This is a genomic window from Flavobacterium sp. B330r (assembly GCF_056824325.1).
This window is the reverse complement of the sequence record NZ_CP124860.1, coordinates 4,671,386-4,729,056: the sequence shown is the minus strand read 5'-3', so window position 1 is coordinate 4,729,056 and position 57,671 is coordinate 4,671,386. Positions and strand designations below refer to the sequence as shown.

At 33.1% G+C, this 57,671-nt stretch carries 60 protein-coding genes and 1 pseudogene (2 of these 61 running past the window's edge); 21 read left to right on the top strand and 40 right to left on the bottom strand.

The features are described from left to right. A protein-coding gene (locus tag QLQ95_RS21050) for a hypothetical protein (protein ID WP_428239218.1) crosses the window boundary here: on the bottom strand, positions 1-330 show its 5' portion. It extends 243 nt beyond the left edge of the window; only the first 330 of its 573 coding nucleotides appear in the window; it begins with the start codon at positions 328-330; its stop codon lies off the left edge, out of view. Between the two features lie 14 nt (positions 331-344). After that, the gene (locus tag QLQ95_RS21045) at positions 345-866 is read right to left on the bottom strand and encodes a hypothetical protein (RefSeq protein ID WP_428239219.1); all 522 of its coding nucleotides are present in this window, start codon (positions 864-866) and stop codon (positions 345-347) included. A gap of 217 nt (positions 867-1,083) precedes the next feature. On the opposite strand from QLQ95_RS21045, the gene QLQ95_RS21040 reads away from it, so the two are divergent. The 7 genes from QLQ95_RS21040 (at position 1,084) to map (ending at position 5,795) form a co-directional block, all read left to right on the top strand. Further along, a complete protein-coding gene (locus QLQ95_RS21040) occupies positions 1,084-1,926 on the top strand; it encodes a chromate resistance protein ChrB domain-containing protein (RefSeq protein WP_095931215.1) in 843 nt (280 codons plus the stop codon). Positions 1,927-2,009: 83 nt separating this feature from the next. After that, on the top strand, positions 2,010-2,507 hold the full coding sequence (locus tag QLQ95_RS21035) for a hypothetical protein (RefSeq protein ID WP_095931216.1): 498 nt from the start codon (positions 2,010-2,012) through the stop codon (positions 2,505-2,507). A 75-nt stretch (positions 2,508-2,582) separates the two neighbouring features. Next, positions 2,583-2,978 (top strand): VOC family protein, encoded by a 396-nt coding sequence (locus QLQ95_RS21030; RefSeq protein WP_095931217.1) that lies wholly within the window; start codon positions 2,583-2,585, stop codon positions 2,976-2,978. Positions 2,979-3,017: 39 nt separating this feature from the next. Next, positions 3,018-3,476: a GNAT family N-acetyltransferase gene (locus QLQ95_RS21025; protein WP_095931218.1), complete on the top strand. Its 459-nt coding sequence runs from the start codon at positions 3,018-3,020 to the stop codon at positions 3,474-3,476. Positions 3,477-3,530: 54 nt separating this feature from the next. Beyond that, positions 3,531-4,100, top strand: a complete 570-nt coding sequence (locus QLQ95_RS21020; protein ID WP_428239220.1) for a Crp/Fnr family transcriptional regulator — start codon at positions 3,531-3,533, stop codon at positions 4,098-4,100. Between the two features lie 80 nt (positions 4,101-4,180). Continuing rightward, a complete protein-coding gene (locus QLQ95_RS21015) occupies positions 4,181-4,915 on the top strand; it encodes an SDR family oxidoreductase (RefSeq protein WP_482501534.1) in 735 nt (244 codons plus the stop codon). A 115-nt stretch (positions 4,916-5,030) separates the two neighbouring features. After that, positions 5,031-5,795 (top strand): type I methionyl aminopeptidase, encoded by a 765-nt coding sequence (gene map / locus QLQ95_RS21010; protein ID WP_320493539.1) that lies wholly within the window; start codon positions 5,031-5,033, stop codon positions 5,793-5,795. 51 nt (positions 5,796-5,846) lie between these two features. Here map and QLQ95_RS21005 read toward each other — a convergent pair whose 3' ends face one another. Together QLQ95_RS21005 and QLQ95_RS21000 are read right to left on the bottom strand one after the other, a co-directional pair. Then, positions 5,847-6,320, bottom strand: a complete 474-nt coding sequence (locus tag QLQ95_RS21005) for a serine O-acetyltransferase (protein WP_482501532.1) — start codon at positions 6,318-6,320, stop codon at positions 5,847-5,849. Positions 6,321-6,434: 114 nt separating this feature from the next. Beyond that, on the bottom strand, positions 6,435-6,836 hold the full coding sequence (locus QLQ95_RS21000) for a VOC family protein (protein ID WP_482501530.1): 402 nt from the start codon (positions 6,834-6,836) through the stop codon (positions 6,435-6,437). Positions 6,837-6,970: 134 nt separating this feature from the next. Here QLQ95_RS21000 and QLQ95_RS20995 point away from each other — a divergent pair, with 134 nt between their 5' ends. Continuing rightward, a complete protein-coding gene (locus tag QLQ95_RS20995; protein WP_482501529.1) occupies positions 6,971-7,321 on the top strand; it encodes a DUF2200 domain-containing protein in 351 nt (116 codons plus the stop codon). A gap of 36 nt (positions 7,322-7,357) precedes the next feature. On the opposite strand, the gene QLQ95_RS20990 is transcribed toward QLQ95_RS20995, so the two are convergent. The 15 genes from QLQ95_RS20990 to QLQ95_RS20920 form a co-directional block, all read right to left on the bottom strand. Beyond that, positions 7,358-7,915 (bottom strand): DUF4256 domain-containing protein, encoded by a 558-nt coding sequence (locus QLQ95_RS20990; protein ID WP_482501527.1) that lies wholly within the window; start codon positions 7,913-7,915, stop codon positions 7,358-7,360. A gap of 12 nt (positions 7,916-7,927) precedes the next feature. Beyond that, complete coding sequence (locus QLQ95_RS20985) at positions 7,928-8,305, bottom strand: DoxX family protein (protein WP_482501526.1); 378 nt, start codon at positions 8,303-8,305, stop codon at positions 7,928-7,930. A gap of 2 nt (positions 8,306-8,307) precedes the next feature. After that, positions 8,308-8,775 (bottom strand): SRPBCC domain-containing protein, encoded by a 468-nt coding sequence (locus QLQ95_RS20980; RefSeq protein ID WP_482501524.1) that lies wholly within the window; start codon positions 8,773-8,775, stop codon positions 8,308-8,310. Positions 8,776-8,779: 4 nt separating this feature from the next. After that, the gene (locus QLQ95_RS20975; protein ID WP_008464153.1) at positions 8,780-9,097 is read right to left on the bottom strand and encodes an ArsR/SmtB family transcription factor; all 318 of its coding nucleotides are present in this window, start codon (positions 9,095-9,097) and stop codon (positions 8,780-8,782) included. 126 nt (positions 9,098-9,223) lie between these two features. Then, on the bottom strand, positions 9,224-10,276 hold the full coding sequence (locus QLQ95_RS20970) for a linear amide C-N hydrolase (RefSeq protein WP_095931227.1): 1,053 nt from the start codon (positions 10,274-10,276) through the stop codon (positions 9,224-9,226). A gap of 146 nt (positions 10,277-10,422) precedes the next feature. Beyond that, positions 10,423-12,009 (bottom strand): ribosomal protection-like ABC-F family protein, encoded by a 1,587-nt coding sequence (gene abc-f, locus QLQ95_RS20965; protein WP_482501521.1) that lies wholly within the window; start codon positions 12,007-12,009, stop codon positions 10,423-10,425. Between the two features lie 206 nt (positions 12,010-12,215). Next, positions 12,216-12,587 carry a hypothetical protein gene (locus QLQ95_RS20960; RefSeq protein WP_250836136.1) on the bottom strand — a complete coding sequence of 124 codons (372 nt, stop codon included), beginning with the start codon at positions 12,585-12,587 and terminating at the stop codon, positions 12,216-12,218. 215 nt (positions 12,588-12,802) lie between these two features. Continuing rightward, complete coding sequence (locus QLQ95_RS20955; protein ID WP_482501519.1) at positions 12,803-13,735, bottom strand: transglutaminase-like domain-containing protein; 933 nt, start codon at positions 13,733-13,735, stop codon at positions 12,803-12,805. 19 nt (positions 13,736-13,754) lie between these two features. Continuing rightward, entirely contained in the window at positions 13,755-14,606 is an 852-nt protein-coding gene (locus QLQ95_RS20950; protein WP_320493547.1) for a substrate-binding domain-containing protein, read from the bottom strand. Between the two features lie 238 nt (positions 14,607-14,844). After that, the gene (locus QLQ95_RS20945; protein ID WP_320493548.1) at positions 14,845-15,321 is read right to left on the bottom strand and encodes a DUF4265 domain-containing protein; all 477 of its coding nucleotides are present in this window, start codon (positions 15,319-15,321) and stop codon (positions 14,845-14,847) included. Further along, positions 15,321-15,713: a VOC family protein gene (locus tag QLQ95_RS20940; protein WP_320493549.1), complete on the bottom strand. Its 393-nt coding sequence runs from the start codon at positions 15,711-15,713 to the stop codon at positions 15,321-15,323. Before QLQ95_RS20940 ends, QLQ95_RS20945 begins: the two co-directional genes overlap by 1 nt. Positions 15,714-15,718: 5 nt before the next feature. Further along, a complete protein-coding gene (locus QLQ95_RS20935) occupies positions 15,719-16,159 on the bottom strand; it encodes a DinB family protein (protein WP_428239227.1) in 441 nt (146 codons plus the stop codon). Between the two features lie 11 nt (positions 16,160-16,170). Continuing rightward, positions 16,171-17,040, bottom strand: coding sequence for a nucleoside phosphorylase (locus QLQ95_RS20930; RefSeq protein WP_095931235.1), 870 nt, complete (start codon positions 17,038-17,040; stop codon positions 16,171-16,173). Between the two features lie 111 nt (positions 17,041-17,151). After that, positions 17,152-17,484 carry a translation initiation factor gene (locus QLQ95_RS20925; RefSeq protein ID WP_482501517.1) on the bottom strand — a complete coding sequence of 111 codons (333 nt, stop codon included), beginning with the start codon at positions 17,482-17,484 and terminating at the stop codon, positions 17,152-17,154. A gap of 110 nt (positions 17,485-17,594) precedes the next feature. Further along, entirely contained in the window at positions 17,595-18,545 is a 951-nt protein-coding gene (locus tag QLQ95_RS20920; RefSeq protein ID WP_482501516.1) for an isopenicillin N synthase family dioxygenase, read from the bottom strand. A 190-nt stretch (positions 18,546-18,735) separates the two neighbouring features. On the opposite strand from QLQ95_RS20920, the gene QLQ95_RS20915 reads away from it, so the two are divergent. Next, positions 18,736-20,712, top strand: coding sequence for an alpha-ketoacid dehydrogenase subunit alpha/beta (locus tag QLQ95_RS20915; RefSeq protein WP_320493552.1), 1,977 nt, complete (start codon positions 18,736-18,738; stop codon positions 20,710-20,712). Between the two features lie 66 nt (positions 20,713-20,778). Here QLQ95_RS20915 and QLQ95_RS20910 read toward each other — a convergent pair whose 3' ends face one another. The 3 genes from QLQ95_RS20910 to QLQ95_RS20900 all read right to left on the bottom strand — a co-directional run bounded on the left by QLQ95_RS20910 (position 20,779) and on the right by QLQ95_RS20900 (position 22,863). After that, positions 20,779-21,750 carry a quinone oxidoreductase family protein gene (locus QLQ95_RS20910; RefSeq protein ID WP_482501514.1) on the bottom strand — a complete coding sequence of 324 codons (972 nt, stop codon included), beginning with the start codon at positions 21,748-21,750 and terminating at the stop codon, positions 20,779-20,781. 126 nt (positions 21,751-21,876) lie between these two features. Next, complete coding sequence (locus QLQ95_RS20905; RefSeq protein WP_320493554.1) at positions 21,877-22,452, bottom strand: Crp/Fnr family transcriptional regulator; 576 nt, start codon at positions 22,450-22,452, stop codon at positions 21,877-21,879. Positions 22,453-22,461: 9 nt separating this feature from the next. Next, entirely contained in the window at positions 22,462-22,863 is a 402-nt protein-coding gene (locus QLQ95_RS20900) for a glyoxalase (RefSeq protein ID WP_320493555.1), read from the bottom strand. Between the two features lie 82 nt (positions 22,864-22,945). Between QLQ95_RS20900 and QLQ95_RS20895 the strand changes: the two genes are divergently transcribed. Next, entirely contained in the window at positions 22,946-23,365 is a 420-nt protein-coding gene (locus tag QLQ95_RS20895; RefSeq protein WP_095929320.1) for a hypothetical protein, read from the top strand. 228 nt (positions 23,366-23,593) lie between these two features. On the opposite strand, the pseudogene QLQ95_RS20890 reads toward QLQ95_RS20895, so the two are convergent. Continuing rightward, positions 23,594-24,840: pseudogene (locus QLQ95_RS20890) on the bottom strand (mechanosensitive ion channel family protein). Then, a complete protein-coding gene (locus QLQ95_RS20885) occupies positions 24,833-25,126 on the bottom strand; it encodes a DUF3817 domain-containing protein (RefSeq protein WP_095929318.1) in 294 nt (97 codons plus the stop codon). The pseudogene QLQ95_RS20890 and the gene QLQ95_RS20885 overlap by 8 nt, the downstream one beginning before the upstream one ends. Positions 25,127-25,266: 140 nt before the next feature. Here QLQ95_RS20885 and QLQ95_RS20880 point away from each other — a divergent pair, with 140 nt between their 5' ends. The 4 genes from QLQ95_RS20880 (at position 25,267) to QLQ95_RS20865 (ending at position 30,302) form a co-directional block, all read left to right on the top strand. Further along, a complete protein-coding gene (locus QLQ95_RS20880; RefSeq protein WP_095929317.1) occupies positions 25,267-25,800 on the top strand; it encodes a DUF6155 family protein in 534 nt (177 codons plus the stop codon). A 109-nt stretch (positions 25,801-25,909) separates the two neighbouring features. Then, positions 25,910-27,448: a DEAD/DEAH box helicase gene (locus tag QLQ95_RS20875; protein ID WP_095929316.1), complete on the top strand. Its 1,539-nt coding sequence runs from the start codon at positions 25,910-25,912 to the stop codon at positions 27,446-27,448. Positions 27,449-27,621: 173 nt separating this feature from the next. After that, positions 27,622-28,956, top strand: coding sequence for a DEAD/DEAH box helicase (locus tag QLQ95_RS20870; RefSeq protein WP_482501511.1), 1,335 nt, complete (start codon positions 27,622-27,624; stop codon positions 28,954-28,956). Between the two features lie 80 nt (positions 28,957-29,036). Further along, positions 29,037-30,302: an NAD(P)/FAD-dependent oxidoreductase gene (locus QLQ95_RS20865; RefSeq protein ID WP_095929315.1), complete on the top strand. Its 1,266-nt coding sequence runs from the start codon at positions 29,037-29,039 to the stop codon at positions 30,300-30,302. A gap of 140 nt (positions 30,303-30,442) precedes the next feature. On the opposite strand, the gene QLQ95_RS20860 is transcribed toward QLQ95_RS20865, so the two are convergent. Next, positions 30,443-31,672 carry a multidrug effflux MFS transporter gene (locus tag QLQ95_RS20860; RefSeq protein WP_482501509.1) on the bottom strand — a complete coding sequence of 410 codons (1,230 nt, stop codon included), beginning with the start codon at positions 31,670-31,672 and terminating at the stop codon, positions 30,443-30,445. Between the two features lie 145 nt (positions 31,673-31,817). Here QLQ95_RS20860 and QLQ95_RS20855 point away from each other — a divergent pair, with 145 nt between their 5' ends. The 5 genes from QLQ95_RS20855 (at position 31,818) to QLQ95_RS20835 (ending at position 36,615) form a co-directional block, all read left to right on the top strand. Then, positions 31,818-32,234 carry a hypothetical protein gene (locus QLQ95_RS20855; protein WP_320493560.1) on the top strand — a complete coding sequence of 139 codons (417 nt, stop codon included), beginning with the start codon at positions 31,818-31,820 and terminating at the stop codon, positions 32,232-32,234. An 85-nt stretch (positions 32,235-32,319) separates the two neighbouring features. After that, positions 32,320-32,703 (top strand): hypothetical protein, encoded by a 384-nt coding sequence (locus tag QLQ95_RS20850; protein ID WP_248726809.1) that lies wholly within the window; start codon positions 32,320-32,322, stop codon positions 32,701-32,703. Between the two features lie 898 nt (positions 32,704-33,601). Beyond that, a complete protein-coding gene (locus tag QLQ95_RS20845; protein ID WP_095929312.1) occupies positions 33,602-35,518 on the top strand; it encodes a DUF294 nucleotidyltransferase-like domain-containing protein in 1,917 nt (638 codons plus the stop codon). Positions 35,519-35,521: 3 nt separating this feature from the next. Continuing rightward, entirely contained in the window at positions 35,522-36,118 is a 597-nt protein-coding gene (locus tag QLQ95_RS20840; RefSeq protein ID WP_095929311.1) for a 3'-5' exonuclease, read from the top strand. A 104-nt stretch (positions 36,119-36,222) separates the two neighbouring features. Next, positions 36,223-36,615: a hypothetical protein gene (locus QLQ95_RS20835; protein ID WP_482501507.1), complete on the top strand. Its 393-nt coding sequence runs from the start codon at positions 36,223-36,225 to the stop codon at positions 36,613-36,615. Positions 36,616-36,711: 96 nt separating this feature from the next. On the opposite strand, the gene acs is transcribed toward QLQ95_RS20835, so the two are convergent. From acs to QLQ95_RS20800, 7 genes are all read right to left on the bottom strand, one after another. Next, complete coding sequence (acs, locus tag QLQ95_RS20830) at positions 36,712-38,622, bottom strand: acetate--CoA ligase (protein ID WP_095929309.1); 1,911 nt, start codon at positions 38,620-38,622, stop codon at positions 36,712-36,714. Positions 38,623-39,112: 490 nt separating this feature from the next. Then, the gene (gene ilvC / locus QLQ95_RS20825) at positions 39,113-40,582 is read right to left on the bottom strand and encodes a ketol-acid reductoisomerase (protein ID WP_482501506.1); all 1,470 of its coding nucleotides are present in this window, start codon (positions 40,580-40,582) and stop codon (positions 39,113-39,115) included. A 61-nt stretch (positions 40,583-40,643) separates the two neighbouring features. Then, positions 40,644-41,165 carry an acetolactate synthase small subunit gene (gene ilvN, locus QLQ95_RS20820; RefSeq protein ID WP_111291077.1) on the bottom strand — a complete coding sequence of 174 codons (522 nt, stop codon included), beginning with the start codon at positions 41,163-41,165 and terminating at the stop codon, positions 40,644-40,646. 86 nt (positions 41,166-41,251) lie between these two features. Beyond that, positions 41,252-42,940 (bottom strand): biosynthetic-type acetolactate synthase large subunit, encoded by a 1,689-nt coding sequence (ilvB, locus tag QLQ95_RS20815; protein ID WP_482501504.1) that lies wholly within the window; start codon positions 42,938-42,940, stop codon positions 41,252-41,254. A 152-nt stretch (positions 42,941-43,092) separates the two neighbouring features. Next, on the bottom strand, positions 43,093-44,766 hold the full coding sequence (gene ilvD / locus QLQ95_RS20810) for a dihydroxy-acid dehydratase (protein ID WP_482501502.1): 1,674 nt from the start codon (positions 44,764-44,766) through the stop codon (positions 43,093-43,095). Positions 44,767-45,037: 271 nt separating this feature from the next. Next, positions 45,038-46,156 carry a 3-isopropylmalate dehydrogenase gene (gene leuB, locus QLQ95_RS20805; protein ID WP_482501500.1) on the bottom strand — a complete coding sequence of 373 codons (1,119 nt, stop codon included), beginning with the start codon at positions 46,154-46,156 and terminating at the stop codon, positions 45,038-45,040. 60 nt (positions 46,157-46,216) lie between these two features. Then, the gene (locus QLQ95_RS20800; protein WP_482501498.1) at positions 46,217-47,392 is read right to left on the bottom strand and encodes a 2-isopropylmalate synthase; all 1,176 of its coding nucleotides are present in this window, start codon (positions 47,390-47,392) and stop codon (positions 46,217-46,219) included. A gap of 155 nt (positions 47,393-47,547) precedes the next feature. Between QLQ95_RS20800 and QLQ95_RS20795 the strand changes: the two genes are divergently transcribed. Then, a complete protein-coding gene (locus QLQ95_RS20795; RefSeq protein WP_320493565.1) occupies positions 47,548-49,092 on the top strand; it encodes a hypothetical protein in 1,545 nt (514 codons plus the stop codon). A gap of 301 nt (positions 49,093-49,393) precedes the next feature. On the opposite strand, the gene QLQ95_RS20790 is transcribed toward QLQ95_RS20795, so the two are convergent. Then, complete coding sequence (locus QLQ95_RS20790; protein ID WP_482501497.1) at positions 49,394-51,049, bottom strand: M1 family metallopeptidase; 1,656 nt, start codon at positions 51,047-51,049, stop codon at positions 49,394-49,396. 166 nt (positions 51,050-51,215) lie between these two features. On the opposite strand from QLQ95_RS20790, the gene QLQ95_RS20785 reads away from it, so the two are divergent. Then, positions 51,216-51,914: a carbohydrate-binding family 9-like protein gene (locus QLQ95_RS20785; RefSeq protein ID WP_482501496.1), complete on the top strand. Its 699-nt coding sequence runs from the start codon at positions 51,216-51,218 to the stop codon at positions 51,912-51,914. On the opposite strand, the gene QLQ95_RS20780 is transcribed toward QLQ95_RS20785, so the two are convergent. From QLQ95_RS20780 to hisC, 7 genes are all read right to left on the bottom strand, one after another. Then, the gene (locus QLQ95_RS20780) at positions 51,915-52,514 is read right to left on the bottom strand and encodes a hypothetical protein (RefSeq protein ID WP_320493568.1); all 600 of its coding nucleotides are present in this window, start codon (positions 52,512-52,514) and stop codon (positions 51,915-51,917) included. A 147-nt stretch (positions 52,515-52,661) separates the two neighbouring features. Then, entirely contained in the window at positions 52,662-53,261 is a 600-nt protein-coding gene (hisIE, locus tag QLQ95_RS20775) for a bifunctional phosphoribosyl-AMP cyclohydrolase/phosphoribosyl-ATP diphosphatase HisIE (protein ID WP_320493721.1), read from the bottom strand. A gap of 81 nt (positions 53,262-53,342) precedes the next feature. After that, entirely contained in the window at positions 53,343-54,098 is a 756-nt protein-coding gene (gene hisF / locus QLQ95_RS20770; protein WP_428239093.1) for an imidazole glycerol phosphate synthase subunit HisF, read from the bottom strand. 87 nt (positions 54,099-54,185) lie between these two features. After that, positions 54,186-54,908 (bottom strand): 1-(5-phosphoribosyl)-5-[(5-phosphoribosylamino)methylideneamino]imidazole-4-carboxamide isomerase, encoded by a 723-nt coding sequence (hisA, locus tag QLQ95_RS20765; RefSeq protein ID WP_482501494.1) that lies wholly within the window; start codon positions 54,906-54,908, stop codon positions 54,186-54,188. An 85-nt stretch (positions 54,909-54,993) separates the two neighbouring features. Then, positions 54,994-55,575 carry an imidazole glycerol phosphate synthase subunit HisH gene (hisH, locus tag QLQ95_RS20760; RefSeq protein WP_482501492.1) on the bottom strand — a complete coding sequence of 194 codons (582 nt, stop codon included), beginning with the start codon at positions 55,573-55,575 and terminating at the stop codon, positions 54,994-54,996. A gap of 94 nt (positions 55,576-55,669) precedes the next feature. Beyond that, positions 55,670-56,806, bottom strand: coding sequence for a bifunctional histidinol-phosphatase/imidazoleglycerol-phosphate dehydratase HisB (gene hisB, locus QLQ95_RS20755; protein ID WP_428239096.1), 1,137 nt, complete (start codon positions 56,804-56,806; stop codon positions 55,670-55,672). Positions 56,807-56,915: 109 nt separating this feature from the next. Continuing rightward, on the bottom strand, positions 56,916-57,671 hold the 3' portion of the coding sequence (gene hisC, locus QLQ95_RS20750) for a histidinol-phosphate transaminase (RefSeq protein ID WP_482501490.1). It continues 291 nt past the right edge of the window; only the last 756 of its 1,047 coding nucleotides appear in the window; its start codon lies beyond the right edge, outside the window; the stop codon is at positions 56,916-56,918.

Genomic DNA, 57,671 nt, shown 5'->3' with positions numbered 1-57,671 from the left:
AACAGTGTAACCGCGCATTTCTGAATTAAAGAACTTATAAATCGATTTTATAGGAACACCGCCCCAAATTAGTTCTTTTCCTTCGGGAAATTCTATTGTCGTCAGTTTTTCTTCTTTTAGTTTATGATCTTGCTTTCCTTCTTTAAAAAACTGCTCTTCGTAAACTAACTTTGATCCTATTGGAACTGGAACTTTTTTTACAATTAAAGGTTCTGTAGTAACGAAATAGGGATAATCTGGAGCTGAGTTTCCACCTGTCGGGCTCATATTCATAACGCATCCTGTAACGATCAAAGCAAATAATGAGCTAAATGGTCTTAAGAATTTCATATTCAATAATTTTACTAGTGCCCTAAATAAGGAGCGGCCATCATTTCGGTCTTAATATATTTTTCAGAAACAGTATCTGTATCTATAGGTTTCATTTCACTTTTAACCTCTTTTAACCAGCCTTTTTTATCTGGAACATAACTTTCAATTAATGCGCCACCATGATAGGGATCGTAATAGTTAACCGTAAGAATTAAAGTATCTCCTTTTACTTTATAAAATCCCTCTCTGGCAATCTTACCTTTTATGGTGGCATATTTTTGAATATTTGCTACAGTAGATTTAGTATTCCCGAATGTGAAATCGTATTCAATCAATACATCATTTGGAGTTTGTTCGGACATTAAAGTATTCATTTTGTTTTGGTAAACATCATAGACATGTCCTTTAAGTTTTATTTTTGCTATTCGCTGGCTTTCTTTAGCGGTATTACTATAAGAAACAGGAACCTGTACCGTTTTTCTTATTTTCTTTTGTTGAGAATGTCCGCTAAAAGTACCTAAAATCAAGGCAAATACAAGAAATATACTTTTCATGTTTTATATTAAATCGATTAACTGGAATCCTTTCTCTTTTAAGTTAAAAAGTTTTTTTTTTGAAGCTAATATAGGAAAAATCATCACTTAGCGATTGAAATAAATTATTTAACTTAAATAAACGATCTATTAAATTTAAAATCAGGTTTTTGAAAAATCCTAAAATATAATGTAGTTTAGCTAAAATTTAAAAAAAATTCTTCAAAAAGTATTTCAAATGAAATGGATTACCAGAGAAAGACCCAAAATAGATCGAATTGCCTGTCCGTGGCTTATTCGAAAATTTGTCGATCCTGAATCTGAATTTATTTATGTTCCTTTTAATGACGTTATAACCAAGGCAAAGGAACTTGGCGCCATTCCGTTTGATATTCCAGATGTTGAGTTTACTCATTATAATGAAGAAAGCACTTTTGATTATATAGTCAAAAAATATGAAATTAAAGATCCGGCAATTAAGATTATTGCAGGAATTGTACGCGGCGCTGATACTGATAGGCACGAAATTGCTAAAGAATCGGCGGGACTTTGGGCCATTTCTGCTGGATTGGCTTATAATATTACCGATGATTACGAGCTATTAGAAAAAGGAATGCTTTTGTATGATGCCTTATACAGTTGGGCAACACATTTACATCAGCAAAATCATTTGCAGAATAGTCCATTTGAAAAACTATTGCATGAAGTGTATAATAAGTTTTTGAATGACAAAAAAACATCGGGCAAAACGCCATCTTGGGTAAAAGATTTAAAAAATATAATTCAAGATCAGATTGATACTCAGTTTACTTTTGATTTAAAGAAAATTTCGAGCGAATTAGATTTGAATCCGTCGTATTTGTCTCGAGAATTTTCAAAGCATTTTGAAGATTTGAATTTTGGCGAATACGTTAGAAAACTTCGTATTGAAAAAGCAATTCATCTCATCGAAAATTCCTCGAGTACTTTAACAGAAATTGCTTATATAACGGGCTTTTCTGATCAAAGTCATTTTACGAGAATTTTCAAACTTCATACAGGAAAAAATCCTTCTTCCTATAGAAAAAAAACAAAAAAGTAAACCAGATACAAAAGGTAAATTGGGTTCTATTTTTTGAAAACGAATGCTTCTAGCTTTGTTTGTCTAATCAAAAACTAGAAACAATGTCATTTAAGCATATTTTATTTTTTACAGTACTACTTACAGGTTTTACGTCTTTTTCTCAAACTACATATCCTAAAATAGTGGGATATTTTGGCATTATGCATCCAATAGTTACAATTAATGAAGATGAAACTACTGTAAATTTTAGGGATTATTACGCTGTTGGTTTTCCTACTGGAATAAATATCTGGAAAAACGAAAAAATCGGATTCTCATTTGAAATCGTTCCCAACATAAAAGAGGATCAAGGAACGAGCAAAGTAACCAATTTGCTATTTCATCCAGGTGTTTTGGTCGCTTTAGGAAAAGGCTACACATTTGCCGGAAGAGCAGCATTTGAAAGTGGTGGCAGATATGGTTTTACTCCAGTTTTTAATAAAACAATTATAAAAAATACAAACTGCAGTTACTACGTTGCTGTGCCATTGCCCGTTCGTTTTGGAAATGATCATCCTGCTAGTTTTACGGTAGGTTTTCAGTTTGGAATTGCTTTTTAAGGTTCTTAAATAGAATTAAACCAAGTGTTTACCAAATTAATTGATTAATTTAGTTATCAATAAAAACTTAAGTTTATGAAAACTAAAATGATATGGGCCAACTTGGTTTCGAACGATATACAGAAAACAATTCAATTTTATACTGCTCTTGGTTTTAAGCAAAACGGAGAAGAGACAAAAGAATTAGTTAGTTTTGTTTTTGGAGAAAATGATTTTGTAATTAATTTTTTCGCGCCAAAAAGACTAGAAAATGCTATAAAAGGAAAACTATCCAACACGGCTGTAGATAATGAAATTATATTTTCTTTGTCTGCAAATAGTGTAGAAGAAGTGGATCTTTGGCATCAGAAAATAAAAGAAATAAAGGGAACTGTTTTTTCTGAGCCTGAAAATTTCGAGGTCGGTTATACTTTTGGTTTTTCAGATCCAGACGGGCATAAATTTAATTTTCTGTATTGGCCAGGAATGTAAATTTTAATCAAAAAACATCTTAATTCTAGAAACAAAATAATGCAAATAATAGAATACACATTTGGAGAATTTCTTATTACAACAGACAAATCTAAACTAGACATTACTGCAATACATGATTTTTTGTCTAAAGATTCTGGATGGAGCGATAATATTCCGTTAGAAAAAGTAAAAGTTTCAATTGATAATTCATTGAATTTTGGGCTTTTTCATGGAGAAAAACAAATTGGTTTTGCTAGAATTATATCCGATTTTTCGACTATAGCGTATTTAGGAGATGTTTATGTTTTGGATGATTATCGCGGAAAAGGACTTTCTAAAGAAATGATGGACTGCATTATGTCGCATCCTAATTTGCAAGGCTTGAGACGATGGATTTTACTGACTTCTACTGCAGAATGGCTTTATAAAAAATATGGTTTCCAGAATGTTCCTAACCCAGAAGTTTACATGGAACTTTACAATCCAAATGTTTATAAGAATACTCAAAAAGTCTAATTCTTTTTGCCATATGGCAAATTCTCAATAAAAACTTATACTTAACTTTCGTGCATGAAAGAATTAGTTAATTATATATTGCAGTTTGGCAATTTGAATCAGCAACAGATTGATTTGATTTTGACGAAAGCCAAAGAAAAAGAAATCAAAAAAGAGGGATATTTTTCTGAGGCAGGAAAAATAGCCGCAGAAGTTGGATTTATCGTTGACGGAATAATGCGTGTTTGTTACTACAACAACAAAGGTGAGGAGATTACTAAATATTTTATCGACGAAAATAATCTGGTTGTAGATTTAGAAAGTTTTGACAATAATATTTGTTCTTCTGCTTATGTCCAAGCGGTTACAGATTGTAAAATCATTGTATTTTCTAAAGCCGAATGGCAAGAATTACTAGATACCATTGTAGGTTGGGACACGATTGTGCATAAAATCATTTCGAAAGCATTAATTCAAAAAGTGGCTAGAAGAAGTCCGTTGGTTTCAGAAGATGCTACAACTCGTTATTTGTCATTTATGGAAATGTTTCCAAAAGTAATCAATAGAGTTCCACTTTCGTATCTCGCTTCTTATCTCGGAATAACCCAATCGTCTTTGAGCAGGATTAGAAAAAACATCCGTTAAAATCGCTTTTTGTCATATGGCAAATGTTTTTATTTTTTATCCGTGCAATTTTGCCTCAGATAATTTTAAAACATAAAAAAATGAAAATAGTATTAATTACAGGCGCAAATAGAAGCATTGGTTTAGAAACTGCTAAACAGCTCTCCAAGAATGGATTATTTGTTTATTTAGGAACGCGTGATCTTGCAAAAGGAGAAGAAGTAGTAAAGGAACTGAATGAAAAAGGATTTCAAAATATTCGAGCTATTCAAATTGATGTTACAAATGCAGAAAGTGTTTTAGCAGCAAAAAATAGCATTGAAAAAGAAAAAGGCAAATTGGATATCCTGATCAATAATGCTGGAATTCTAGGTGATATTCCACAAGATCCTTCTACAACTTCTATCGAAAACATTCAGAAGGTTTTTGATACGAATTTCTTCGGAGTCATAACCGTTACACAGACTTTTCTTGAATTATTGAAAAAATCAGACAGTCCGAGAATTAGTAACATAACATCTGGACTTGGTTCTCTGACTTTGCACAGCGATCCAACTTGGAAATATTATGCAATAAAAGCCATTTCGTACGTTTCTTCCAAAACTGCTTTAAATGCCTTTACAGTTACTTTGGCTCATGAATTAAAAGAGTCTTTCAAAATAAACTCTATTGATCCAGGTTACACTGCAACCGATTTTAACCATCATAGCGGACCAGGAAGCGTAGAAAGTGCAGCAAGTTTTATAATAAAACACACTTTAGTAGATGAAAATGGACCAACAGGAAAATTCTTCAGTAATGATATTGAAGACGAAAGCGAAGAAAGTCCTTGGTAAAAGAAGAAAACCCTCCAAAGTCATTGATTTTGGAAGGTTTTAGCATTATAATAACGATTCGTTCTAGAGAAAAGTAGTAAATTTAACCCGTTATTAATTTTTAAGAAACAAAACAATGTCCATTACAACTGAAGCAGAATTAGCAGGAATGAAAAAAATAAGTGAAGCTGTTGCTTTTACTTTAAAAGAAATGAGAAAATTTGCCAGACCTGGAATATCTACAAAAGAATTAGACGATTACGGCGGACAAATTTTAAATGATTTAGGAGCGAAATCTGCGCCTTATCTAACGTATGGATTTCCTGGTTGGACTTGTATTAGTGTTGATAATGAATTTTGCCACGGAATTCCTTCCGAAAAAAGAATTTTACAAGAAGGCGATTTAATAAATATAGACGTTTCTGCTGAATTAGACGGATTTTGGTCAGATAATGGAGGTTCTTTTGTAATTGGTTCAGATGTAAACGAACATCAAAAACTTGTCGATGCTTCTAAAGATATTTTGCATAAAGCGATTCACAATATAAAAGGCGGCGTTCGTATTTCTGATATTGGTTTTTTAATTGAGACAGAAGCAAAAAGACGCGGTTACAAAGTAATTAAAAACCTCACGGGACACGGAGTAGGGAGAAGTCTTCATGAAGCGCCACATGAAATTGCGAATTACAGAGATCGTTTTAATCAAACTAGATTTAAGAAAAATTCTGTAGTAGCAATTGAAACGTTCATTTCTACCGCTTCTACATATGCTGAAACCCTAAAAGATGGTTGGACAATGGTTGGAAATAAAGGCGGATTCATGGCACAACACGAACACACGATCGTGGTAACAGAAGGAAAACCCATTATTTTGACAGAAATGAATGAGATTTGGAATTAAGAAAAAACATAAAATAAAAGCTCCATTAGAAATAATGGAGCTTTTGTGTTTTTAAACAGATTTATTCTGTTTCTTAAATTCGTTAACTAAATTTTTATTCGCTTCAATTATCTTACTTGGATGTATCATATTTGGGTTGAATATAAAATCGTAATTCATGTCTTTTGGCTTAAACTTATTTACTCCAAAAGCTACACTATTGGGCGGAATATCTTTTGTGATAATAGAACCAGCACCAATAACAGAATTTTCTCCAATTACTACAGGACCCAAAATTTTAGCTCCATCGGCAATTATAACATTTTTAGCAATAATAGGGTTTCCAACATTTTCCCATTCTTTACTAATTTTATTATACTTCAAATTGGCTCCGATAGAAACGTTTTGAAAAATTACTACATTTTCGCAAATTTTAGAAGCAACAATTGTACACCCGCGTCCGTGATGCGCAAACAAAACACTCTTGTCCATTTCAGCACAATTGATTTCACAGCAATAGAGTTTTTCTAATAAATTAGAAGCCATTTTCCGCAAAAAATTATTCCTTGAATGGCAGTTTATTTCAACCAGTTTATTAAAAATACATTTTTTTATTCTTACTCAACCATTTACCATCAACAATTAATAATTCACCATTATCTAAGCCGGTTCCCAAAGCTCAATTTTATTGCCTTCTGCATCCATTATATGAACAAATTTTCCGTAATCATACGTTTCGATGTCATCAAGAACAGTAACACCGTTTGCTTTTAATTGCGTTACAAGCCCTTCAATGTTTTGAACACGGTAATTAACCATAAAATCTTTCTTAGATGGAGAAAAATATGCATCCCCTTTCTTAAAAGGGCACCATTGTGTTGATTCGATTTGCTCTGGATTTTCAAGATTTCGAGATTCAAAACTTGCAGAACCCCAATCGTTTATTTCCAATCCTAAATTTTTAGCATACCAATCTTTTGTTTCTTTCGGATTGTCAAGAAAAAAGAAAATTCCGCCAATTCCAGTGACTTTTGGCGTAATTTCATTTGAATTATTTTCCATATAATTAGTTATTTAAGATTGTTTAATCAATGTCATTTTTAAGTCTAAGGTATTAAAAATATTCATTGCGTTTTCCTTTTTTATTCTTTTGATTTATCTTTACATCAAAGCTTTTGCACTAAAATATAGCATTTATGAAAACGGAAAGAATTTACAAAATACTATTTTCTAGCGTATATCCTTTATACATTCAAAAAGTCGAAAAAAAGGGGAGAACAAAAGAAGAATTAGATATCGTAATCAAATGGCTTACAGGATATAGTGACGAGCAAATTAAAGCACAAATTGAAAAGAAAGTAGATTTCCAAACTTTCTTTGCTGAAGCTCCAGAAATCAATCCGAATGCATCCAAAATTACTGGAGTCATCTGTGGATATCGAGTAGAGGATATTGAAGATCCATTAATCCAAAAGATGCGATATCTGGACAAATTGATTGATGAAATCGCCAAAGGCAAAAAAATGGAAAAGATTTTAAGAGAATAAAAAAGACCTTCAAAAGTACTTGAAGGTCTTTAATTTTTAAACTCTCAATAAACCGCGAAAGCCTCTAGCAGCATAATAAGAATCGGCCCCATTATGATATACAAAAACAGTATTATATCTGTAATCGGAGAATATTGCACCTCCCAATTTTCGTATTTCTGACGGAGTTAAAATCCAGCTCGAAGTTTTAGCATCAAATTTTCCTAGCTTTTGCAGTTCTTTATATTGTTCTTCGCTTAAAATTTCAATTCCCATCTCTTGTGCCATATTGATAGCGCTGTCGGCGGGTTTGTGTTCTTTTCTTTTTTCTAGCGCCTCATGATCGTAACAAATGCTTCTGCGACCTTTAGGACTCTCCGCTGAGCAGTCTACAAAAAGATATTCATCTGTTTTTTTATCATAACCAATAACATCCGGTTCGCCTTCCGTTCTTTCCATTTCATCAAGAGACCACAATTTTAAAGGACTAGCTTTTAATTTTGCTTCTATTTTTGCCCAATCCAGATTTTCATGTCGGCTTTTATTCTTCTCAAAGCGTTTTTCAAGAATGCTCAAAAGTTCTTCTTGCTCGTTTGCTGTCAATTGCTTTTTCATGATTTGAGTTTTTTAGTTAGAGTTGCATTTTCTATTTTCTGGTCTGAAATACCAAGAAACTACAGTTAAAACAATTAATAATACAGGTCCAAAAAGTGTTGAAGCCTCATCTTTTATAGCCAAATGCGACACTACAGCCCCAGACATTGCAAAAAAGAAGCCTGCATATGCCCATTCTTTCAATAAGCCAAATTTAGGAATCAAAATTGCGATAACGCCTAAGAGTTTCCAAACACCTAAAAGCGTTAAAAAGTATAGAGGATAGCCTAAACGTTGTATCATTTCTACCTCTTCTTTCATTGGTATAAGTTGTACAATACCGGTAGCCGTCATTCCTAAAGCCAGCCAAAGTGTAGCAATCCAATAAATAATTCTATTACGTTTTGTCATGATTATTTTATTTTAGTTACAATTTCTTCTAGTCTATTATGTGCCATGTTCAAACCTTGAGCAAAAGGCAGTTTCAATTGCGTCGCTCTATGTTCGATCGATTTGTAAATAATCTGCATCGTTAATTTACTCGTGTCATCTGTTAGTTTTTCGAATTCAAGAAACTCCAACTGAGGCGCAAAATTGATATTTTCCATCTCAAAAGTGCGCACTATCTTTTGGTTGGGAACAAAATCATGAATAACACCATTGGCTTTAAAAACTACATTTCCATTAACATCGCTTGTCTCAAACTCCCAGCCACCATATTTTTTATTTTCGAGTCTCAAAACTTTTGTTCCCATCCATTGCGCTACAATTTCAGGATCTTCATAAGCTTTAAATAATAATGCTACAGGCAAATCAAATTCTCTTGTAATTACGAGGTCGTGCCTGTCATCTTCAGCATGAATTTTGGTTTTCTTTTCCATGGTTTTATTTTTTGTAGTTTTTCATAATTGATTCTAACTTATTAAAACGATCATCCCACATTTTTCTAAAGGGTTCGATGAATTTGTCAATTTCTTTCATTTTTTCAGGATTTAAATGATAATAAATTTCTCTTCCGTTTTGTGTCTGATGCAATAATTCGCATTCGTTTAGAATTTGAATATGCTTTGAAATCGTCTGTCTTGACGAATTAAAATTCTCGGCAATTGCCCCAGGAGTCATTGCCTGAATAGCAACTAAACTTAAAATAGCTCTTCGAGTAGGATCGGCTATTGCTTGAAAAACGTCTCTTCTAATTTCCATTGCGCAGTTATTTGACTGCAAATATAATGAAGTCATTTGACTGCACAATATTTTTTTAAGTTTTTTTCAAAAAGAAAACCTTCAAACTTTTCAATTTGAAGGTTTTACGTATGCTTTTCATTAAGATTAATCTAAACCAGCAAACTGAAAAGGTTTTGTTTCTTTGAAGTTTAGAAGAGAATCGCCCGCATAGTTTTCATTATTGGCGAGACTCAATTTCTTGATTTTTCCTTTTTCGCTAAAATCAATTTTACTGAATTCGACCCAAATAACATTCGGATTTAAAACATTGTCAAAATAATAAACCAAGTTTTTCTGGTCAGCTACCGTTCTCCAACGCGTAGAGGAGATATTAGGTTCAGTTTCAGACGAAATCCCAAGAGGAACAGAACAGTTTCGAATTACACCAAAAACACTAGCCAAGGCCGTTCTTGTATTATCAGTCTTTGGGATTGCATCAATATAATAGGAAGCTCGTACAAAGCGATCTGCTGCACGGTTCGTTCCTGGAAGCATGATTGTGCCTGGAATTCCTTTCCAATACGCATTTATAGCCAATTGCTGGTCAAAAATCGGAGAATTGGTCATTGTCACATACTTTCTATCATGATGAATAACCAGTTTGCCATTTATATATTCAAAAATGGCATTGTCTCCACTAGAATCGGAAATAGATAAATGGACCGTAGCAAAAATATTGGTTCCTGGAATGTGTGAAGAGGCAATTACAAAATCGTTTTTTTCTAATGCCGATACTGTTTCTGCAACAGTCGAAAAATTATCCAAAACATATTGAAGCCATAAAGAAACAGCCAAACCTTTTACTTTTCCGTTTTTCTCAAATGCAGGATATTGCGATTCTACCAGCCACAAAAGATTCCCTACAAGTCCTTTTTCGTTCATTCCATCAGAAGAAGCAATATCCCAAGAACTCGTAATGACACTTCCGTATTTGGATTTCCATTTAATAGAACTCGTTCCAGCTTCTCCAGCTCTTTCAATTCCGCGAGGAAAAATCCATAAATTGGCAGGAATTTCTCCACGCCAATCCATTGAACGTGCTGTAATAATTGTTCCGTTCAAACCTTCGTAAACAACTCTTGTACAAGGAAGAACAGTTTCGGTTATTAATAAAGTAAATGCAAGTAGGGCGGGAAAAATTCTGTTTTTTGGCTTCATAAAATTTTTAATTTTAATTAAACGTTTAATTTGAATTTCATCAGTTTTTACTGCAATTTACGGAAATTTTAATTCAATATTTTGAATATCAAATTAATACTAAAAGAAAAGCGCCAAGAGAATTCTTAGCGCTAATTTTTTTGATTCTAAAGTGAAATACTTTTTTCGATATTAATTTGTTCCAAAAACGACTGATCGTGCGAAATCACAATTAAAGTGCCTTGGTATTCATTGATGGCCGCAGTAAGGATTTCGATATTTTGAATGTCCAAATTGTTTGTTGGCTCATCTAGAATGATAATTTCTGGCGCTTCGTCGCTAATCGTTAGGCAACACAGCATTAAACGCATTCTTTCGCCACCGCTTAACGCATTACAAGGCTTGTCCCAATCATTTCTAGAAAATAAAAAACGATTTAATCTCATCTTTATATCGTGTTCTTCCAAACCAGAATCGTTAAAAATCTCAGCTTGCTCATAAATTTTCAAGTTTAGGTTTAATAAAGAATAATCCTGATCGATGTAAATTGCTTTTTTGGCTAAAGAAGTAATTTGTCCTTTTGTTGGATTCAACTCGCCCAGAATAATTTTAATTAAAGTAGTTTTTCCAGAACCATTTAATCCCCTTATTACCAAGCGATCACCAGACAGAATTTCAAAACTTAGATTTTCATTCCAAAGATCTTTCTCGCCATAACTATAATTGATTTCTGAAGCTTTAAAAAGCGTTTTTCCCTTAAGAAAAGAAGTGTTATTAAAACCAAATTTCATTTGATCTATAGCGGGAAGCGACGAACGCAGGTTTCTTAAATCTTCAGAAATGCCGCTTATTTTTTCCCCATGAACATCCTTGATCTTTGAACTGCTGTTTTCGGCTTTATTTCGGAGCGTATTCATCATAATTCTGGCAATACCCGATTTTTCCTGTTTCTTTTTTCCTCTCGAATCTAATTTGTTTTGGCGTTCGATACTTTCTCGTTCTTTTTCTTTGGCTTTTTTCAATGCCTTTTCTTTGCTCTGAACGTCTTGTTCTAAAGCATTATTTTCTACTTTTTTCTGTTCGCTGTAAAAGTCATAACCTCCACCATAGACCGAAATTTCATTTTTTGTCATTTCTAAAGTCTTATTCAGAATATTAAGCAAAGTTCTGTCGTGGCTTACAATTAAAAGCGTGATTGATGTTGATTTTATAAAATCGTACAATAATGTTCTTGCCGCAAAATCCAAATGATTACTAGGTTCGTCCAATAAAACCAAATCCGGTTCATGAATCATAATTCCTGCCAGAAATACTTTTGTCTTCTGTCCGCCACTTAACGTTTCCATTTTCTGGTTCAAATCCAAATCATGCAATTGCCAATAGGAGAGAGCTTCATTACAGCGTTCTTCAATTGTCCAATCATCATCCAGTAATTGAAGATTTTCTTCGGTTACTACACCTTCAAGTATTTCTTTAAGTGAAGCTATTTTTTCCTTTATTTGCAAAGCTTCAGCAATCGTCAAGTCATTAAACTGACCGAATAATTGCGGAACAAAATAAGGTTTAGAATTCTGAATTATTTGCCCTGAAAAAGGTTGCAATTCGCCAGCAATAATTTTTAATAAGGTTGATTTTCCGACACCATTATTTCCGACCAAAGCGGTTTTATCGTGATGGTTTAGCGTAAAGCCAATGTTTTGAAACAGCATGTCTTTATTCTCATGCTGATAAGAGATATTTTGAAGAATAAGCATAATTCCTTTCTTTTATAGATAAATATTCTAGCCATCACAAAATCGTGATCGCTTACTCAATTTTCCTGAAAGAAATTATTTTTCACATACAGCAGTGCTTATTTAAGAAGTGCAAAGATATTTATTTTAGTTTTAAAAATCAAAAAACCATTCTTTACAATTGTAGCGAATGGTTTTTTGTATCAAATTACAAGGTAATTTGTATTCTAAATTTTATCAAATGTTAGTTTGGCTTCTTTGGTATCTAAAATTAATTTATCATCTGTGATCGTGCTTTCACAAACATATGGTGTTCCAACTTCGTCTTTAATAACAAGTTTTTTACCTTTTTGACTTAACGCGTAAGTTCCGTCTGTAATTTCACGAAGCAAATATCCAGTAACATGCCCATCTTCCGTAAAAGTAAGCATCCCATTGGTTAAAATTGCATTTTTTGTAGAATCAGAAACGGTTTCTTTTGGTTCTACGGCACTAACTTTCCATGAATTCACAAGCTTGTCTCTTTTACGATGACATGAAACAATTAATACAACGACAGCAATGGCAATTACGAGGGTAAATAATTTTGAGTTTTTCATGATTTTGTGATTAAAAGTTAAACAGGAAAAAGTTACAAAAAAAAATAACATTAAAATATTCGTAATCAAATATTTATAAAGATTTTTTTTACTTCTAAAAATGAATTGCTTTTAATACAGAAAGTCTTTGTTTTCGGGACTTTTACTGATAACCAGTTGGTTACGAGTTAACGATTAAAATCGTCTTAATTGGACAAACTGACTTTTAGAGGCTACTAATTAAGTGTTAAAGCTCCTAAAATTTCCTCGTACATGAATGGACCTCCAGGATAAGTTGCGGTATAATCCAGATTCATCCAAACCTGTCCGCGCTCGTCTATGTGGTAGTGTAGTTTTTTGCCGTAGCTTTCTTTTACAAAAAGAACGTTTTTGATAAGATAATTGACTTTTTCTAGATCAATCATCGAACCAATTAAAATTTCAGGATAAATGTGTCCTTTGGTATGAATAAGGCGAGGAGTTCCGCCAATAGAGCGCACAGCAGCCGCCATCAAAATAGAGTGATCATCGCAATCGCCTGAGAAATACTCAAGTGATTCGCTGGCGGTTGCGATATAATCACCGTCTTTTGGATCGTTTACATAATTCCATCTGCCGTTTATTTCTTTAAAAACAGCAAAACACTGAATTATGGTACGATAATCTGAATAGCCTCTAATGCCTTTAAAATGCTTTGCAGTTGCCATAATAGCAAAGTTTCGCACTTTAGGATTTTGATATTCAATAGCATTTAAAATCTTTGATTTATTAGGAAATGGAAGCAGTTTTGCCACAATAATATCCTGCGGATATGGATTATCTGACATCGTGTAAATCATAGAATTGTAATCTTCAGAGATTTCGTTAAAACCATAATTTCCAATTACCGATCCGTAAAATAAAATCAACAAATAAACTGCCACACACAGAATAATAATTGTTCTAAGATACATCAGAAGAAAAAACACAGTTGCAAAAACAAAAATAAAGATGAATACACGATCTAGATTGAATGCCCATTCTAAATCGATCAAATTTTGATGCAGTATGATGAAAATCGGTATTGTGATCAAAAGACTCAACATCGAAATAATAATCCTATCCCACGGCGATTTCACCTGTAGTTTGGATTTTAAATGCGGTAAGTCAATTTTAGGGAATTTCATCATACGAATCAAAAAGCAGTATTTACAATGCTTTTACTGTTTCTACAAAAATACTTTTTTTATCAATAATTCCCAGATCAAATAATTGATTTTGAATTTTATTAAAAGATTTTTCTGTCAAATTTTTCTGTGACCATTGAGTCAGTTTCAACCATTCTTTAATATCCTCTGCTTTTTGATTAAACAGTTCAGATAATTTTTTGTCAATTTCTGGAATTTCTTTAAAATCAACCGTTGTTTTGTTGATTATTTTAAGAATCGTCTCTACCGTTTTGGCATTCTTTTTTAAAAACTCATCACGCCCCACAATAATAAATGAAGGCCAAGGAGTAGGGCAGTCGTCAATTCTTCTAAAAACACCTTTATCTACAAGTGGTTTAGTCATAAAACGTTCCCACATAAAATAATCGGCTTTTTTATTGGTCAAAGCATCAACAGCGCCATCTATAGTATTTACGATTTCAAATTCGAGATCATCCATTTCCCAGCCTTGCTCATTTGCATTTACATAAGCCATTAATTGTGATCCCGATCCTAATCTCGAAATAGCTGCTTTTTTGTTTTTAAGATCTTTCAACGTCTGAAAATCAGATTTTGCATCAACGTGAATTCCCCAAATTAAAGGAGATTGCACATAAACCTGAACAATTTTGCTCGGATTTCCAGCTGAAATATCTTTTAGAATTCCTTCGGTTAAAATAACAGCAAGATCTGTTTCTCCGTCTCGAAGCATTTGGCACATTTTCCCGGTTCCCTCGGGTACATTTGTCCATTGTAAATCGATGTTCTCTTCTTCAAATTCGCCGTTTTCGATGCATAGATGCCACGGCAAATTGAAGTGTTCCGGAACACCCGCAATTTTGACAGTTTTCATTTATTTTAAGTTTAAGTTAAGTTGCTTGGTATGCGTATGCGTAATCTTATGGTTAAATTTGGTTAGTTTTACTTATTGTTCAAAATTATTTTAACACATAGAAACATATCTTTTGCAAATTTTAAAAAAAGGCGTTTCACTAATTTCAGTCCACATAGCTATGTGTTAAAGCTTGCTTTTTCTATAATCTCAAACAGATTCAATAAAAATCTATGTTTCTATGTGTTTAAATACAATATTAGTTTTTTAATAAATCTGCTCTGTGCTTTTCTGAAAGACAAGGTTCTGCAAATTCAATAATGTCTTGTGATTCATATTCGTTCAAAAGACTTCTTACCAAAGAATAATCAATGTCTTTGGTTATTTCTGCTGCAAAAAATGTTTCATTCAATCCTTCAGACAAACAATTTAGCGCTTTTAATCTTTCGCGAATGATTTCTTTATCAAAACCTTTTTCTAAAACCGCAACCTGAATAATCGAGTTTCCAGAATTCTGGATCGTTTTTCTATGCATAAAACGTTCTTCCATTTCGTCATATTCTGCATAAAAAATATCATCCGTAGCAATCAAAGGTCCAAAGAATGGAATATTATCCAATTTAAAAAGTCCTTTTTCTAGATCTATAATTTCTGCCCACATGGTTTCAGACACTACTTCATCTAGATAATCACTATAGTATTTAAATAATATTTTCTTATGAGTTTCCTGTTCCATTATTCAATTTCGCTAATTACAGCTTTTAAAGGTGATATTACAATTCTATAACCATCGGGATCCTGAATCATTTTTCCATTTTCATTCCAAAACGGATTCAGCGAAGGTATAACTGCAATATTCTGTTGCGTTAATTTATTTACTAATTTATCATAATCTGCAATAGTTTTAGGATATAATACCATTGCGTCATCTTCATCAAAAGTATGTTTGGCCGTGACTTTAGATTGCGTAAACTCAAAATGCCAGTCTAATCCTGGTTTTCCAATAAAAACGCCATCATAATTATTATGATTTTCAAATCCGCCTAATCGTTCAAACCCGAGTATGTCCACATAAAAATTCTCCATTTTTTCTAAATCATTCGTATGTCGTGCCACTCGTAAAAACATAAATGCTATGATTTTATTTGATTAATATGATGTTCTAAATGCTCTACATAATCGGTCATCAGAAACCTTAAATCAATTACAGATTCATCGCTTAAAATGATTTTATAATCCAAAGCATTTTCGTCAACAGATTTCATGATTCTAACAATCTGATTATTTATTGAAAACCATAATTGAGTTAGTTCCTTAATGTCTGTTTTCTGATACTGATTTAAATTTACTAATTCGATCTGATTATACGGTCTGTGCCTATACGGTTTTTCCGAATAATTAATCTCTGTAAAACGTACCAGATTATGGATTGCAGAATCTACCAAATGACCTAAAACCTCTTTCTTAGACCATTTACCAGGATTTTTTGCGTCTAAAATTTCATTCTGTATTGTTGGAATATAATTTACATTCTCATTCAATAACTGTTCAAATTTGAGAATAACACTTTCCATCAAGATGTTAATTAGTTTCCTGCTAATTTATTTAATGTATAAGCAATTAGTTCATCTACTGCTTTATACGGATCTTCACTGAAAGTTCCGCTAGCACGATTTGCAATAATAGCATTAAGCGATAAAGCATTGTGACCTAGTAGAGCCGAAAGCCCGTAAATTGCCGCTGTTTCCATTTCTAAATTAGTGATTTTAGTTTCATTAAAACTAAAATTATCCATTTTGTTATTCAATTCTTCATCTTGAATATTCAAACGTAAAACTCTTCCTTGTGGACCATAAAATCCTCCAGCAGTTGCCGTAATTCCTTTAAAAATTTTATCTGATTCTATTAGTTTTTCTAATTTTTCAGAACATTGCGTTACGTAAGGTTTTCCTTTTTTTGGATCCCAGTTCGTATGTGCTACAAATGCATCTTCAATTTCGGTAATAGAAACATCGTCAATTAAATAGGAGCGAAGCATATTGTCTAATCCCAACCCAAATTTTGACATTACAAAGCTATCAACTGGAATATCTTCCTGCAAAGAACCCGAAGTTCCAATTCTGATAATGTTTAAAGAAGTCAATTTTTCTTTTGGCTGACGCGTTTTCAGATCAATATTTACTAAAGCGTCCAATTCGTTTAGTACAATATCAATATTATCAGGCCCAATTCCTGTAGAAACTACCGAAATTCTTTTGCCTTTATAAATACCAGTTTGGGTTTTAAATTCTCTCTTTTGAGCAGAATGTTCGATTGAATCGAAAAATTGAGTGATTTTTTCTACTCTATTTTGGTCACCAACAAAAATAATGTCGTGTGCTATATGTTCAGGACGAAGGTTTAAATGGTAAACGCTTCCGTCAGGATTTAGTATTAATTCTGATGATTGAATCATTTTTTTTTAAGTTTCTAAGGTTCTAAGATTTTGTTTTTTTGTTTTTTGTTTCACGTTTCAAGTTATTTATAGCAACCTGAAACCTTAAACTTGAAACTTTTAAACAATTAATTATCCTCCTACACGTTTGGTTTTGAATCCTTTTTCTTTTAGGATTGCCATAATTTTATCTCTATAATCGCCTTGAATTATAATCGAATCGTCTTTAAAAGTTCCTCCAACGCTCAATTTGGTTTTAATTTCTTTGGACAAGATTTTAAAATCTTCATCAGAGCCTTCATAACCTTCAATTATAGTAGTTGGTTTTCCTTTTCTTTTTTCAAATTTACAAATCATTGGCTCTTTCTGAACATAAAGAACGTGTTCTTGTTCTTCAACTTGCTCAGGTTCATTCGATTCTACGTGATCTGGAAATAAGTTTTTTAATTGATCTTTAAAGTCCATATTTTTTTATTCTAAAAATAAATTTCAAGCATAAAGATATTTAAAAATTAAATTCCAAACCCCAAGAAAAACTTGGAATTTGGAATTTTTAATTTAAAATTTATGTAAGTTTATTTTTTAATTAAACCTAATTCTACTAAACGTTCGTATAAGAACTCTCCAGCAGTAATATCTTCATATTTCTTCGGGTTTTCTGCATCAATACAATTTTCAAGGCAATCCAAACGCATATCGCTTACTGGATGCATGAAAAATGGAATTGAATAACGTGAAGTTCCCCACAATTCTCTTGGCGGATTTACAACTTGATGAATTGTAGATTTTAATTTGTTGTTAGTATGTCTAGACAACATGTCACCAACATTGATCACCAATTCGTCATCTTGCGCAATGGCATCGATCCAATCGCCATTATGGTTCTGAACTTGCAATCCTTTACCTTGAGCTCCCATTAATAAAGTAATCAAGTTGATATCACCATGAGCTGCTGCACGAATTGCGTTTTCTGGCTCAGAAGTAATAGGTGGGTAATGGATTGGTCTTAAGATTGAGTTTCCTTCTTTTGCATAATTGTCAAAATAAAACTCATCTAAACCTAAATGTAAAGCCAAAGCTCTTAAAACATAAACCCCTGTTTTTTCTAGTTTCTGGTACGCTTCTTTACCCACTACATTAAAACGCGGTAATTCGGTAACTTCAACATTGTTTGGGTATTCTGAAGCCCATCTTGAATCTGCGTCAACGTATTGACCAAAATGCCAAAATTCTTTTAAATCTCCTTCTTTGCGTCCTTTAGCATGTTCTTTTCCAAAAGAAACATAACCTCTTTGTCCGCCGATTCCAGGAATTTCATATTTATGCTTAGTCTCTATTGGCAAGGCGAAAAAATTTCTAATTTCACCATAAAGTTCGTTTACCAACTGATCATCAAGGAAATGACCTTTTAAGGCAACGAAGCCAATGTTTTCAAATGCACTGCCGATTTCATTTACAAATTTTTGTTTACGTTTCGGGTCGTCCGAAAGGAAATCACGTAAGTCTACACTAGGAATGTTTTGCATACTTTACATTTTTTATTTTAAAAGATAAAAGGTGTCATAAGCACCTTTCGCTAACAAAGGTAGATAATATTTTAGAAAATAATCTTAAGCTCAGGCATTAAAAGCAGATTTCTTATTAAAATTTTATATCATAATCCAATAAAATTGGCGCAAATTGTTATATTTGAAACACTAAAAAACAAAAATTTTCATGATTTTTTACCGACAAAACCTTACTAACACCGAGTTATTAGATTTATATAAAAAGATATTAAAGCCAAGATTGATCGAGGAGAAGATGCTGATCCTGATACGACAAGGAAAAGTCTCTAAATGGTTTTCTGGAATAGGACAAGAAGCCATTGCCGTTGGAGTAACTGCCGTTTTAGATCAGTCCGAATACATTCTTCCAATGCACCGAAATCTTGGTGTTTTTACAACAAGAGAAATCCCGCTTCATCGTTTATTCTCGCAATGGCAAGGAAAAGCAAATGGTTTTACCAAAGGACGAGACAGAAGTTTTCACTTTGGAACGCAAGAATACAATATTATTGGAATGATTTCGCATTTGGGCCCCCAGTTAGGAATTGCTGACGGAATCGCGCTTGCGAACAGACTTCAAGACAATAAAAAAATCACTGCAGTTTTTACCGGAGAAGGCGCTACAAGCGAAGGAGATTTTCACGAAGCTTTAAATATTGCCGCCGTTTGGAAATTGCCTGTAATGTTTATCATTGAAAATAATGGCTACGGACTTTCAACTCCGACAAACGAACAATATGCGTGCGAAAACCTTGCTGATAAAGGAATTGGTTACGGAATTGAAAGCTGGATTATTGACGGAAATAATATTGTTGAAGTTTATAATAAATTGTCTCAGCTAAAAAAGGAAATGCAAGAAAATCCGCGTCCTATTTTGTTGGAATTTAAAACGTTCAGAATGCGCGGGCACGAAGAGGCGAGTGGCACAAAATACGTTCCTCAGGATTTAATGGATCAATGGGAACTGAGAGATCCTGTTACCAATTACAGAAAATATCTAACGGAAAACGGAATTTTAACGGCAGAACAAGACGAACAATTTCACGCCGAAATAAAAAAAGAAATTGATGAAAATTGGACGATGGCAAATGCAGAACCTGAAATCGAACCAACTTACAGTGGAGAATTAGATGATGTCTATAAACCATTTCAATATGAAGAATATACACATAATTCTGATTCAACAAATATTCGTTTTATAGATGCCATACGAAACAGTTTGGAGCAATCTATGTGGCGCCATAAAAACTTAGTTCTTATGGGGCAAGATATCGCCGAATACGGTGGAGCTTTTAAAATAACAGATGGTTTTGTTGATGCTTTTGGAAAAGATAGAGTACGAAATACGCCAATTTGCGAAAGTGCCATTGTCTCAACAGGAATGGGATTATCAATCAACGGATATAAAGCAATTGTAGAAATGCAGTTTGCAGATTTTGTTTCAACTGGATTTAATCCGATTGTAAATTTATTGGCTAAATCTCATTATCGTTGGGGTGAAAATGCTGATGTTGTTGTTCGTATGCCTTGCGGTGGAGGAACTCAGGCAGGACCATTTCATTCGCAGACCAATGAAGCTTGGTTTACTAAAACTCCAGGTTTAAAAGTAGTTTATCCTGCATTTCCTTATGATGCAAAAGGACTTCTAAACACCTCTATTAATGATCCGAATCCAGTTTTATTCTTCGAACATAAATTATTATACAGAAGTATTTATCAAGATGTTCCAACAGACTATTACACTATTCCTTTAGGTAAAGCGGCGTTGGTTAAAGAAGGTAATTCTGTTACCATTATTTCGTTTGGAGCACCCGTTCACTGGGCTTTAGACACTTTAGCAAAGCATCCAGAAATTGATGCTGATTTAATTGATTTAAGAACTTTACAGCCTTTAGACACCGAAACCATTTTCGCTTCTGTAAAAAAGACAGGAAAAGCTATAATCTACCAAGAAGACACTATGTTTGGTGGAATCGCAAGTGATATTTCGGCTTTAATTATGGAAAATTGCTTCGAATATCTTGACGCTCCTGTAAAACGTGTAGCGAGTTTAGATTCTCCAATTCCGTTTACAAAAGCACTTGAAGATCAGTTTTTACCAAAAAATCGTTTTGAGGAAGTTCTCCTTGAGTTACTAAGATACTAAGTTTCTGAGATGCTGAGTTGCTAGGACGCTAAGAAAAAAACTTAGAATCTTAGCAACTTAGAAGCTTTAAACAAGAACTACCAAGCGTTTCCCATCAGAAAGTTCTGCATTCCACATTTTCTCAATATCCGATAAATGAACGGTTTCAATATTTACTTTTAGTATATTTTTTGAAGCCAAAAGAAACATTTCAGAAAGTATTTCAGAAAACAACAATTTGACTTCTTCTTTTGTCCAGCTTCCTAATCCTGAACCGGATAACTGAAGATCAACGCTTCGTAAAATCTGTGCAGATAATTGAATAGTATCTCCAGACATTGAACCTACAGAAACATATCTCGTTTTATGCGTAAAGTTTCCTTTTCCTTTTAAAACGGAAAGAATAAGTTCTGCCGAATGTCCCCATAAATAATCAATTACAATATCTATTGGAGTATTTTTATGTATTTCTTTTAACTGAGAAACAAAAGATTCGTCTTCTTGTTTTAAGGAAACAATTTCATCTGCACCAATCTCTAAAAGATTTTCAAGGCCTTTTTCGTTTCTTCCCGTAACAATAATGTTCTTAGCCCCGTAATGTTTTGCAATTTGAACTGCCATTTGTCCTGTAAAACCAGTTGCTCCATTTATTAAAACGGTTTCACCAGGCTTTACTCCGGCTCTAAAACGAAGCGCCATTGCCGAACCTGCAACTGCATTTGGCATTGCTGCGGCCATTGCATCGTCAATTCCGTCTGGTAAAACCACCATTCGGTTTTTCTCCACTAAAGTTTTTTCGGCGATTGTTCCTGAGATTCCGCGGGCGTAAACTTTTGTTCCGTTTTCTAGAACTCCAATTCCGTCACTTCCGACTATAAATCCGTTTTGATTTTCTTTTTCCGAAGAATAATGATCTCCGCTTGCAATGCCTTTATCCAGATTTGTAATGGCTACGGCTTTTATCGAAACCAAAATTTCGTTTTCATTTGATGCAATTGGCTCCGGAAACTCTGCATATTTTGGCAATTCGCCTTTTGTATAAACTACTGCTGCTTTCATAATTATTAAATTTTATGAAGCAAAATTAGAAAGCCGTTTATAGGTAGACGATAACATTTGTTATCAAATTTTCTTAAACCATATAAGTTATTATATACGTCAATTTAAATTTGGCTTAAAAGGCCATTATTCTTTACTTACTAATTTACTTTTCAGTCTGCTTAAATGCACAGTAGTTATGCCCAAATAAGAAGCAATATAATGTTGTGGAACACGCAATATGATCTGAGGCCTTTCTTTAATTAAATTAGTATAACGCTGTATAGGGGAGTCTTTTATAAATGAAACAAAATATTTCATATAATCAAAAGTACGCTCAAAAAGCATATTAATGAGTTTATCTCTCAATTCTGGAATTTCTTTTATTTCTTCGAGAATTTTATCCAGATCATTTTTATGAATCCACCACAAAATTGAAGGCTCAATCGTTTCTATATTTGTCGGACTTGGAAGTTTCTTCATAAAACTTTCGATAGAAGCGACGCTCTGATTTTCAAAAAAGAATTGCGTAGTGAGATCTTTTCCGTTATTGTTAAACCAAACCCGAATACAGCCTTTTTCGATGATATAAAGTTTTTTGGAAACTTCGCCTTCTTCTAAAAGTGTCGTTTTCGCGGGAACTTCTAGACGATTAAAATAACCAATGTATTCGTTCCATTTTTCATCGGTTAAAGGAAATTTATTTCTGAATTGGTTAAACATTTTTTCATTCTATTTCACTTCCACTTCAAACAATTGCACCTGATTTTTCAATCGGTCAATCAATAAATTCATCATTCGTTTATTTAAATCAGAAGAGTTTTGAATGTAAGTATTGTATTCCTCTACAGTAAAAAGCGCCATTACAATTCCTTTTAAAGAATTCCTGAATTTAATGTCTTTCTGAATAGAATTTTCGATTGTCTGTAGTTTTTTTTCAACCGAGTAAGAATAAAAATCTGGTTTGTTTTTGTTTACATAATTGATAAAAACCGCGATGAATAAGTCGTTTTGGAGTTTCAAAATAGGCCTGATGGTCTGGTTTTGAAAGATCTCATCTGCTGAAGATTGAGCACTTACCGTTCCTAAAGTTTCGCCTCTGAATTCTTTTAAAAAAGTGTCTCTATCTTCCATGTTTTTTTCTTTTTAGTTTTATTTAAAGTTAAAGAAATAATCCCATAGTAAAAACCTATTTTTGTTTTTATAAAAATAAATTATGCGATTATTTCTGTTTCTCTGCTTATTACTAGCTTCTTGCAATTCTAAAGAAGATAAAGAAAAATACAATCATCAATTATATCGTGCTGTAAACAATAAAGACACAGCGGTTTTGGATATTCATATAAATGACAAACGTTTTTACGGACGCTATGAAATTAGTCATTACGGAACCGGAAAAGATTCTGGAGATGTACGAGGAGATTTAAGAGGCGATACGCTTCGAGGTGATTATCATTATATTTCGTTTGGTGGTGCCTGGAAAAGAGTCCCATTGGCTCTTTTAAAGAAAGATGAAAAGCTTTATCTAGGAAAAGGAGTAATTGGAACTTATTTTAATCTTCCGTGTTACGTACCAGAAGTTCCAATTGAGTATCATAATCCTGAGTTTCTGTTTGAAAGGATAGAGGAGAAGTAGTTTTTTTGTTTCAGGTTTCAGGTTTCAAGTTTCAAGTTTCAAGTTGAAGTGGCTTGTGTGTTTTACCGCAAGGTTCGCAAAGTTTTTTTTGTATTGGAGTTTAATAAAAACGCAAAGTTCGCAAAGCTTTATCAAAAAAACTTTGCGAACTTTGCGTATTCTTTGCGCTCTTTGCGGTTAAATATGCGCAATCTAAATTAACTTGAAACCTGAAACCTGAAACAAAATCTAACTCAACGTAGAAGGCAATTCAAAAATTTCAAGATCAAAATATCGTACCGAAGCCATAACATGATCGAAAATATCAGCCATAATGTATTCGTAATTTGCCCAGCGTTTATCGCTCGAAAACACATAAATTTCTAAAGGAACTCCATGTGCGGTTGACTGTAATTGTCGGCACATGATATGCATATTTTTGTTCAATCCTGGATGATCATTTAAATATTGCATGATGTATTTTCTAAACAAACCTAAATTGGTCATATTTCGGCCATTTAGCGAAAGCGTTTTATCAATTCCTCTAAGATCATTGTATTTGTCAATTTCCGCTTGACGGCTATCTATATAAGAGGTTATCAATTGTACTTTTTTTAGTTGATGCAAATCTTCATCATTCAAAAAACGAATTGTGCTGCTTTTTATCAAAACATGTCTCTTGATACGTCTTCCATCAGATTTCTGCATTCCGCGCCAGTTCTGGAACGAATCTGAACTTAATGCATACGTCGGAATTGTGGTAATCGTATTGTCGAAATTTCGAACTTTTACCGTTGTTAGATTGATTTCAATTACATCTCCATCGGCACCAAACTTATCCATTGTAATCCAGTCGCCAATACGAACCATATCGTTTATCGCAACTTGAACACTCGAAACAAATCCTAGAATTGTATCTCTAAAAATTAAGATGATAATAGCTGAAAGTGTTCCTAAAATGGTTAATAATTCGCCTTTTTAATTCCGAATAAAGTCGAAATGATCATGGCAACACCAAAAATCCAGAGCACAATCATAATAACCTGAACAAAACTGTCAATTGGCTTGTCGCTATATTCAGGCTTTTGTTTTAAGTAATCTCGTAACGAATTAAAAACCGTTCGAACAATCCACAATCCAAGTAATACAATATATATACCGACAATTTTTCCGAAAATCGATTCCCAATATTCATATTTGTCCAAAATAACGGGAACTGCTTTGTATATAAAGAAAAACGGAATTAAATAAGCGGTATATCTTGTTGTTTTGTTTTGAATTAAATAATCGTCAAACTTGGTTTTGGTACGTTGCGCAAAAACAGCGGTCAAAGTAACCAAAAGAAATTTGGCTGCGTAATAAATTACATAAGCCAGTGCTATTAAAATAGCAATATTAAAGATCAGACTGGTATAAGACGCAACATTACGGCTCATTCCCCAATCTCTAAAAACAGGATATAAAAAATTAAATATTTTCTCCAAAAGCTTATGCATTTGCTTTAGTTTCTAAATATTTTTTCTCGATATAAAAAGTTCCAAACGGAATAAGAGAAGCAACTAGAATGATTGCAAATGTTTTTAAATCCCAATTCATTGATTTTTTCAATAAAAAGGCTAAAAGAATGTATCCGATAAATAGAACACCGTGTGTCATTCCTAACGGACGTAATAATGTATGGTAAAGTTCAGGATTATTGTTTTTGATAATTAACATATTAGCAAACAATACTAAATAAGAGATTCCCTCTAAAATGGCAGTAATTTTGAAAATCTTGAGCATGTATATATTTTTTAAGTTTTATGCCCGCAAAATTAAGGATTCTGGATTGATTTTAGAATTTAAAAATTCAAAATTACATAAGTTCAACAGGCCGAAAATTGGAATTTGGAATTTAAGAATTTGAAAATTATCTTTACTGTATGAGTAAAAGAGATTTAAAAAAATATTTAGGCGAATTAACAAAAGAGCAACTCGAAGAACAATTGATCGAATTGTACGAGAAATTTGCTCCTGTAAAGGTGTATTATGACTTTGTTTTCAACCCAAAAGAAGATAAATTGCTTCAGGATGCTAAAGTCAAAATCTCGCACGAATATTTCCCTATTAAAAAACCTGGGGCAAAATGGCGCCCAAAAGCCAAAATGCGAAGATCGGTTGCTCAAAAATTAATTAAGCATTTTATGATGCTAGGAGTAGATTCTTATATTGTGGCAGATATTATGCTTTATAATATCGAAATTGCGCAAACGTTTTCTTCGCAAAATTTCATCAAGCAGGAATTATTTTACAAAAGCATCCTTAATTCTTTTGAGCAAGCAGTAAATTTTATTGTCTCAAACGGAATTTTTAACGATTTTAAATTGCGAATTAATGCAATTCAGAACGAAACTTCCGAGCAAAAATGGAAAAATAAGTACGAATTTGAGGCAATTTTGGAGAAAATCGACTATTAAAAGCCTTTCTCATAAAAAATCTTTATTTAAAAAAAACATTTATTTTAAGTTAAAAGAAGATGAATAACTGTTTTTTCGATGTATTTTTGCAAAAATCCAAAAATAAACAATGTCTCAAAACACTTTAGAAATACAAAGAGAAGAGAAGAAAGAACTGTATGCATACCAAAAAGGCGATATTGACGCCATTTTTGACCGTTTAGACAATGCTCCTCCAAAACACCACTTACTGTATCAGCTTCCAACAGGAGGAGGAAAAACAGTAATATTTTCTGAAATCGTTCGCCGCTATTTATCTCATAATGATAAAAAAGTGGTGGTTTTAACGCACCGAATCGAACTTTGTAAACAAACTTCAAAAATGTTAACTGGTTTTGGTGTAACAAACAAAATAATCAATAGTAAAGTAAAAGAATTGCCAGATCAGAATGATTTTTCTTGTTTCGTGGCGATGGTTGAAACTTTAAAAAACCGTATTAACGATGAAAAACTTCATCTAGACAATATCGGTTTGGTTATTATTGATGAGGCACACTACAACTCATTTAGAAAACTATTAAACTCATTTAAAAATGCTTTTATTCTTGGAGTAACAGCAACACCTTTGAGTTCGAACATAAAATTACCAATGCACCAAAGTTACAACGAGCTTATTGTGGGTGATACTATTGGTTCTTTGATTGAAAAAGGTTTCTTGGCAAAAGCTACAACTTACAGCTATGATGTTGGTTTGACTTCGTTAAAAGTGGGTATTAATGGAGATTATACTGTAAAATCTTCAGATGATTTATATACGAATACCTTGATGCAGGAAAAACTGCTTCATGCGTATACAGAACGTTCTTTAGGTAAGAAAACATTAATTTTCAATAACGGTATTCATACTTCATTATATGTATATGAAACGTTTAGAGAAGCGGGTTACGATATTCGTCACTTAGATAACACAAGTAGTTCTGAAGAGCGTAAAGACATTCTGCAATGGTTTAAAAAGACTCCAGATGCCATTTTGACTTCTGTCGGAATTTTGACAACTGGTTTTGACGAACCAACTGTAGAAACTATTATTTTGAATAGAGCAACAAAATCATTAACGCTATATTTCCAAATGATTGGTCGTGGTTCTCGTAAATTGCCTGGAAAAGACGAATTTACAGTTATCGATTTAGGAAACAATGCCGCTCGTTTTGGTTTATGGAGCGATCCTGTAAACTGGCAGCATATTTTTAAATCGCCAGAGTTTTATTTGGAGAATCTTCGTGATGATCATGAAATCGAAATGTTCTTTAAATACAGCATGCCACCAGAATTGCGTGCCAAATTTAGCAAAACGGCCGACGTTAGTTTTGATGTTGATGAAGAACATAAATTAATCATCAAACAAAATCTTCGTTCAAAAGTAGTTTTAGACAAATCTTTAGATCAGCATGCTGGAATGTGTGTAGACAATACAGAAACGCTTCAGGAAGCAAAAATGCTAGCTAAAGAATTAGAAGATGATATTGAAGACCGTATCAAGCGTTATTCTAAATGTTTGAGCCAATGCAGTAAAAACTACCGTGAATGGCTGGTTGACGATTACAAACAAAGATTGACTTTATTGATTGGAAAAAAATATCGTGAGAAAATCATGAACGAACCAGATTGATAATTTAAAAGTTTAATTGTTTCAGGTTTCATGTTTCAAGTTATTGGAATCTAAAACATTATTTATAATACAAAAGGAGAAATAGCATTTCAAAGTAAATGTAATTTCTCCTTTCAACTTATTAAGTTTTTGGTGTAACTTGAAACCTGAAACTTTAAACAAAATTAAAGAACATGTCTAAACCATTCTCAACATTAGGACTTTCGGCTCCAATTTTAAAAGCTTTAAGCGAATTAAATATTGTTGAACCAACAGAAATTCAACAAAAAACAATTCCGTTATTTTTGAGCGAAACCCATGATATTGTTGGTTTAGCAAAAACAGGAACCGGAAAAACCGCTGCTTTTGGATTGCCTTTATTACAATTGGTAAATGCAGAATCAACAATAGTTCAGGCTGTAATTTTAGTTCCAACGAGAGAACTGGGACAGCAGATATTTAGAAACTTAGAAAGTTTTTCAAAATATATTCCTAATATATCTATTGCTTCAATTTGCGGAGGAACTCCAATAAAACCACAAATCGAAAGATTAAAAGAAGGTGCTCAAATTGTAGTGGCTACTCCAGGACGTTTAATCGATTTGATTCAGCGTAAAGCAATCGATTTAAAACAAACAGAATATCTGGTTTTGGATGAAGCCGATGAAATGGTAGCCATTCTTAAAGAAAGCTTAGACGAAATTGTTGCAGAACTGCCTAAAAAGCACCGCACTTTATTATTTTCAGCTACACTTCCTGGAACCATAAAACAGCTGATTCAGAATTATTTGAACAAAAATGTGGTTCAGATAAGTGCCAATATGGAAACTGTTGGAAATGAAGGAATAGACCATGAATATATTGTGGTAGATCCGATTGAAAAACTGGAAGTTTTAATGCATTTCTTGAATTCTAGAGACGGCGAAAGAGGGATTATTTTCTGTAAAACGAAAGCTGCCGTTAACAAATTAGCTAAAAATCTGGCCATCAATAAATTTTCCTCGGGAGCACTTCACGGAAGTTTGACACAGGGAATTCGTGATCGAATTATGGAACAGTTTCGCGAAGGACATATCAATATTTTGGTTGCAACCGATTTAGCTGCGAGAGGAATCGATGTTAAAGAAATCTCGTATGTAATTAATTATCACTTACCTGATACTTACGAAAACTATGTTCACCGAAGCGGAAGAACGGCAAGGGCAGGAGCAAAAGGACTTTCTTTGACGGTTTTACAACAAGAAGAAGTTTTTGAAATTGCTGATTTTGAAAGAGAATTAGGAATTAAATTCTCTGAATTTAAAAAACCTTCAGCGGCAAGTCTTGAAGAAAACAATATGCTTTTGTGGGCAAAACAAATCTTCAAAACAAAGCCCAATCATGAGCTTTCGCAAGATTTAAAAACGAGGGTAAAAACCGTTTTCCATCATTTGACCAAAGACGAACTAATCGAGAAATTAATGGCAAATTATGTCTTACAGAACAAAATCGATGTAGTTGAAAAAACAGTTAAAAAATTCAAAAAGTAATAAATATGACAATTGTCATTGCATATTAAAGTTGTATATTTATAAGGAATTATTTTATAATCCTACTTAATACAACATATATGAGAATAGTCATTATTGGAGGGGGATTTGCAGGGATTAACCTAGCAAAAGAACTTGTAAATCAGCCTCAAATACAAGTAACGCTTGTCGACAAGAATAATTATAACTTTTTCCCACCACTTATATATCAAGTTGCTACGGCGTTTTTAGAACCATCGAGCATTAGTTATCCTTTTAGAAAATTTTTCGCAGGTAAAAAAAATCTAAGTTTTCGTCTTGGCGAATTATTGTCTGTTTCTCCTGCCGAAAAGAAAATCACTTTAAGCAACGGAGAACTTGAATACGATTATCTTGTTTTTGCCACTGGTGCAGAAACGAGTTATTTTGGCATGGAAAACGTAATGAAAAATGCCATTCCGATGAAAACCTTAAATGATGCCATCGTAATGCGTAACACATTGCTTAAAAACCTTGAAAAAGCAGCCATTTGTAAGGATATGCGAAAAAGACGTAAATTACTTACAATCGTAGTAGCAGGAGGGGGACCAACAGGAGTGGAGGTTTCCGGAATGTTTGCTGAAATGAGAAAAAATATTCTGCTTAAAGAATATCCAGAATTGGATACTTCTGCGAGCAATGTTTATTTGGTTGATGGTGGAGATGCACTTTTATCGCCAATGAGCAAAGATTCGCAAAAAGATACTCTGGAGGCGCTGACAAAACTTGGAGTTGTAGTAAAACTAAACACTAAAGTTGTTGATTACGTTGATGATACAGTGGTCTTTGAAAATGGAGAAACCATTAAAACCAAAAACTTAATTTGGGCTGCAGGTGTTTCTGCAAAAATCTTTGAAGGAATTCCGAAAGAAAGTTACGGACGTGGCCGACGCATGGCAACTGACGAATACAATAAAGTAAACGGTGTAGAGAATATCTATGCCATTGGTGATACAGCAATTGCTGCAGGAGATAAAAATTTCCCTGATGGTCATCCGCAGGTTGCTCAGGTTGCCATTCAGCAAGGATTAAATCTGGCTAAAAATTTCAAAGCCATTGTGGTCAATAAACCTCTTAAACCATTTGCATACAAAGACAAAGGATCTATGGCTATTATAGGAAAAGCAAAAGCTGTTGTAGATCTACCTAGTCCAAAATGGCATTTTAAAGGTTTCTTTGCTTGGATCATCTGGTTGTTTATACACTTAATTTCTTTAATCACTTACAGAAACAGATTAAACACATTCTGGAATTGGATGGTTGCTTATTTTGCAAAAGATCAATCGCTTAGAATGATTATTAGACCAGATAAAAAGACACAAAATTAGGTTTTGTAAAATTCCAATTTTTAAAATTCCAAATTCCAATTTATAGAAAAGCCAAAATCTTTTGATTTTGGCTTTTTATATTTAAACTATTGAAGTTTTAGTTTTGGAATTTGGAATTTCTTTTTTGGAATTTAAAACTTTTAATGACCAATCATAATATCGTCGCTATCTGACAATTCAACTTTTTCTTTTATAAATCGTTTTCCAATATTTAAAATAATAAATGCTGTAATAGTTGTCGTGGTCATGATGGCAACCATAGGTATTACAGAACTTTTTACAAAAACACCAACTGCAAACGAAGCCAAAGCACCAATTCCTAGCTGAATTGCGCCCATTAACGCAGAAGCACTTCCGGTATTTTTAGCAAAAGGAGCAAGCGTTAACCCAGCCGTATTTGGATTTGAGATTCCTAAACAGGCTAAAAATAAAAATAACATTCCGATCGTTTGGTATAATCCTAAAAGATCATTTAAAGCCAAAATCAAGAATACGATACTAATAACAGATTGCGAAATTAAAGCTCCAAAAATCATTTGTTCGCTTGAAAATCGCTTCAGCAACATAGAATTTAACTGACTCGAACCAATAAAACTAACAGACATTAGAGCAAAAATCCATCCGTACGTTTTAGCGTCAACCTTGTAAATATCCATAAAAACTAGAGGGGAAGCCGCTACATAAGAAAACAATCCCGAAAATGCGACTGCTCCAGTAAATGCATAAGTATAAAATTGAGGCTCTTTTAAAACTAACAAAAAATTAGATATAATCGGTTTTGGTTTTAAAGAAATTGAAGCGTCTGGTTTGTAAGTATCTGGAAGACCGAATTGTGAAGCTGCCAAAATCAAAATTCCCATGCACATCAAAATAAAAAATACAGCGTGCCAGCCTAAATCTTCTGTAACATAACCGCCAACGGTTGGCGCCAGCATTGGAGAAAGTCCCACAACCAACATTAAAAGTGAAAACACTTTCGGAATATCTTTTACAGGAAATAAATCACGAACCATTGCTACAGAAGCAACTGTGGCAGCACAGCTTCCAATTGCCTGAATAAAACGAAGAAATATAAATGAATCTATATCAGCAACATAAATGCATCCTAAAGAAGCGAGAATATAAACTAAAAGCCCAATAAATAACGGTTTTTTACGTCCGAAACGGTCTAATAAAGGTCCGTAAAGCAATTGTCCAGCCGAAATTCCGATGAAATAACTGGATAAACTCATAGAAACTTTAGCGACAGTAGTATTTAAATCTTTCGCAATTCCTGAGAAACCAGGTAGATACATATCTATTGAAAAAGGACCTAGAGCGGTTAAAGAACCTAATATGAGGATGAGCTGAATATATTTTTTTGTTGTCATTATCTTAAAAAAGGGCTTATAATTTTCTGCAAAGGTAAAGATTTCATACCTTGTTATAGAACTTGAAGAAGTTTATAACAATAAATTAAAGTAATCGCGAAAATTATTGAGCGTAACTATCTATTAATCTTTAAATTAAGAAAGTATGAAAAAGTACCTTTTGTTATTAGCAGTTTTATTTACATCAATTTCATTTGCTCAAACTATTACGTCAAAACAAGAAGAAGCCAGCGTTGAGCAGTACGAGCTTCTTAAAAAAGTAAATCAATATTATCCAGACATTACATTAAGTAAATCGGTTACCAATTTTTACGCTGATGGAAAAATTATCGATTCGCAGCAAGATTTCGATTTAAGAGGAACAAAATTTTCTAGTTACAAATTAGGTATTGAACCAGGAAACAAAAAAGTAAAATTTGATTATACTTCTTCTGAAGCAGGTCATGTGTATGGCGACGTTACAATTTTTAACGGAAATGCTTTACGAACAACTTTTAACGAAAAAACGAATCAAATTGATGTTTCGTTAAATGGAAAATCGGTTTATTTGAAAAAATTGTAAATTTTAAAAGATTTAGAAAAAGCATCGCAAATTTGTGATGCTTTTTTGATTTATATTTGGTTCAGATTTAATAAAACAAACTACAATGAAAAAATTTCTTTTCCTGGCATTTTTAATTTCCTTGCAAGCATTCTCACAGCAAAACAAATTCTCAGGAACTTGGGGAAACCAAAAATGTAAAGACTGCAAGAAAGAGTATATTTTTACAATTACGATTGCACAATCCAATTATAAGATTTTTGGAACCGCCGAAGTTACAAGCAATCATAAAGAATTAAACTCAGGAATTTTGGAAGTTTCCGGACATGTATATCCGCATGGCGATAAAGCTCAAATAAAATTGAAAGATAAAAACGGAGTTACATCTAGCGCAGTTTTATTTGTAAAAGATGAAGTATTGCAATTTAATAAAAATGGCGGAGGCGATATTGTGCCAAAAGATATGATTTTGAATAAATTATACGAATAAGCTCCTTCTCGGAGTTATTCTATTTTGAACTATAATTTATATTATGTAAAATAGAATATTTCAAAAACTGCCCTACAAATACGCTGTACAGCTTTTAGCTTAAAATGTTTTCATTTATCGGAAATTTATCATCCTCGCTTCTAGGGTTGTTTTTTGCTTGAGAGTTGTACTTTTATTTCTAAACTGAAATCTCGAGAATGCGTTATATGATTTTATTTTCCAAAAATTCTCAAATATTGAAAATTTGAATTGCTAGATTTACAGTTTGTATTCTAAATTCAAATCGCTCATAAATACGCTGTATGATTTTTATTTTCAAAAGTTCTCAAATATTGAAAATTTACCGTGCTTGATTATGTAGTTAATTTTTTCAATTCAAACATTTTCTTTAAATTCAAATCGCTTATAAATACATTGTACAGTTTTCATTTTAAAAAATTTTAAAATATTAAAAATTTAACCTGATACATTATCCGTTCGTTTTCAATTCAAATATTTTTCTTGAATTCAAATCGCTTATAATTACGCTGTATGAATTTTATTTTCTAAAATTCCTAAATATTGAAAATTTAGCGTGCCGGATTTATATAGTAAGTTTTTAAATCAAAAGATTTTTCTTAAATTCAATTCTTCATACATGCGCTATATAATTTTTGATTTAAAAAAATTTCAAATATCGAGTATTATCAGTCTGGTTAATTAGTGTTGCTCAGAATAAATCATCTTTTTGCCAATCCTAAATATTCAAAATTTAAAAACCTAAAAGTTTTTGCAAGTCTTATTGTCATTATCTTTTAACATTTCTTTAAAATAATTAGTTTCTACTAAAGAACTTTCATTGTAAGAGTTTATTTTACTATTTTTACATTCGATACTTTAAAAATAAATTATCACATATATGAATACAGTTGCTGAACATATTGCAGATTTTTTAAAAGAATACAAACCGTTTGATAATTTAACTTTTCAGGAATTATCAGATATTGCTACGAATATTCGTGTCATTAATTTAGAAAAGCATGCGGTATTATTTCAAAATAACGATCCGCTTCATGAGAACTTTTATGTTGTAGCTTCTGGTGTCATTAATCTTACGACTATTGCTGATGCCGAAGAAACTATCATAAATAAGTGTCATGAAGGCGATATTTTTGGTTTACGTCCGTTTTTTGCCAAAAATAATTACATGATGACGGCAAAAGCACGTGAAGAAAGTATTGTATATGCTATTCCAATTGCTGTTTTTAGACCTTTTGTAGCTAATAATTCTGATGTATTAAACTTTCTTCTTGAGAGTTTCGCTGTAAATTCACGCCACACCAAAGACAGCATGAGTTCTAACGGCAAGTTAGTTTCAGATTCTGATTATATAGATCAGCAGACAGAAATGCAATACATTCAGTCACTTAACTACAATAACTCACCGTTAACGACAAAAGCAGATTCTATAATTAAAGACGTTGCCATTTTAATGACAGATTCTATGTTAGATAACATTATAATCTGTGGCGAAAAAAATCACCCAATTGGTATTGTAACCAATGCCGATTTATCGTCAAAAATTGCAACAGGACGCTTTCCTATTACTGAAACTATCGATAAAATTATGTCATCGCCAGTTGTTACAGTTTTAGAAAATGTCTCTTTGGCCGAAGCGCAATTATTAATGCTGAAACACAATGTAACGCACTTATGTGTTACTAAAGATGGTACAAGCAAATCTGTAGTTAAAGGAATTATTTCTGAGCACGATCTTATTGTAGCACAAGCTAGTAACCCTGGTGTGTTAATTAAAGAGATTAAACGTTCTCAGCTTCCAAAAGATTTAAAACAAATACGTGATCGTCTATCAGATTTGATTCAGAATTCGATCCAAAAAAATATTCCAATCTCGCACGTTAGCAATATTGCAAGCGAGATTAACCTAGCTATCATTAAGAGAGCAGTCGAATTATCTATTTTAGACTTAGGCTCCCCTCCTGCACGTTTCGCTTGGTTAAGCATTGGTAGTCAAGGACGTAAGGAGCAATTATTGCTTACAGATCAAGATAGCATCTTAATTTTTGAAGATGTTACGCCAGAAAAATACAGAGAAGTAAAAGATTATTTCTTAAGATTGGCAAAACGCACTACTTCTATATTAGAAAAAGTGGGCTACGATTATTGTCCAAACGGACATATGGGAAGCAATATGCTTTGGTGCAAATCATTGAGTGACTGGACAAAACAATACAACAGCTGGATGAATACTCCGGGTGAAAACAGTAATGATTTAAGTAGTATTTTCTTTGATTATGAAATTGTTTTTGGAGAACCAAAAATTGAAGAAGCTATTGAAAACGTAATTTTTAAGAATGCCGTTAACAATACTTTATTCTTTGACTTTTTAGGAAATGATGCTTTGAAGAGAAATTCTCCTTTAAGCTTTTTCAAGAAATTTATTGTTGAAGAAGATGGTCCTAACAAAGATAAATTTGACATTAAGACAAGAGCTTTGATGCCATTAATTGATGGAGCACGTTTATTGATATTAAATGCAAATATTAAAGGAATTCAAAATACTTACTTGAGATTCAAGCAATTGGCAATTACAGATTCTAAAAATGCTGAAATTTATTTAAGCTGTGCAGAAGCTTTTTTAACGCTTTCTAAATTTAGAACTGTTGAAGGATTAAAAAATGACGACTCGGGCCAATATATTAATTTAAGAGAAATGTCAAAAACTGACAAAGAGAAATTAAAAAATGCACTATCCCCAATGAAAGACCTGGAGGAACTGATTAAGAGTAAATTTCAATTGACACAATTCTCATAAAATATGCTAGACTGGCTAAAAAACATTAACAAAGACTATCCAGAGTTCTGGAAAGACTATTTGACTAAATTCGAAACCAAACCTAATAAGTTTGTGGTTTTGTCTACTGAAACTTCTGGTTTAAATCCGGATAAAGATGTTGTTTTGTCTCTTGGAGCCTTCTCAGTTATTGACGACAGCATTGTTATTAAAGAAAGTTTCGAAACAGTCTTATTACAATATAAATACCTTCAGGATAACGGACTTTCTAATGAATTTATCATTGAAAGCAAAATGATGAAAATGCCTGAACCTGATGCTCTTGAAGCTTTTGTAAAATTTATCGGAAATTCAATTTTAGTTGGACATCATATCAATTTTGATATTGAAATGCTGAATGCTGCACTAGAACGCTTGAACTGTGGCCGATTAAAAAATGAAGCTCTAGACGTCGATGTGATGTATAGAAAATTGACTGATATAAACGACAAACAGTTTTCGCTTGACGATTTATGCGAAATTTATAAAATTCCAAAAAGTGATCGCAATTCTTCTTCTGAAGATGCATACCGAATTGGACTTTTGTTCTTAAAACTAAAATCTAGATTGGGAATCAAATAAATTTAAAAAACATTAATTACTAAAAATACAAAAAAGCCCCTCGTAACTTTGGTATAAATTATCTCTGCAGTACAAACAAAAAATCTACTTTAAATTTAAATTCTATGAAAAAACTATTAATTATTTTACCCATGCTATTTTTTGCAACAACAATTTTTGCACAAAAACAAGATCCCTCATCTAAGCGTATCTTAGGAAGCTGGTACTCTAAAGCAAATGTGAATACTAAATGGGTTTTTAATCAAGATGGAAATGTTTACAATTATGACAACAACCAAATGAAAGTGATGTACAAATATACTGTCTCACGCAGCTGTCAGAATTATTCGGATAACAATACTGAATATGTAACTTTACGAGATAAAGATGGTAATGAATTTTGTTTTAAAATAAATGGAGTTAATGAGAGAAAAAATGGAATTTTATCTCTTACTAACTTAAGTAATTCGGAAACTCTTGTTTTTGTAAACGATGTTAACATAAAAATTGCAGAATAATAGAAAAAAACCTACATTTTTAAATTTACAAATTACAATCGATTAATAAAAAACGCCTCTTAATTTTAAGAGGCGTTTTTAGATTTATATTCTTACTTAAGAAATTCTTTCCTTTATAATTTCTTCTACAATTTCTGGATTCAATAAAGTTGAAGTATCTCCGAAATTAGAAAAATCTCCTTCGGCAATTTTACGTAAAATTCTACGCATAATTTTTCCTGAGCGTGTTTTTGGCAAACCAGAAACGAACTGGATTTTATCTAATTTAGCGATCGGCCCAATGTGATCAGCAATATATTGGTTAATCTCTTTAGAAAGGTTTTCTTTATTTCTAACTTCTCCAGTTTCTTTCAGAATAACGTAACCATATAAAGCATTTCCTTTAATATCGTGTGGGAATCCAACAATAGCAGATTCTGCAACAGCTGGGTGCTCGTTGATCGCATCTTCAATAGGCGCAGTTCCTAAATTATGTCCAGAAACAATCACAACATCATCTACCCTACCCGTAATTCTGTAGTATCCAACTTCATCTCTTAAAGCGCCGTCTCCTGTAAAATATTTTCCAGGGAAAGCAGAGAAATAAGTGTCTTTATAACGTTGATGATCTCCCCAAATAGTTCTAGCGATTCCTGGCCATGGGAATTTAATACATAAACTTCCAACTACTTGGTTTCCTTCAATTTCATTGCGTTTTTCATCCATTAAAACAGGTTGGATTCCAGGTAATGGCAATGTTGCATAAGTTGGTTTGGTTGGTGTTACAAAAGCAATTGGCGAAATCATGATTCCTCCAGTTTCTGTCTGCCACCAAGTATCTACAACCGGACATCTCTTATCTCCAACGTGGTCATTAAACCAGTGCCATGCCTCTTCGTTAATTGGCTCTCCAACAGATCCAATAACTTTAAGAGATTTTAGAGGATATTTTTGAATATAATCTAAACTTTCTTTTGCTAACGAACGGATTGCTGTTGGCGCTGTATAGAATTGTGTAATTTTATGTTTTTCGATAATATCCCAAAAACGGCTAAAATCTGGATAAGAAGGAACTCCTTCAAAAATAACAGTTGTAGCTCCGTTTAATAATGGACCATATAATATATAAGAGTGACCTGTGATCCATCCAATATCTGCTGTACACCAGAAAATATCATTGTCTTCGTAATTGAAAACGTTTTTGAAAGTATACGCAGTGTAAACCATGTAACCAGCAGTAGTGTGAACCATACCTTTTGGTTTTCCTGTTGATCCTGAAGTATATAGAATAAATAACGGATCTTCGGCATCCATAATTTCAGCAACACTATTATCTAAAGCTGCGTCTAATAATGGCTGCAACCAAACATCACGGCCCTCTTTCATCTTAACATTAGTATTAGTTCTTTTAGCGACTAACACTTTTGTAACAGAAGGGCAAGTGTCTAGAGCTTCATCAACAATTCCTTTTAAGTCAATTGTTTTGTTTCCTCTATAACCTCCGTCTGATGTAATTACCATTTTACATTCACAATCATTTATTCTCGCAGAAACTGCAGAAGCAGAAAATCCAGCGAAAACAACAGAGTGAATAGCTCCAATTCTAGCACAAGCCAAAACAGAAACAGCCAATTCTGGAATCATTGGCAAATAAATGCAAACTCTGTCTCCTTTACGAACACCTTGCTCGCGAAGAACGTTTGCCATTTTTGAAACTCTTTCGTATAATTCATTATACGTTATATGTAAAGCTTCTTCAGAAGGGTCGTTCGGTTCAAAAATAATTGCCGTCTTCTCTCCTCTTTTGCTTAAATGTCTATCAATACAGTTTTTGGTAATGTTAACTTTAGCGTCTGTAAACCACTTTACTTCTGCTTCCGCCATATTAAAATCAACAACCTTTTCCCATTGCTGGTACCATGTGAAATTCTCCTCAGCTATTTTTCCCCAAAACTTTCTTGGCTCTCTTATTGATTTATTGTAATGTTTAAAGTATTGTTCTAAATTTTCAATTTTGTAATAGCTCATCGTTTGTTGAATTTTTTTATAAATGTATTAAATCTGAACGTATCCGTGAAATAATTTAATTCATAAATTTTATTAAAAAAAAACATTTATTTAATAAAATATGATAATTATCTGAAATTATTTTAAATCCTTTATTTTTTATTGGCACTTAAGGCAAAAAAGGCATAATAAATAGATATTATGCCTTTTTTAATTTAACAAATTTCAATAACAATTAATTTTTTGCAAACCGCACTGCGAGACTTTTCTCTATTTTGAAAATAGCAGCATCATTATTAATTAAAACAGAAATTTCAACAAGTATATTTTATAAATATACCCCATTATTAGGGATCCGCTTCACTTAACTCTCTCACAGAAGTTAAGTGAATGCAATATGCATCTATATCTTTTATCTTAATAAGTGCTTACTAATTCAAAATATTACAAATCATTGATACAGTGCAAATCCCGCAAAATCGAATTCTGCGGGAATTCCCAATTTTTTTAATTATCCAATTTTTTTCATTGCTGTCATAGACTCTCTCAACCAAGCACCTACTTCTTCGATAGGGTGTTGACGAATTTCTTTGTTTACAGCGATCAATACTGCATTATCAACTCCGTTTGATGTTGAAAATGGTTTACCAATAATATTAGTTTCTACTTTTTTCATGAATTCAGTCAATAATGGCTTACATGCATGATCAAATAAGTAACATCCGTACTCAGCAGTATCAGAAATTACACGGTTCATTTCAAACAATTTCTTTCTTGCAATTGTGTTTGCAATTAATGGCAATTCGTGTAATGACTCGTAATAAGCAGATTCTTCGATGATTCCAGCTTCTGTCATTGTTTCAAAAGCTAACTCAACACCAGCTTTTACCATTGCAATCATTAATACACCATTGTCAAAATATTCTTGCTCTGAGATTGGAGCTTCTTGTGGAGCCGTCTTTTCGAAGTTAGTTTCTCCTGTTGCAGCTCTCCATTTCAATAAGTTAACATCATCATTAGCCCAGTCAGCCATCATCATTCTAGAGAATTCTCCAGAAATAATATCGTCTTGGTGTTTTTGAAATAATGGACGCATGATATCTTTCAATTCTTCTGCTAATTCGTAAGCTTCAATTTTAGAAGGATTATTTAAACGATCCATCATATTGGTGATACCACCGTGTTTTAAAGCTTCAGTGATAGTTTCCCATCCGTATTGGATTAATTTAGAAGCATAAGCAGCATCAATTCCTTTTTCAACCATTTTGTCGAAACATAAAATAGATCCTGTTTGCAATAAACCGCAAAGAATAGTTTGCTCACCCATTAAATCTGATTTTACTTCCGCTACGAAAGATGATCTTAAAACTCCTGCTCTATGTCCTCCAGTTGCTACAGCGTAAGCTTTTGCTTGGTCTAAACCAAATCCGTTTGGATCATTTTCTGGGTGAACAGCGATAAGAGTTGGAACTCCAAATCCTCTTTTGTACTCTTCACGCACCTCAGAACCAGGACATTTAGGAGCACACATAATTACAGTGATGTCTTTACGAATCTGCATTCCTTCTTCTACAATGTTGAATCCGTGAGAGTAAGACAAAGTAGATCCCTGTTTCATTAATGGCATAATAGCAGTTACCACAGCAGTATGCTGTTTGTCTGGTGTAAGGTTACAAACTAAATCTGCAGTTGGAATCAATTCTTCATAAGTTCCTACCGTAAAACCATTTTCAGTTGCATTTTTATAAGAAGCTCTTTTTTCTGCAATTGCATCTGCACGCAATGCATAAGAAATGTCTAAACCAGAATCTCTCATGTTTAAACCTTGATTCAAACCTTGTGCTCCACAACCAACAATTACAACCTTTTTTCCAGCCAATGCTGCAATTCCGTCTGCAAATTCAGATTGCTCCATAAATTCGCAAACTCCTAATTGTTCTAATTGTAATCTAAGTGGTAATGTATTGAAATAATTTGCCATTTTTGTTTTAATATTTAATGAAATGAAATTTTAATATTGATTATATATAACTAAGATTTTATTATTTAAAGGTTTCTAATAAAGCAGAAATCTCCATTTTTTGTTTAGAAACTGATATTCTTCCCGAACGCACAAACTGCATAATTCCGTATGGTTTAAACTTTTGGTATAATTCTTCAATTTCAGAACGCCTTCCAGATTTTGAAATCACGAAGAAATCACGAGAAACCGTTACAATTGTAGACTGGCTTTCTTTGATGATATTCTGAATTTGCTTTTCGTCAAATAACAAACTTGAAGCGATTTTAAACAAAGCATTTTCTAAGAAAATAGTCTCTTCATCTGTATGATAAAATGCTTTTATAACTTCAATTTGTTTTTCAATCTGGCCTACAATATTCTGAACCCATTTTTCTGTCGTATTTACTACGATGATAAATCTTGAAACATTCTCTATTTCTGATTCTGAAACATTTAGACTTAATATATTAATGTGACGCTTTAAGAATATTCCAGATATTCTATTTAACAAACCCACATTATTTTCTGAGTATACCGATATGGTAAATGTTTTATCTTCCATTTGTTTTTTTAGTTTTATTTGTTTCAAGTTTCAGGTTTCAAGTTGTTGAACTTGGAACATGAAACTTGAAACCTGAAACCTTTTTATTAACTTAATCTAATTTCTGACACACAAGCTCCTGTTGGAATCATTGGGAAAACGTTGTTTTCTTTTTCGACTACAACTTCTAAGAAGTATGAATCTTTTGACGCTAGCATCTCAGCAACCGCTGCATCTAGATCTTCACGCTGTGTAACTTTTTTAGATTTGATATGATATCCTTCAGCAATTGCAACAAAATTTGGATTAATCATTTTTGTTGAAGCATATCTGTTATCAAAGAATAATTCTTGCCATTGGCGAACCATTCCTAAGAATTCATTATTTAAAATAACAATCTTTACCGGAACTTGAGTTTGGAAAATAGTTCCAAGTTCTTGAATTGTCATTTGGAAGCCTCCATCACCAATAACCGCCACTACTTCACGCTCTGGTTTTCCCATTTTTGCTCCAATTGCAGCAGGCAATGCGAATCCCATAGTTCCTAAACCTCCAGAAGTAATGTTACTTTTAGTTGAATTGAATTTAGCATAACGGCAAGCAAACATTTGGTGCTGACCCACATCTGAAACGATAATGGCATCTCCTTTTGAGTGTTTGTTGATCATTTCGATAGTTTCTCCCATCGAAATTCCTTTACCATTTGTTGGATTTAATTCTTCTTTTATTACTGAATCGTACTCAATTTTATTCAATTCTTTGAATTCATTATGCCATAAATCATGAGACTTTACATCAAGAAGTGGCAATAAAGCTGCTAGAGATTCTTTTACATCTCCTAAAACCGCAATTTCTGTTTTCACATTTTTATCAACCTCTGCAGGATCGATTTCGAAGTGAATTACTTTTGCCTGTTTTGCATAAGTGCTTAATTTACCTGTAACGCGATCGTCAAAACGCATTCCGAAAGCAATTAAAACATCACATTCGTTTGTTAGTAAATTTGGCGCATAATTTCCATGCATTCCAAGCATACCAACGTTTAGAGGATGATCTGTTGGCAAAGCCGAAAGCCCTAAAATTGTCCAAGCCGCTGGAATTCCAGCTTTTTCAACAACCGCTTTAAATTCTGCTTCTGCCTGACCCAAAATAACTCCTTGTCCAAAAACAATAAAAGGTTTTTTGGCGCTATTGATTAGAGCTGCAGCTTCGGCAACTTTATCTAAGTTTAATTTTGGAACCGGAACATAACTTCTAATTCCTGTACATTTTTCATAACTAAATTCGAACTCATCAAATTGAGCGTTTTTAGTAATATCTACCAATACAGGCCCTGGACGACCAGAACGAGCAATATAAAATGCTTTTGCAATAATTTCAGGAATTTGAGAAGCTTCAGTTACCTGAAAATTCCATTTTGTAACCGGAGTCGAAATTCCGATAATATCTGTTTCCTGAAATGCATCAGATCCTAATAAATGTCTTCCAACTTGACCTGTAATACATACTAACGGAGTTGAATCGATTTGAGCATCTGCAATACCAGTCACTAAATTTGTAGCACCTGGTCCAGAAGTAGCAATTGCCACCCCTACTTTTCCTGTAGCTCTTGCATAACCTTGAGCTGCATGCGTTGCACCTTGTTCGTGACGTACTAAAACGTGGTGTAACTGATCTTGAAATTTATATAATTCGTCGTAAACTGGCATTATAGCTCCACCTGGATAACCATAAATTAAATCTACTCCTTCTGCTAATAAACATCTTATAACGGCTTCTGCCCCTGATATTTTCATAGTATATTGTTTTTTCAATGTCAATTTCAATATCAAACTTCAATGGCAATAGCAAAAATCAATTTTAAATTAATCTTTTATATTTTTTTATTATAATCGCTACTGACTTTTGATATTGTAATTGTTATTGCTTTTTGAAATTGTTATTGTAATTAATTATCGGTTACACATCCTGTTGATGCACTCGAAACCGATCTAGCGTATTTAAGTAAAACCCCTTTGTCAACTTTTAATTTCGGCTGAACCCATGCCGCTTTTCTTGCTGCAAATTCTTCGTCAGATATCTTCAGGTCGATTGTATTTTTCACAACATCGATAGCGATTAAATCTCCATCTTTTACTAGTGCAATACCACCACCGTCATATGCTTCTGGTGTAACGTGACCTACCACGAAACCGTGCGAACCGCCCGAGAATCTACCGTCTGTAATTAGTGCACAACTGCTTCCTAATCCAGCTCCAATAATCGCAGATGTAGGCTTCAGCATTTCAGGCATTCCCGGACCACCTTTTGGCCCACAACCCCTGATGACGACTACATTACCTGGTTTAATCTTTCCGGCTTGAAGACCTGGAATTACTTCAAATTCACCTTCAAATACAACAGCTGGTCCTTCGAAATATTCTCCTTCTTTACCGCTGATTTTTGCCACAGCACCTTCAGAAGCAAGATTTCCGTATAATACCTGAATATTTCCTGTTGGTTTTAATGCTTTTTGAATTTCATGAATAACTTCTTGTCCGTCTTGTAAATCTGGAGTTGAAGCTAAGTTTTCTGCAACTGTTTTTCCTGTTACGGTCAAACAATCTCCGTGGATAAGTCCCACTTTCAGTAAGTATTTCATAACTGAAGGAATACCTCCAACTTCGTGGATATCTTCCATCATATACTTACCACTTGGTTTCATGTCTGCTAATACTGGTGTTCTATCGTTAATAGCTTGAAAATCATCTAAAGTGATTGTAACTCCAACAGAATGTGCCATTGCAATTAAGTGCATAACAGCGTTTGTAGAACCACCTAAAACAGCTACGATTGTAATAGCATTTTCAAAAGCCTTACGAGTCATAATGTCTCTTGGCTTGATATCTTTTTCCAATAATATTTTGATTGCTTTTCCAGCTTCCAAACATTCGTCTCTTTTCTCTTGACTCAAAGCAGGATTAGAAGAACTGTATGGTAAGCTCATTCCTAATGCTTCGATTGCAGAAGACATTGTGTTTGCAGTATACATACCGCCACAAGCACCAGCCCCTGGACAAGCATTCTGAATAACACCTTTAAAATCTTCTGGAGTGATTTCGCCTTTTACTTTTTTACCTAAAGCTTCAAAAGCAGAAACGATATTTAGAGATTCTCCTTTCCATTTTCCAGAGTGAATAGAACCACCGTAAATCATCATTGACGGGCGATTCAATCTTCCCATTGCAATTAATGCACCTGGCATATTTTTATCGCAACCAGGAATTGCAATAATACTATCATACCATTGCGCTCCAGCAACAGTTTCGATAGAATCTGCAATTACATCTCTAGAAACCAGCGAGTAACGCATACCTTCAGTTCCGTTAGAAATACCGTCACTGACACCAATGGTATTAAAAATAAGTCCGACAAGATCCGCATCCCAAACACCTTTCTTAACATCTTTTGCTAAATCATTAAGGTGCATGTTGCAAGTGTTACCATCGTAACCCATGCTCACAATACCAACTTGTGCTTTCTTTAAATCTTCTTCAGTTAAACCAATTCCGTACAACATCGCTTGTGCCGCTGGCTGTGTTTGATCTTGTGTGATGGTCTTGCTGTACTTATTTAATTCCATTATTGCTTTTATTAATTTTTAATTTTTTATTCAAAAAAAAACCTTCCAGTATTTGGAAGGTTTGTAATATAGTCTTTCAATTATATTTATAACATTCCCGATGCAGATGTGTGAATCACATTGACAACAACGACAGAAGTAATAATAATTGAGATTTGCATCATTTATTTTTTTAGTGTCACAAAAGTAAGTAAACTTCTGGAAGTAAAAAAATAAAATCTCAACATTTCAAAGACTTCTTGTTATTATCTTCACGTTTTAACAAAAAATATTAAACAATTGTAGATTGTCCAATACTTACATTATCATTATTAAAATACAGCAAATCGTCTTTGCTGAAAATAAAATTAGAAACGAACTCTCCTACTTCGTTTGTTCCAAATTTTGAATCTGGTTTCAAATCAACTGTAACTACTTTGTATTCAATTGCTTTCTCTACGGCTTTATAGATTACATGAGCTTCTTTAGTTAATCCAAAATGTTCTAACAAAAGCGCTGCCGCTAAAATCGAAGCAATCGGATTAGCTATGTTTTTTCCTTTTGCCTGCGGATATGATCCGTGAATTGGCTCAAACAAAGCATTTTTTTCTCCTAAAGACACTGATGGCAATAAACCAATAGATCCTGTAATTACACTTGCTTCGTCTGATAAAATATCTCCAAACAAATTCTCAGTCAAAATCACATCAAACTGTTTCGGATTTAAAATCAGCTGCATTGCTGCGTTATCTACAAATAAGAAATCAAGCTTAACATCCGAGTACTCTTCGCTCACTTTCTGAACTACTTTTCTCCACAATCTTGAAGTCTCCAAAACATTTGCCTTATCTACCATGGTTAGCTTTTTGCGTCGTTTTTGTGCCGACTTAAAAGCTAAATGTGCAATTCTAGTAATTTCTTCTTCTGAATATTCACATAAATCAGAAGCGTGTGTTCCTTCTTCATTAAGTGTTTTTTCTCCAAAATAAGCTCCACCAGTTAATTCTCTAAAAATGGTAAAATCAGCTCCTTCAATAATTTCTCTCTTTAAAGGAGAAGCTTCAATTAAGGCTTTATAAGGTTTTATAGGACGAATATTAGCAAACAATCCTAATTCTTTTCGCAGTTTTAATAATCCTTGCTCTGGACGAACCTTTGCATTTGGGTTGTTATCGTATTTTGGATCTCCAATTGCACCAAGCAAAACTGCATCTGTATTTAAACAGAGATTCAGTGTTTGTTCCGGTAAAGGATTTCCCGTTTTATCGATCGCAACCGCTCCCATCAGCGCTTCCTCAAAAACAAATTCATGATTATACACTTCGCCAATGGCGTACAAAGCTTTCTTAGCTTGTAAAATTACTTCAGGTCCAATTCCATCTCCTGGTAAAACTGCTATTTTTAAATTCATAATCTCTCGCTCTTTATGTCTTTAAATCCTTATTGTTCCTTAAATTCTTATTTTGAAATATTAACTTCTGATTAATTCTCCTTCTATTTTAGAAGCTTCGATAATCTGATGAATATCTGCGTCTACAACTTCTTTTTTAATATCAGCGAATTTCAAGAATTCGATGTAAACGATATCCAACTGTACTTTTGTTAATTCGTAACCTACTTTTTTAGCACGGTAAGCCAAAGCAGCTCTTCCGCTTCTTGCTGTCAAAATGATTGAAGATTCATTAACACCCACGTCTAGCGGATCCATAATCTCGTAAGTTGCTCTGTTTTTGATTACACCGTCTTGGTGAATTCCAGAACTGTGTGCAAAGGCATTTGCTCCAACAATTGCTTTATTTGGCTGTACAATCATTCCCATACTTTCAGAAACCAAACGGCTCATTTCGTTCAATTCTCTTGTATTGATGTTTGTGTCTAAATTTAAGTAAGGGTGCTGTTTGAAAATCATAACCACTTCTTCAAGTGCCGTATTTCCGGCTCTTTCACCAATACCATTAATAGTACATTCAATTTGTCTTGCACCATTTACAGCTCCCGCGATTGAGTTTGCAGTTGCCATTCCTAAATCATTATGACAGTGACATGAAAGGATTACATTTTCGATTCCTTTTACGTTTTCTTTTAGGTATTTAATTTTTGCTCCATATTCTTCAGGAAGACAATATCCTGTTGTATCAGGAATATTTAATACAGTTGCTCCAGATTTAATCACTTCCTCACAAACTTTTGCAAGGAAAGCATTATCTGTTCTACCAGCATCTTCAGCGTAGAATTCAACATCTTCTACATACGATTTTGCGTGTGCTACAGCATATTTTGCTCTTGCAATAATATCTTCAGGCGTAGTTTGTAATTTGTGGAGGATATGAGATTGTGAAGTTCCGATTCCAGTATGGATTCTAGGTTTCTTAGCATGCTTTAAAGCAGCTGCAGCAACATCAATGTCATTTTTAACGGCTCTTGTTAGTCCGCAGACGGTTGCATTTTCTACAATTTTACAAATCTCAGAGACCGATAAAAAATCGCCTGGACTTGACACAGGAAAGCCTGCTTCGATAATGTCAACTCCCATTTTGTCTAGTCGTTCTGCGATAACTAATTTTTGCTTAGTATCTAACTTACATCCTGGAACTTGTTCACCATCTCGCAATGTGGTGTCAAAAATTTGAACTTTCTCTCTATTCATATTCATTTATTTAATGTAATTTCACATCTTGATAACAAATATATATTGTACTATTACAGTATGAAATTCATTTTAATGAAATTATACTGTTCATAAAACGTTTTATCTTACATCAACTAACTTATAATCAGTAAGTTATATTATTATTTTTTACAATGGCTAACCATCAAAAAGATTTCTTATTTGTTCTAATCAAATCACTTTCGAAATCAGAAAAAAGGCAGTTTAAAATTTTTGCAAGCCGATTAGAAACGAGTTCAAACACAAAATTTATCGAATTATTCAATATTTTAGATAAATCTGAAGTTTATGATGAAAAACTCATTCTTAAAAGTGGTATTATCCAAAAAGTACAGTTATCTAATTTAAAATCATACTTATACAAACAGATTCTAGTCAGTATAAGATTAAATATCCCTAGCCAAAACATTCGTTATCAGCTTCGAGAACAAATGGATTTTGCCGTTATTTTATATAATAAAGGATTATACAAGCAGAGTTTAAAAATTCTAGATAAGACCAAACAGCAAGCTTTAGAAAATGACGAAAAATATATGGCGTATGAAATTGTTGAATTCGAAAAACTAATCGAATCGCAATATATTACCCGAAGTATTCAAGGACGTGCTGACGAATTGGTTGTTCAGGCCAAAGAGTTAAACTACCGAAATACGATTTCAAGTAAATTATCTAACTTATCGCTTCAGCTATACGGCATCATGCTAAAAACGGGTTACGTAAAAAGTGATGAGGAATATAAATATATAGACGACTATTTTAACAGACATATTGCAAAACTAGACGAAAGCAAGTTTGGTTTCCGCGAAAAATACTGGTTTTATAATGCTAATCTTTGGCGAAGCTTTCTGGTACAAGATTTCTTGGCAAGTTATAAATTTGCTTATAAATGGGTTCAGCTTTTTTATGATAATCCAAATATGATTTATCTGAATCCTGTGTTTTTCCTAAAAGGAAACCACTATTTTCTCGAATCGCTTTATATGCTGAAATATACCTCGAATTTCAAGAGATATTTGAATCTTTTAGAAGAAACCATTGCAGACCCTAAGTTTCCTTCAAATGATAATCTTGCATCATTGTCTTTCTTATATGTATACAACAATAAATTAAATCTACATATTTTAGAAGGTACTTTCGCGGAAAGCGAATATTTAATTCCTGAGATTTTAAATAAACTGAAATTACACAGTGAACATCTTGATGAGCATCACGAAATGTTGTTTTTCTATAAAATTGCTTCTATTTATTTTGGTAACGAAAAATACAATGAATGCATTAATTACTTAGATAAAATCATCAACAACAAAAACTTGACCATGCGCGAAGATTTAATGTGCTTTGCAAGATTATTGTCTCTGATTGCACATTATGAGCTTGGAAAAGATTATTATTTAGAAAATCATTTGAAAAGCACGTATAAGTTCTTATTGAAAATGAACGATTTGCACGAAGTTCAAAAAGAGATTATCAAGTTTTTAAGAAACCTAAACAACTTCTACCCTGCTGATATTAAAAAGGAATTCAAAAAAATGCATACTCGTTTCGTAGAACTTGAAAAGAACACCTACGAAAAAAGAGCTTTTTTATATCTTGATATTATTTCGTGGCTGGAAAGCAAAATCGAAAACAGAAAAATTGCTGATATTATAAAGGAGAAAGCGAAATTGAACAACAGATAAATGTTTTAAATTACAATAAAGAAATTCCAAATTCCAATCAAAAGGGTTGAAAAACAAAGTTTTTTAACCCTTTTTGTCATCCTGAGGAACGAAGGATCACACTCGTAAATCAACAAAGATTGGCTATTACCTTTGCTGAAATTACTAGTGTGATTTCTCTCTTCGGTCGAAATGACAAACTAAACGCTAAAAACAACAAACCCTACAGGTTTTAAAACCTGTAGGGTTAATAACAATAAAAAAAAATCCCAAACTCCGATAATTGGAATTTGGGATTTTCTATATTGAAAATTAAAAGATTTTATTCAACTATATTAGAAGTCGTTACATAGAAATCTTTATCTACTTCTACTTTTCTGTCTTCACTTGTTGTTTTTACTGATTGCCATTCTGTAGTTGGTTTCAGCCAAGTTTCAACACCGTTTAATTTTACTCTTACCGGCATATCAAATTTAGAAACACAGTTTGTCCAGTGGTAACCGAAAGTTCCGTTTTTAAACATATATTCAAAAACCGGAATTTGAGTTGTCGTTAAATATTGTGCAAAAACTCTGTTGAAGTTAATTCCTGACTGATCGTTAATATAATCTTGAATCTGTTTTCCTGTAACTGTTTGGTGATAGAAAGTCTTATTCATACCTCTTAAAATCGATTTCCATTTTGCATCATCATTGATTACCTGACGAATCATATGTAGCATTGAAGCTCCTTTTGGATACATATCGCCAGAACCTTCATTATTCACATCATAATGTCCGATAATTGGAATATCATTTTGAATATTTTTTCTACAGCCAATTACATACTCTGCACCAGCTTCTTTTCCGTAGTAATACTCCACAAAAAGGCTTTCCGAATAGTTTGTAAAACTTTCATGAACCCACATATCAGCGATATCTTTATAGGTAATATTGTTGGCATACCATTCGTGGCCCGATTCGTGAATAATGATAAAATCAAACTTTAATCCCCATCCTGTTCCGCTCAAATCACGTCCTAAATATCCATTTTTATATTGATTGCCATAAGTTACAGAACTTTGGTGCTCCATTCCTAAATACGGAACTTCAACCAATTTATAGCTGTCTTCGTAGAACGGATAAGGTCCGAACCAGCTTTCAAAAGCTTTTAGCATTTTTGGAGCATCTTTAAACTGCTCTTTTGCTAAAGCTAGATTGTCTTTTAAAACATAATAATTACAGTCTAAATTTCCTTTTTCGCCTTTAAAAACCTCAGAAAAATTCACATAATCACCAATATTGATGTTTACACCATAATTATTGATTGGGTTTGAAACATACCAATTGAAAGTTTTAGTTCCGTCTTTTTCTTTTTTAACACTCTGTAATCTTCCGTTTGAAACCTCTGTTAAGTCTCCTGGCACATTTACGCTAATCAACATATTCTCCACTTCATCGTACATATGATCTTTACAAGGCCACCAAACGCTCGCGCCTAAACCTTGACAAGATGTCGCAATAAAATCTTTTCCGTTTTTATCTTTTTTCCAAGAGAAACCACCATCCCAAGGAGCTCTAACAGCTTCTTTAGGTTTTCCTTCAAAGAAAACTACGATTTCTTTTACTGCACCAACTTTTTGCTTTTCTATTAAAATAATAAAGAAAGCATTTCCATTTCTTTCAAATTTTAAATCTTTACCATTCTGAGTCACTTTAGTAATATTCATTGGCTCCTGTAAATCGATCTGCATACGATTGTTCTCTGTTAAAACAGTATAACGAACAGTATTTGAACCTGAAATAAATTTCTCTGAAGGCTTAACCTTTACATCAAGGTGATAATATTTTAAATCCCACCAGGCTCTTTCTTTTGCGATGCTTCCGCGTAAAGTATCCTGATGTGTAAAAACGGTTTCTGACTTATTTAAAAGTCCCTGAGCATTGGCAGAGAAACCAACCAAAAAGGCGATAAAAATGCCACTAAAGTATTTTTTCATTATTTATAAATTTGTACGAAATAAAGGAATTAAATCAGTTTATTTTCAACAAATGTAAACATTCATATCTAGTATTTTAAAATTTTATGATTTTAAGCAGAAAAAAAAATCACTTATTTCAATTAATCTTCTCTATTTTAGTGGTTTTAAAATACTAGAATCATATATGAGATTTGGCACAATACTTTCGTCTTTACTGGTAATAATTGCAACTACTGTTAATTCACAAAATATCCTCATTCATAAAACAAATAAAAGAATAAAGATGGATGGTGATTTAACCGACTGGAAAACACCTTTTCTTGGCCCTTTTGTGATTCATAATACTAGAGAAAACGCCACTCAAAACACTTTCGTTTCACTTTCGTGGAATAATAAAAACTTGTACTTAGCCTATAAATGCACGGATTCTCAAATAATCGGAACATTACAAAAGAAAGATTCTCAGGTATTTAATACTGATGATTTGGTTGAAATTTTTCTTGACCCAGACGGAGACAGCCAAAACTATATTGAAATTGGTGTAAACGCATTTTCTACCAATTATGATTTACTTTTAAAATGCATTTCGGAAGAATGCGGAGGATGGAATACCTCAATGGATTTTGACATTAAAGGCTTAGAAACTGTCAGTAAAATCAATAAAGACGGATACACTGTAGAAATAAAAATTCCTTTTTCTAGTCTTAGAAAAATTAAAAATGGCGGTTTTTCGAAACCTAAAGTCGGAACTAAATGGAAAGGAAATGCTTTTAGGATTGATTACGGTAACACAACCGAATATATTGCTTTACAGCCTTATAATAGTTTAAAGTTTGGTTTTCATCAGCCGCAAGAATTTGCAGTTTTTGAATTTGTGAAGTAATTATAAAACGGGAAAAAATTGTACTTCTGTTGGCTTAAAATATTCTGCATTCTCAACTAAAAACTTAAAAGCCGTATTAGTTTTTGTCATTTTATAAACTTCAAAAATAGACTTGCTGCGCACAAAATGAGCATTTTGATAAAATCGATCATTAAAATTTCCATAAAATGTATACGTATCCAAAAACATAGAAATCCCTTTCTTTAGAATTGTAGGATTTACAAAAGCTTTGGGCAAGAATATATCGAGAAAAGTATTATTATCTACATACAACTCTCCAGTACTTTCATTAATTGGATAAAAATTTCCATACGGAGATCTTTCCAGAAACAAAATCATTCTCTGTCCTTTTTTTAATTCTTTATTTCTGGGATCACATAGCCACTCTTTCCAGATTGCTACATTAATTTTTGAGCTAGATTTTCCTTTTATGAACTCACTTATCGTGAACTCATATTCATTTTCAGAAACTTTAGAAATAGTTCCGTCAACAATCAAAACAGCTTTAGAAATAACCATCGAATATGGCATTACATTTTTTTTAAAGCCATAATTTAAACTCGGAACCAAAAGCAAAAACAAGTATAGAACTAATCGCATAAATATATTATTTAATACTAAAATACTATATTTTTTGTTATTTCGAGTGAAGGGAGAAATTCCCTCTATAGATCGACAAAGATTGAATACATTCTTTGCGGAATTTCTAGTGTGATTTCTCCCTTCGGTCGAAATGACAAGCTTGTGTTACTTTTGGCGTCCCTTCAAAACCTCCACAACATCATTCAATTGATATCCTTTTGCTTGAAGCAGAATCAAATAATGAAACAATAAATCAGCGCTTTCGCTAAGGAACAAATCATCATTATCATCTTTAGCTTCAATAACAACTTCTACAGCTTCTTCCCCAACTTTTTGAGCAATTTTATTAATTCCTTTTTCAAATAAAGAAGCTACATAACTTTTCTCTGAATCAGCATTTTCTCTGCGAGTTTTGATTGTGTTTTCTAATTGAGAAATAAAACCATAATTCGCATCATTTGGCTCTTGCCAACACGTATCAGCTCCTGTGTGACAAGTTGGTCCAACAGGTTTTGCCTGAATTAAAAGCGTATCTCCGTCGCAATCATTTTTAATGCTTACTAAGTTTAAAAAGTTACCACTCTCCTCACCTTTTGTCCAAAGTCTTTGTTTAGAACGGCTAAAGAAAGTTACTTTTTGTGTTTCTATTGTTTTTTGAAGCGATTCTTCGTTCATATATCCCAGCATCAGAACATTTTTTGTTTCTGCATCCTGAATGATCGCCGGAATTAATCCGTGTGCGCTTTTGATATCGATGTCCATAATTATTTTAGATTTTTGATTTCAGATTTTAGATTCTTAAAGCTGAAATTGATTTTTTTATTTATTGATTGAAATTTGGATTTTTTACAACCTTACTTCAATACCATTATTCTTAAGTTCTTGTTTCAAAGCTTTGATTTCGATTTCCTTAAAGTGAAAAACGCTTGCTGCCAAAGCTGCGTCCGCTTTTCCTTCTTTAAAAGAATCTACAAAATGCTGAATATTTCCAGCGCCTCCCGAAGCAATTATCGGAATATTTACTAGTTCTGAAAGTTTAGCCAAAGCCTCGTTTGCAAAACCATTTTTAGTTCCGTCATTATCCATCGATGTAAACAAAATTTCTCCAGCACCACGTTCTGCAACTTCAACAGCCCAATCGAATAAATTCAATTCTGTCGGTACTTTTCCACCAACTAAATGTACAATCCATTGTCCGTCAATCTGTTTGGCGTCGATTGCAACAACAACACATTGACTTCCAAATTTCTGAGCCAAATCATTAATCAATTGCGGATTTTTTACTGCCGATGAATTAATTGAAACTTTATCTGCTCCATTGTTCAGCAGAATATCTACATCTTCAACAGATGAAATTCCACCTCCAACCGTAAACGGAATATTGATTTTCTCTGCGACGCTTCGCACCATGTTTACCAGTGTTTTGCGCCTTTCTTCTGTTGCAGAAATATCTAAGAAAACCAATTCATCCGCACCTTCAGCCGAATAAATTTCAGCTAATTCAACAGGATCTCCAGCATCGCGCAAATCCACGAAATTAACGCCTTTTACGGTTCTTCCGTTTTTTATATCTAAGCAAGGTATTATTCTTTTTGCTAACATGTTTTTTAATTTGTCAATTTGATAATTAGTCAATTAGATAATTCTATACGTTTGCTAGATTAATTATCTAATTTTCTAATTAACTCATTATCTAATTATGTAATTCTCTAGTTGTTTCAAGCTAATTCTCCCTTCGTAAATCGCTTTTCCAATTATGGTTCCTTCACAACCTAATTCTGCCAATTTTGGCAATTCGTCAAAAGTTGAAATTCCACCAGAAGCGATTAACTTTATTCCTTCAGCTTCTGCTAAAATTTTGCTGTATAAATCGAAACTTGGACCTTGTAGCATTCCATCTTTAGCAATATCGGTACAAATAACATACTGAATTCCTTTTGATTGATAATCTTGAATAAATGGCACTAAATCTTCATTAGATTCTTCTAACCATCCAGAAACGGCAATTTTTTCATCTTTAGCATCAGCGCCTAAAATGATTTTTTCTGAACCGTATTCTGAAATCCATTTTTCAAAAATAGCTCTATTTTTTACAGCGATGCTTCCCCCTGTTATTTGGTTTGCACCGCTTTCAAAAGCAATTCTTAAATCGTCATCCGATTTTAATCCGCCTCCAAAATCAATTTTTAAGCTCGTTTGATTGGCAATTTGTTCCAATATCTTATAATTGACAATTTTGCTTGATTTTGCACCGTCTAAATCTACTAAATGCAGATATTCGATTCCGTGTGCTTCAAATGATTTCGCTACTTCAAGCGGATTTTCATTGTAAATTATTTTAGTATCATAATCACCTTTGGACAAACGAACACATTTTCCTTCAATGATATCTATGGCTGGTATTATTCTCATGCTTTTAATTTTAGATTTCTGATTTTAGATTTTAGATTCTAAAAATTGAAATTGATTTTTTGAAATTTTGATTGATATTGAAATTTTACATTTTTAAAAAATTTCCTAGAATCTTTTCGCCAACATCACCACTTTTTTCTGGGTGAAATTGAGTTCCGTAAAAATTATCTTTTTGTAAAGCCGATGCATATTCAACGTCGTAATTTGTTGTAGCAATAGATTCATCACAATTTGGCGCATAAAAACTATGAACCAAATACATGAATTCATTTTCACAAATACCTTTAAACAAATCGGTTTTTAAATCATAAATCTGATTCCATCCCATTTGTGGTACTTTTACGTTGTTTGAAAATTTCAAAACATCAACATCAAAAATTCCTAAACCTTCTGTATTTCCTTCTTCTGTTTTGTTGCACATCAATTGCATTCCAAGACAAATTCCTAAAACAGGCTGTTTCAATTCTGGAATCAAACTTTCCAAACCGCTTTCACGAAGTTTTGCCATCGCTGAACTCGCTTCGCCCACGCCAGGAAAAATCACTTTATCAGCCGATTTAATTTCGTCTGGATCATTACTCAAAACTGCCTTAAAACCTAGTCTTTCAATAGCAAACATAATGCTCTGAATATTTCCTGCTCCGTAATTTATAATTACTATTTTCATTATTTTTTTGTTTGTTTTGTTTCAAGTTTAAAGTTTCAGGTTTCACGTTCTGTTGAGCAACTTGAAACTTGAAACCTGAAACTTGAAACAAATTTTAAAGCATTCCCTTTGTTGAAGGCAAAATCATTTTCTCAGTATCTCTTTTTACGGCTACTTTTATCGCTTTTGCGAAAGCTTTAAAAATGGCTTCAATTTTATGATGTTCGTTGATTCCTTCTGCTTTGATATTTAAGTTGGCTTTTGCGCCGTCTGTAAATGATTTAAAGAAGTGATAGAACATTTCTGTTGGCATTTTACCTACCATTTCACGTTTAAACTCAGTTTCCCAGATTAGCCAATTTCTTCCTCCAAAATCAATTGCTGCTTGTGCTAGACAATCATCCATAGGAAGACAGAAACCATAACGCTCGATTCCTAATTTGTTTCCTAACGCTTTCGCGAAAACTTCTCCTAAAGCAATTGCAGTATCTTCTATGGTGTGGTGTTCATCTACTTCTAAATCGCCTTTTACAATAATTTCCAAGTCCATTTGACCGTGACGTGAAATTTGATCTAACATATGATCAAAAAACGCAATTCCAGTATCGATTTTGCTTTTTCCTGTTCCGTCAAGGTTTAAGTTGATGTAAATATCCGTTTCGTTTGTTTTACGAGTAATAGAAGCAGAACGCGCTTCTAATTTCAAGAATTCGTAAATCTTCTTCCAATCCATTGATTGCAAAACGATTGTATCATTTAATTCTTCACGTTTAGATGAAATTTCATTGCTTCCAATTCCATCTGTATCGTTCATGAAAATGGCTTTTGCTCCCAAGTTTTTAGCCAGTTCCACATCTGTTAAACGGTCACCCAAAACAAAAGAATTAGCCAAATCATATTCGGGATTGTTCAAGTATTTAGTCAGCATTCCTGTTCTTGGCTTGCGGGTTGGTGCGTTTTCTTCTGGAAAAGTTCTGTCTACGAAGATTTCATCAAAAACAACTCCTTCGTTTTCAAAAGCTTTTAAGATGAAATTCTGCGTTGGCCAAAACGTATCTTCAGGAAAACTATCTGTTCCTAATCCGTCCTGATTGGTGACCATTGCCAGTTCGTAATCTAATTCATTGGCGATTTTAGCCAGATATTGAAACGCTTTCGGATAAAACTCTAGTTTATCTAAGCTGTCTAATTGATAATTTTCAGGTTCTAAAACGATCGTTCCGTCACGATCGATAAAAAGTACTTTTTTCATGTTTTTATTTTTGAGAATAAAGAAAAAAGAGTAAAGAAAAATGGACTTTTCATTCTAGCTCAAAAGCTCTTTCATTTTTTTCTTTCTTCTTTACTCTATATTCTTTCTTCTATTTCAACAACTTCAATTCTCTAATTACAACCGCGTTTTCTTCTTTTGTTCCAATTGTAAAACGAAGACAATTTTCGCATAAAGGCTGTGTTGTTCTATTGCGAATAACGATTCCTTTTTCAATTAGCTGATCGTATCTTTTGTTAGCATCATCCACCTTGGCTAAAATAAAATTGGCTTCTGTCGGATATACTTTTTCAACAAAACTTACTTCAAGTAAAACTTTAAGCAATTCTTCTCTTTGCTCAATAATAGAAGCTATTTCTTGTTTTATTTTATCAGAATCTTTCAAACGTTCTTTCGCTCTTTGCTGCGTCAATTCGTTTACATTATAAGGCGGTTTAATTTTATTTAAAACCGAAATCACAGCTTCAGATGCATAACAGATTCCTAGACGAATTCCAGCCAAACCATACGCTTTTGAAAGCGTTTGTGTAATCACTAAATTTGGATATTCGTCAATTTCTGTCAGCCAACTTTCTTTGTCTGAGAAGTCAATATAAGCTTCATCAATAACAACTAGACCTTTGAAATTTTGAAGCAGTTTAACTACGCTTTCATCTGAAAACGAACTCCCGGTCGGATTATTTGGCGAACATAAAAAGATGATTTTGGTATTCTCGTCAACCGCTTCTAAAATCTTTTCAACTTGAGGCTGAAAATCTGTCGATAGGAGAACTTCTCTGTTTTCAACAGCATTAATATTCGCTAAAACGCCATACATTCCGTATGTTGGAGGAAGCGAAATAATATT

Bases quoted from the DNA above. Each gene is read 5' to 3' on its own strand.
- QLQ95_RS20780 (WP_320493568.1), bottom strand. From the start codon at position 52,514: ATGCGATTAGTTCTATACTTGTTTTTGCTTTTGGTTCCGAGTTTAAAT.
- QLQ95_RS20795 (WP_320493565.1), top strand. From the start codon at position 47,548: ATGGCTAACCATCAAAAAGATTTCTTATTTGTTCTAATCAAATCACTT.
- QLQ95_RS20960 (WP_250836136.1), bottom strand. From the start codon at position 12,587: ATGAAAAACTCAAAATTATTTACCCTCGTAATTGCCATTGCTGTCGTT.
- QLQ95_RS20910 (WP_482501514.1), bottom strand. From the start codon at position 21,750: ATGAAAGCAGCAGTAGTTTATACAAAAGGCGAATTGCCAAAATATGCA.
- QLQ95_RS20920 (WP_482501516.1), bottom strand. From the start codon at position 18,545: ATGCAAAACATTCCTAGTGTAGACTTACGTGATTTCCTTTCGGACGAC.
- leuB (WP_482501500.1), bottom strand. From the start codon at position 46,156: ATGAATTTAAAAATAGCAGTTTTACCAGGAGATGGAATTGGACCTGAA.
- QLQ95_RS20835 (WP_482501507.1), top strand. From the start codon at position 36,223: ATGAAAAAACTATTAATTATTTTACCCATGCTATTTTTTGCAACAACA.
- ilvB (WP_482501504.1), bottom strand. From the start codon at position 42,940: ATGAAAATATCAGGGGCAGAAGCCGTTATAAGATGTTTATTAGCAGAA.
- QLQ95_RS20915 (WP_320493552.1), top strand. From the start codon at position 18,736: ATGATTTTTTACCGACAAAACCTTACTAACACCGAGTTATTAGATTTA.
- QLQ95_RS20850 (WP_248726809.1), top strand. From the start codon at position 32,320: ATGAAAAAATTTCTTTTCCTGGCATTTTTAATTTCCTTGCAAGCATTC.
- QLQ95_RS21000 (WP_482501530.1), bottom strand. From the start codon at position 6,836: ATGGAAAATAATTCAAATGAAATTACGCCAAAAGTCACTGGAATTGGC.
- QLQ95_RS20845 (WP_095929312.1), top strand. From the start codon at position 33,602: ATGAATACAGTTGCTGAACATATTGCAGATTTTTTAAAAGAATACAAA.
- QLQ95_RS20895 (WP_095929320.1), top strand. From the start codon at position 22,946: ATGCGATTATTTCTGTTTCTCTGCTTATTACTAGCTTCTTGCAATTCT.
- QLQ95_RS20785 (WP_482501496.1), top strand. From the start codon at position 51,216: ATGAGATTTGGCACAATACTTTCGTCTTTACTGGTAATAATTGCAACT.
- QLQ95_RS20800 (WP_482501498.1), bottom strand. From the start codon at position 47,392: ATGAATAGAGAGAAAGTTCAAATTTTTGACACCACATTGCGAGATGGT.
- QLQ95_RS21005 (WP_482501532.1), bottom strand. From the start codon at position 6,320: ATGGCTTCTAATTTATTAGAAAAACTCTATTGCTGTGAAATCAATTGT.
- QLQ95_RS20955 (WP_482501519.1), bottom strand. From the start codon at position 13,735: ATGATGAAATTCCCTAAAATTGACTTACCGCATTTAAAATCCAAACTA.
- acs (WP_095929309.1), bottom strand. From the start codon at position 38,622: ATGAGCTATTACAAAATTGAAAATTTAGAACAATACTTTAAACATTAC.
- QLQ95_RS20840 (WP_095929311.1), top strand. From the start codon at position 35,522: ATGCTAGACTGGCTAAAAAACATTAACAAAGACTATCCAGAGTTCTGG.
- QLQ95_RS21035 (WP_095931216.1), top strand. From the start codon at position 2,010: ATGTCATTTAAGCATATTTTATTTTTTACAGTACTACTTACAGGTTTT.
- map (WP_320493539.1), top strand. From the start codon at position 5,031: ATGTCCATTACAACTGAAGCAGAATTAGCAGGAATGAAAAAAATAAGT.
- QLQ95_RS20985 (WP_482501526.1), bottom strand. From the start codon at position 8,305: ATGACAAAACGTAATAGAATTATTTATTGGATTGCTACACTTTGGCTG.
- QLQ95_RS21015 (WP_482501534.1), top strand. From the start codon at position 4,181: ATGAAAATAGTATTAATTACAGGCGCAAATAGAAGCATTGGTTTAGAA.
- QLQ95_RS20980 (WP_482501524.1), bottom strand. From the start codon at position 8,775: ATGGAAAAGAAAACCAAAATTCATGCTGAAGATGACAGGCACGACCTC.
- QLQ95_RS21030 (WP_095931217.1), top strand. From the start codon at position 2,583: ATGAAAACTAAAATGATATGGGCCAACTTGGTTTCGAACGATATACAG.
- QLQ95_RS20950 (WP_320493547.1), bottom strand. From the start codon at position 14,606: ATGAAAACTGTCAAAATTGCGGGTGTTCCGGAACACTTCAATTTGCCG.
- abc-f (WP_482501521.1), bottom strand. From the start codon at position 12,009: ATGCTTATTCTTCAAAATATCTCTTATCAGCATGAGAATAAAGACATG.
- QLQ95_RS20790 (WP_482501497.1), bottom strand. From the start codon at position 51,049: ATGAAAAAATACTTTAGTGGCATTTTTATCGCCTTTTTGGTTGGTTTC.
- QLQ95_RS20990 (WP_482501527.1), bottom strand. From the start codon at position 7,915: ATGAAAAAGCAATTGACAGCAAACGAGCAAGAAGAACTTTTGAGCATT.
- hisH (WP_482501492.1), bottom strand. From the start codon at position 55,575: ATGAAAATAGTAATTATAAATTACGGAGCAGGAAATATTCAGAGCATT.
- QLQ95_RS21040 (WP_095931215.1), top strand. From the start codon at position 1,084: ATGAAATGGATTACCAGAGAAAGACCCAAAATAGATCGAATTGCCTGT.
- ilvN (WP_111291077.1), bottom strand. From the start codon at position 41,165: ATGGAAGATAAAACATTTACCATATCGGTATACTCAGAAAATAATGTG.
- QLQ95_RS20945 (WP_320493548.1), bottom strand. From the start codon at position 15,321: ATGGAACAGGAAACTCATAAGAAAATATTATTTAAATACTATAGTGAT.
- QLQ95_RS20855 (WP_320493560.1), top strand. From the start codon at position 31,818: ATGAAAAAGTACCTTTTGTTATTAGCAGTTTTATTTACATCAATTTCA.
- QLQ95_RS20880 (WP_095929317.1), top strand. From the start codon at position 25,267: ATGAGTAAAAGAGATTTAAAAAAATATTTAGGCGAATTAACAAAAGAG.
- QLQ95_RS20875 (WP_095929316.1), top strand. From the start codon at position 25,910: ATGTCTCAAAACACTTTAGAAATACAAAGAGAAGAGAAGAAAGAACTG.
- QLQ95_RS20885 (WP_095929318.1), bottom strand. From the start codon at position 25,126: ATGCTCAAGATTTTCAAAATTACTGCCATTTTAGAGGGAATCTCTTAT.
- QLQ95_RS20940 (WP_320493549.1), bottom strand. From the start codon at position 15,713: ATGTTTTTACGAGTGGCACGACATACGAATGATTTAGAAAAAATGGAG.
- QLQ95_RS20900 (WP_320493555.1), bottom strand. From the start codon at position 22,863: ATGGAAGATAGAGACACTTTTTTAAAAGAATTCAGAGGCGAAACTTTA.
- QLQ95_RS20860 (WP_482501509.1), bottom strand. From the start codon at position 31,672: ATGACAACAAAAAAATATATTCAGCTCATCCTCATATTAGGTTCTTTA.
- QLQ95_RS20865 (WP_095929315.1), top strand. From the start codon at position 29,037: ATGAGAATAGTCATTATTGGAGGGGGATTTGCAGGGATTAACCTAGCA.
- QLQ95_RS20995 (WP_482501529.1), top strand. From the start codon at position 6,971: ATGAAAACGGAAAGAATTTACAAAATACTATTTTCTAGCGTATATCCT.
- QLQ95_RS21045 (WP_428239219.1), bottom strand. From the start codon at position 866: ATGAAAAGTATATTTCTTGTATTTGCCTTGATTTTAGGTACTTTTAGC.
- QLQ95_RS20935 (WP_428239227.1), bottom strand. From the start codon at position 16,159: ATGGAAAGTGTTATTCTCAAATTTGAACAGTTATTGAATGAGAATGTA.
- hisF (WP_428239093.1), bottom strand. From the start codon at position 54,098: ATGTTAGCAAAAAGAATAATACCTTGCTTAGATATAAAAAACGGAAGA.
- QLQ95_RS20925 (WP_482501517.1), bottom strand. From the start codon at position 17,484: ATGGACTTTAAAGATCAATTAAAAAACTTATTTCCAGATCACGTAGAA.
- QLQ95_RS20930 (WP_095931235.1), bottom strand. From the start codon at position 17,040: ATGATTCAATCATCAGAATTAATACTAAATCCTGACGGAAGCGTTTAC.
- hisB (WP_428239096.1), bottom strand. From the start codon at position 56,806: ATGAAAAAAGTACTTTTTATCGATCGTGACGGAACGATCGTTTTAGAA.
- QLQ95_RS20870 (WP_482501511.1), top strand. From the start codon at position 27,622: ATGTCTAAACCATTCTCAACATTAGGACTTTCGGCTCCAATTTTAAAA.
- ilvC (WP_482501506.1), bottom strand. From the start codon at position 40,582: ATGGCAAATTATTTCAATACATTACCACTTAGATTACAATTAGAACAA.
- QLQ95_RS20905 (WP_320493554.1), bottom strand. From the start codon at position 22,452: ATGTTTAACCAATTCAGAAATAAATTTCCTTTAACCGATGAAAAATGG.
- QLQ95_RS20975 (WP_008464153.1), bottom strand. From the start codon at position 9,097: ATGGAAATTAGAAGAGACGTTTTTCAAGCAATAGCCGATCCTACTCGA.
- QLQ95_RS20970 (WP_095931227.1), bottom strand. From the start codon at position 10,276: ATGAAGCCAAAAAACAGAATTTTTCCCGCCCTACTTGCATTTACTTTA.
- QLQ95_RS21020 (WP_428239220.1), top strand. From the start codon at position 3,531: ATGAAAGAATTAGTTAATTATATATTGCAGTTTGGCAATTTGAATCAG.
- ilvD (WP_482501502.1), bottom strand. From the start codon at position 44,766: ATGGAATTAAATAAGTACAGCAAGACCATCACACAAGATCAAACACAG.
- hisA (WP_482501494.1), bottom strand. From the start codon at position 54,908: ATGAGAATAATACCAGCCATAGATATCATTGAAGGAAAATGTGTTCGT.
- QLQ95_RS21025 (WP_095931218.1), top strand. From the start codon at position 3,018: ATGCAAATAATAGAATACACATTTGGAGAATTTCTTATTACAACAGAC.